At 42.6% G+C, this 57,671-nt stretch carries 52 protein-coding genes (2 of these 52 cut by a window edge); 12 read left to right on the top strand and 40 right to left on the bottom strand.

The window, feature by feature from the left end; all coding sequences use genetic code 11:
• Positions 1-180, bottom strand: partial view of an RNA polymerase sigma factor gene (locus tag BUC20_RS26165; RefSeq protein WP_073235151.1) — the 5' portion only. It extends 336 nt beyond the left edge of the window; 180 of the gene's 516 nt are visible here — the first part of the coding sequence; it begins with the start codon at positions 178-180; its stop codon lies off the left edge, out of view.
• Positions 181-387: 207 nt separating this feature from the next.
• On the opposite strand from BUC20_RS26165, the gene BUC20_RS26160 reads away from it, so the two are divergent.
• Entirely contained in the window at positions 388-990 is a 603-nt protein-coding gene (locus tag BUC20_RS26160; RefSeq protein WP_143166923.1) for a tetratricopeptide repeat protein, read from the top strand.
• 34 nt (positions 991-1,024) lie between these two features.
• Here the strand turns inward: BUC20_RS26160 and BUC20_RS26155 are convergent, their stop codons facing one another.
• Positions 1,025-3,295, bottom strand: coding sequence for a DUF5703 domain-containing protein (locus tag BUC20_RS26155; RefSeq protein ID WP_073235145.1), 2,271 nt, complete (start codon positions 3,293-3,295; stop codon positions 1,025-1,027).
• 139 nt (positions 3,296-3,434) lie between these two features.
• Here BUC20_RS26155 and BUC20_RS26150 point away from each other — a divergent pair, with 139 nt between their 5' ends.
• Positions 3,435-3,662, top strand: a complete 228-nt coding sequence (locus tag BUC20_RS26150) for a hypothetical protein (protein WP_073235142.1) — start codon at positions 3,435-3,437, stop codon at positions 3,660-3,662.
• Positions 3,663-3,685: 23 nt separating this feature from the next.
• On the opposite strand, the gene BUC20_RS26145 is transcribed toward BUC20_RS26150, so the two are convergent.
• From BUC20_RS26145 to BUC20_RS26125, 5 genes are read right to left on the bottom strand one after another with little or no spacing between them, the layout of a single operon-like run.
• The gene (locus BUC20_RS26145; RefSeq protein WP_073235139.1) at positions 3,686-4,510 is read right to left on the bottom strand and encodes an XAC2610-related protein; all 825 of its coding nucleotides are present in this window, start codon (positions 4,508-4,510) and stop codon (positions 3,686-3,688) included.
• Between the two features lie 25 nt (positions 4,511-4,535).
• On the bottom strand, positions 4,536-5,726 hold the full coding sequence (locus BUC20_RS26140; protein ID WP_073235137.1) for an ABC transporter permease: 1,191 nt from the start codon (positions 5,724-5,726) through the stop codon (positions 4,536-4,538).
• Positions 5,727-5,728: 2 nt separating this feature from the next.
• Complete coding sequence (locus tag BUC20_RS26135) at positions 5,729-6,679, bottom strand: HlyD family secretion protein (protein ID WP_073235134.1); 951 nt, start codon at positions 6,677-6,679, stop codon at positions 5,729-5,731.
• A gap of 8 nt (positions 6,680-6,687) precedes the next feature.
• Positions 6,688-8,076, bottom strand: coding sequence for a TolC family protein (locus tag BUC20_RS26130; RefSeq protein ID WP_073235130.1), 1,389 nt, complete (start codon positions 8,074-8,076; stop codon positions 6,688-6,690).
• A 38-nt stretch (positions 8,077-8,114) separates the two neighbouring features.
• Positions 8,115-8,714: a Crp/Fnr family transcriptional regulator gene (locus BUC20_RS26125; protein WP_073235127.1), complete on the bottom strand. Its 600-nt coding sequence runs from the start codon at positions 8,712-8,714 to the stop codon at positions 8,115-8,117.
• Between the two features lie 129 nt (positions 8,715-8,843).
• Here BUC20_RS26125 and BUC20_RS26120 point away from each other — a divergent pair, with 129 nt between their 5' ends.
• Positions 8,844-10,796, top strand: coding sequence for a sensor histidine kinase (locus tag BUC20_RS26120; protein ID WP_073235124.1), 1,953 nt, complete (start codon positions 8,844-8,846; stop codon positions 10,794-10,796).
• 9 nt (positions 10,797-10,805) lie between these two features.
• Here BUC20_RS26120 and BUC20_RS26115 read toward each other — a convergent pair whose 3' ends face one another.
• From BUC20_RS26115 to BUC20_RS26035, 16 genes are all read right to left on the bottom strand, one after another.
• Complete coding sequence (locus tag BUC20_RS26115) at positions 10,806-11,903, bottom strand: acyltransferase family protein (RefSeq protein ID WP_073235121.1); 1,098 nt, start codon at positions 11,901-11,903, stop codon at positions 10,806-10,808.
• 255 nt (positions 11,904-12,158) lie between these two features.
• On the bottom strand, positions 12,159-13,181 hold the full coding sequence (locus BUC20_RS26105; protein WP_073235115.1) for an alpha/beta hydrolase family protein: 1,023 nt from the start codon (positions 13,179-13,181) through the stop codon (positions 12,159-12,161).
• A 36-nt stretch (positions 13,182-13,217) separates the two neighbouring features.
• The gene (locus BUC20_RS26100; protein WP_073235112.1) at positions 13,218-13,676 is read right to left on the bottom strand and encodes an NUDIX hydrolase; all 459 of its coding nucleotides are present in this window, start codon (positions 13,674-13,676) and stop codon (positions 13,218-13,220) included.
• Positions 13,677-14,576 carry a tetratricopeptide repeat protein gene (locus tag BUC20_RS34130; RefSeq protein ID WP_200801038.1) on the bottom strand — a complete coding sequence of 300 codons (900 nt, stop codon included), beginning with the start codon at positions 14,574-14,576 and terminating at the stop codon, positions 13,677-13,679. It abuts the gene before it with no gap.
• 7 nt (positions 14,577-14,583) lie between these two features.
• Complete coding sequence (locus BUC20_RS26090; protein ID WP_073235109.1) at positions 14,584-15,312, bottom strand: hypothetical protein; 729 nt, start codon at positions 15,310-15,312, stop codon at positions 14,584-14,586.
• Positions 15,313-15,316: 4 nt separating this feature from the next.
• Positions 15,317-15,925 (bottom strand): hypothetical protein, encoded by a 609-nt coding sequence (locus BUC20_RS26085; RefSeq protein WP_073235107.1) that lies wholly within the window; start codon positions 15,923-15,925, stop codon positions 15,317-15,319.
• Positions 15,926-16,091: 166 nt separating this feature from the next.
• Entirely contained in the window at positions 16,092-16,562 is a 471-nt protein-coding gene (locus tag BUC20_RS26080) for a DinB family protein (RefSeq protein ID WP_073235105.1), read from the bottom strand.
• Between the two features lie 93 nt (positions 16,563-16,655).
• Positions 16,656-17,075 (bottom strand): hypothetical protein, encoded by a 420-nt coding sequence (locus BUC20_RS26075; protein ID WP_073235103.1) that lies wholly within the window; start codon positions 17,073-17,075, stop codon positions 16,656-16,658.
• 299 nt (positions 17,076-17,374) lie between these two features.
• Positions 17,375-17,533 carry a hypothetical protein gene (locus BUC20_RS33980; protein WP_159441164.1) on the bottom strand — a complete coding sequence of 53 codons (159 nt, stop codon included), beginning with the start codon at positions 17,531-17,533 and terminating at the stop codon, positions 17,375-17,377.
• Between the two features lie 143 nt (positions 17,534-17,676).
• Entirely contained in the window at positions 17,677-18,846 is a 1,170-nt protein-coding gene (locus tag BUC20_RS26065; RefSeq protein ID WP_073235098.1) for an adenylosuccinate synthetase, read from the bottom strand.
• A complete protein-coding gene (locus BUC20_RS26060) occupies positions 18,843-19,784 on the bottom strand; it encodes a hypothetical protein (protein ID WP_073235095.1) in 942 nt (313 codons plus the stop codon). The genes BUC20_RS26065 and BUC20_RS26060 overlap by 4 nt, the downstream gene beginning before the upstream one ends.
• A 2-nt stretch (positions 19,785-19,786) precedes the next feature.
• Positions 19,787-20,665: a hypothetical protein gene (locus BUC20_RS26055; RefSeq protein ID WP_073235092.1), complete on the bottom strand. Its 879-nt coding sequence runs from the start codon at positions 20,663-20,665 to the stop codon at positions 19,787-19,789.
• A gap of 5 nt (positions 20,666-20,670) precedes the next feature.
• Complete coding sequence (locus BUC20_RS26050; RefSeq protein WP_073235089.1) at positions 20,671-22,122, bottom strand: nicotinate phosphoribosyltransferase; 1,452 nt, start codon at positions 22,120-22,122, stop codon at positions 20,671-20,673.
• A 26-nt stretch (positions 22,123-22,148) separates the two neighbouring features.
• A complete protein-coding gene (gene prs / locus BUC20_RS26045) occupies positions 22,149-22,988 on the bottom strand; it encodes a ribose-phosphate diphosphokinase (RefSeq protein ID WP_073235086.1) in 840 nt (279 codons plus the stop codon).
• A 108-nt stretch (positions 22,989-23,096) separates the two neighbouring features.
• Positions 23,097-23,804, bottom strand: coding sequence for an NUDIX hydrolase (locus tag BUC20_RS26040; protein WP_073235083.1), 708 nt, complete (start codon positions 23,802-23,804; stop codon positions 23,097-23,099).
• A gap of 227 nt (positions 23,805-24,031) precedes the next feature.
• The gene (locus BUC20_RS26035) at positions 24,032-24,469 is read right to left on the bottom strand and encodes a hypothetical protein (RefSeq protein WP_073235081.1); all 438 of its coding nucleotides are present in this window, start codon (positions 24,467-24,469) and stop codon (positions 24,032-24,034) included.
• Positions 24,470-25,149: 680 nt separating this feature from the next.
• Here BUC20_RS26035 and BUC20_RS26025 point away from each other — a divergent pair.
• On the top strand, positions 25,150-25,986 hold the full coding sequence (locus BUC20_RS26025; RefSeq protein WP_073235075.1) for a hypothetical protein: 837 nt from the start codon (positions 25,150-25,152) through the stop codon (positions 25,984-25,986).
• A gap of 82 nt (positions 25,987-26,068) precedes the next feature.
• On the opposite strand, the gene BUC20_RS26020 is transcribed toward BUC20_RS26025, so the two are convergent.
• The 5 genes from BUC20_RS26020 to BUC20_RS26000 form a co-directional block, all read right to left on the bottom strand.
• Positions 26,069-27,637: a flotillin family protein gene (locus BUC20_RS26020; protein ID WP_073235072.1), complete on the bottom strand. Its 1,569-nt coding sequence runs from the start codon at positions 27,635-27,637 to the stop codon at positions 26,069-26,071.
• 1 nt (position 27,638) lies between these two features.
• The gene (locus tag BUC20_RS26015) at positions 27,639-28,205 is read right to left on the bottom strand and encodes a serine protease (protein WP_073235069.1); all 567 of its coding nucleotides are present in this window, start codon (positions 28,203-28,205) and stop codon (positions 27,639-27,641) included.
• Between the two features lie 113 nt (positions 28,206-28,318).
• Positions 28,319-28,948 carry a hypothetical protein gene (locus tag BUC20_RS26010; RefSeq protein WP_073235066.1) on the bottom strand — a complete coding sequence of 210 codons (630 nt, stop codon included), beginning with the start codon at positions 28,946-28,948 and terminating at the stop codon, positions 28,319-28,321.
• 11 nt (positions 28,949-28,959) lie between these two features.
• Complete coding sequence (locus BUC20_RS26005) at positions 28,960-29,448, bottom strand: DUF4112 domain-containing protein (RefSeq protein ID WP_073235063.1); 489 nt, start codon at positions 29,446-29,448, stop codon at positions 28,960-28,962.
• Between the two features lie 74 nt (positions 29,449-29,522).
• A complete protein-coding gene (locus BUC20_RS26000; RefSeq protein ID WP_073235060.1) occupies positions 29,523-30,320 on the bottom strand; it encodes an alpha/beta fold hydrolase in 798 nt (265 codons plus the stop codon).
• A 120-nt stretch (positions 30,321-30,440) separates the two neighbouring features.
• Here BUC20_RS26000 and BUC20_RS25995 point away from each other — a divergent pair, with 120 nt between their 5' ends.
• Complete coding sequence (locus BUC20_RS25995; RefSeq protein ID WP_073235057.1) at positions 30,441-31,217, top strand: DUF2750 domain-containing protein; 777 nt, start codon at positions 30,441-30,443, stop codon at positions 31,215-31,217.
• Between the two features lie 466 nt (positions 31,218-31,683).
• Positions 31,684-38,994: a LamG-like jellyroll fold domain-containing protein gene (locus BUC20_RS25990; RefSeq protein WP_073235055.1), complete on the top strand. Its 7,311-nt coding sequence runs from the start codon at positions 31,684-31,686 to the stop codon at positions 38,992-38,994.
• Positions 38,995-39,056: 62 nt separating this feature from the next.
• Here BUC20_RS25990 and BUC20_RS25985 read toward each other — a convergent pair whose 3' ends face one another.
• Positions 39,057-40,448 (bottom strand): aminopeptidase P family protein, encoded by a 1,392-nt coding sequence (locus BUC20_RS25985; RefSeq protein WP_073235052.1) that lies wholly within the window; start codon positions 40,446-40,448, stop codon positions 39,057-39,059.
• Positions 40,449-40,639: 191 nt separating this feature from the next.
• On the opposite strand from BUC20_RS25985, the gene BUC20_RS25980 reads away from it, so the two are divergent.
• The gene (locus BUC20_RS25980) at positions 40,640-41,128 is read left to right on the top strand and encodes a hypothetical protein (RefSeq protein WP_234994604.1); all 489 of its coding nucleotides are present in this window, start codon (positions 40,640-40,642) and stop codon (positions 41,126-41,128) included.
• Positions 41,129-41,205: 77 nt separating this feature from the next.
• On the opposite strand, the gene BUC20_RS25975 is transcribed toward BUC20_RS25980, so the two are convergent.
• Positions 41,206-41,781, bottom strand: coding sequence for a hypothetical protein (locus tag BUC20_RS25975; RefSeq protein ID WP_073235050.1), 576 nt, complete (start codon positions 41,779-41,781; stop codon positions 41,206-41,208).
• Positions 41,782-41,915: 134 nt separating this feature from the next.
• Here BUC20_RS25975 and BUC20_RS25970 point away from each other — a divergent pair, with 134 nt between their 5' ends.
• On the top strand, positions 41,916-42,476 hold the full coding sequence (locus tag BUC20_RS25970) for a hypothetical protein (protein ID WP_073235047.1): 561 nt from the start codon (positions 41,916-41,918) through the stop codon (positions 42,474-42,476).
• 14 nt (positions 42,477-42,490) lie between these two features.
• Positions 42,491-43,012, top strand: a complete 522-nt coding sequence (locus tag BUC20_RS25965; protein WP_073235044.1) for a hypothetical protein — start codon at positions 42,491-42,493, stop codon at positions 43,010-43,012.
• A gap of 17 nt (positions 43,013-43,029) precedes the next feature.
• Here BUC20_RS25965 and BUC20_RS33630 read toward each other — a convergent pair whose 3' ends face one another.
• Positions 43,030-44,124 carry an ankyrin repeat domain-containing protein gene (locus BUC20_RS33630; RefSeq protein WP_084529286.1) on the bottom strand — a complete coding sequence of 365 codons (1,095 nt, stop codon included), beginning with the start codon at positions 44,122-44,124 and terminating at the stop codon, positions 43,030-43,032.
• A 156-nt stretch (positions 44,125-44,280) separates the two neighbouring features.
• On the opposite strand from BUC20_RS33630, the gene BUC20_RS25955 reads away from it, so the two are divergent.
• Positions 44,281-44,808, top strand: coding sequence for a GNAT family N-acetyltransferase (locus BUC20_RS25955; protein ID WP_073235041.1), 528 nt, complete (start codon positions 44,281-44,283; stop codon positions 44,806-44,808).
• Here BUC20_RS25955 and BUC20_RS25950 read toward each other — a convergent pair.
• Together BUC20_RS25950 and BUC20_RS25945 are read right to left on the bottom strand one after the other, a co-directional pair.
• Complete coding sequence (locus BUC20_RS25950; RefSeq protein ID WP_073235038.1) at positions 44,801-45,448, bottom strand: hypothetical protein; 648 nt, start codon at positions 45,446-45,448, stop codon at positions 44,801-44,803. The two genes, BUC20_RS25955 and BUC20_RS25950, sit on opposite strands and share 8 nt — an antisense overlap.
• Positions 45,449-45,537: 89 nt before the next feature.
• A complete protein-coding gene (locus BUC20_RS25945; RefSeq protein ID WP_073235035.1) occupies positions 45,538-45,876 on the bottom strand; it encodes a hypothetical protein in 339 nt (112 codons plus the stop codon).
• Positions 45,877-45,991: 115 nt separating this feature from the next.
• Between BUC20_RS25945 and BUC20_RS25940 the strand changes: the two genes are divergently transcribed.
• A complete protein-coding gene (locus tag BUC20_RS25940; protein ID WP_073235033.1) occupies positions 45,992-47,116 on the top strand; it encodes a serine hydrolase domain-containing protein in 1,125 nt (374 codons plus the stop codon).
• 60 nt (positions 47,117-47,176) lie between these two features.
• On the opposite strand, the gene BUC20_RS25935 is transcribed toward BUC20_RS25940, so the two are convergent.
• Genes BUC20_RS25935 through BUC20_RS25915 form a run of 5 tightly spaced genes read right to left on the bottom strand, consistent with a single transcriptional unit; the run spans position 47,177 to position 54,349 of the window.
• Positions 47,177-47,521 carry a DUF6370 family protein gene (locus BUC20_RS25935; RefSeq protein WP_073235701.1) on the bottom strand — a complete coding sequence of 115 codons (345 nt, stop codon included), beginning with the start codon at positions 47,519-47,521 and terminating at the stop codon, positions 47,177-47,179.
• A gap of 40 nt (positions 47,522-47,561) precedes the next feature.
• A complete protein-coding gene (locus BUC20_RS25930) occupies positions 47,562-48,497 on the bottom strand; it encodes a helix-turn-helix domain-containing protein (protein ID WP_073235030.1) in 936 nt (311 codons plus the stop codon).
• A gap of 21 nt (positions 48,498-48,518) precedes the next feature.
• The gene (locus BUC20_RS25925) at positions 48,519-49,625 is read right to left on the bottom strand and encodes an efflux RND transporter periplasmic adaptor subunit (protein ID WP_073235027.1); all 1,107 of its coding nucleotides are present in this window, start codon (positions 49,623-49,625) and stop codon (positions 48,519-48,521) included.
• Positions 49,626-49,660: 35 nt separating this feature from the next.
• The gene (locus tag BUC20_RS25920; protein WP_073235024.1) at positions 49,661-52,939 is read right to left on the bottom strand and encodes an efflux RND transporter permease subunit; all 3,279 of its coding nucleotides are present in this window, start codon (positions 52,937-52,939) and stop codon (positions 49,661-49,663) included.
• A gap of 12 nt (positions 52,940-52,951) precedes the next feature.
• On the bottom strand, positions 52,952-54,349 hold the full coding sequence (locus BUC20_RS25915) for a TolC family protein (RefSeq protein WP_073235021.1): 1,398 nt from the start codon (positions 54,347-54,349) through the stop codon (positions 52,952-52,954).
• A 231-nt stretch (positions 54,350-54,580) separates the two neighbouring features.
• Here BUC20_RS25915 and BUC20_RS25910 point away from each other — a divergent pair, with 231 nt between their 5' ends.
• Entirely contained in the window at positions 54,581-55,477 is an 897-nt protein-coding gene (locus BUC20_RS25910; RefSeq protein ID WP_073235018.1) for a hypothetical protein, read from the top strand.
• Between the two features lie 6 nt (positions 55,478-55,483).
• On the opposite strand, the gene BUC20_RS25905 is transcribed toward BUC20_RS25910, so the two are convergent.
• Both BUC20_RS25905 and BUC20_RS25900 read right to left on the bottom strand, forming a co-directional pair.
• Positions 55,484-56,959: an arylsulfatase gene (locus BUC20_RS25905; protein ID WP_073235015.1), complete on the bottom strand. Its 1,476-nt coding sequence runs from the start codon at positions 56,957-56,959 to the stop codon at positions 55,484-55,486.
• 14 nt (positions 56,960-56,973) lie between these two features.
• On the bottom strand, positions 56,974-57,671 hold the final stretch of the coding sequence (locus BUC20_RS25900; protein ID WP_073235012.1) for an alpha-L-fucosidase. It continues 817 nt past the right edge of the window; only the last 698 of its 1,515 coding nucleotides appear in the window; its start codon lies off the right edge, out of view; its stop codon occupies positions 56,974-56,976.

Here is a 57,671-nt window from a genome sequence, read left to right as displayed (position 1 = left end):
CCATGTTCCAATACTGGATTGACCTTTAAAGGTTTCCCATTTTTCCCATATAATAATGCATATTTCTTGTACCACATCTTTTGCATCATCCTCATTTCCGAGATAGGATAAGCAGGTAGCATAGATTTTATACTGAAAACGCTTGATAACATCTGTAATAAATATCTTGTTATTTTCCATTTTGTATATTTTGATGCATCCTAAGCGTTTTTATTACACAAAACAACTCATGATTTATTTATTATTTTCTTTGCATAATCCAACAATGATAATGGATCTCTTTTGTTAAAAATAATTTCTCAAGATACCGCATCAAAATCAGCTCATTTGCTTAAATTCGACCAATCATTAACAATGATAAGCCCTACCCCATTACCCAGGAATCAAATGAAACTTAAAACATTACTCTTCAGCGCTGCCCTACTTCTTTCAGGATTCCCTGTGCTGGCTCAGCAACAAGACATCAAAGAGCTCTATTTTGATTATACACAAATCAGGGTTGATGATGCAAAAGGTACTGAAACCATTGATAAAGCCTTAGAACTTTTAAAGCGTTCTACAGAATTGAACGACTTGCAAATTGCCAATGTCAATTACCACCTCGGCCGGATTTACGAAACGTTAGGATCTGCTCAAAAGGCCATACCTCATTACGAAATCGTGATCAAACTGGTTCCGGGCTATTATGTACCCTATCGCGCATTAGGATATATCAATTTAAAGAAATGTGATAGTTTAGGTTTAAAAGTTTCTGAATCCGCGAAATCGCAAAACGCATTATCGAATGAAAAGGCATTTAAGGCCTATAAAACCCAGGTGCTAAAAACGATTGTCTATTTTGAGAAATCAGAGGCTTGTGAAGCAGATGAAAGGACATTGAGTATTCTTAAACACCTGTACAAGAACATAAAAGATACTTCTTCCTTAGCTACACTCCCTGCCCGTCTTGAAACCCTTGGAAAGGATTGTGTGACTTTGCTTGAAGACTAAAAAGAAGAATCTTTTCTCTTTTAGCCTTTTATCCTCAGTGTAAACCAGCACCCTGTTTATTTAGCATCACTTTCACATCCTTTCTGCGGCTTTCAGGAAAAACCTTTAAATTTTGGAGTTGCCCATCCTTGTAAACTCCTTCAACAGTTGTGTTTTTATAAGCATGCAGCTTAAAAGACACTTCCCATTGAGCTGGCCAGGCGGGAAAAAGGTAAATGGAATCGCCTTCGCAGTGCATTAACATTTCCTGCATGGTATTCATCATATTCCCTACCCCATCATAATCCGGCTTCCAGTCGTGGGGACTATCCATATACCCTTTAAAACGGAATCCTTTCAGATGTGCCGTACTTCTGGCGGCGATATCTTTTGCAGCCTCATCCGCAAGGCCAAGCCTGGCAGCAAATATTCCGGTCTGGTACCAGCATACCCTTCCCGGGTTTGGCATTTTATAAAAGGCCCTTTCCACCTCTTCTTTGTTTGGTTTATTAAAACCGTAAATCCTGAAAGGATACAGGCAATACAGATCAGGAGCCTCATAATTTGTCCTTTTGTCTTTATAAAATTGTGCATTGTCTACCACCTGGTTGCCATCAGCATCTTTTTTCCGTGGCAACTCCGGAAGGCTTGCTAACATCTCCTTCCAGTTTGCACGATCCTCCCTGGTGGTCAGTTCTGCTGGCAAAGCCAGCAATTCACCAATCACATAATGAAGCCCTGCAACGGAAGGCATATCGTTCACCACATCAGTCCAATAGGTTTCCAGTCCATGAGAAGGTTCGATCCGAATTTTTCCATCCAGTCCCTTCTTAAACCTCGTTTGAAAGAAGGACAGTGCTTTCCGTGACCAGACCAGCGCCTTTTCTTTTAAGAACTTCTGATCCTGGGTATAATGGTAATAATCCAGCATCATGACACTCATTTCCAACGCCTGTTGCCAGATGTCTTTGGTATACTCCTCAGAGTATTCCTTTGCTCCAAAACCAAAATCCCCCATTCCTGGCAAGCCAAAAGTGGTAGTACATTCCTGAAGGTAAATCCCCGAGGCATTATAGTAGCGCTTAGCCCTGGCTTCAAATACCGGAATCCTGTCCATAAAGAAGTTAAAAAAAGCGTTCATCAGATCCGGGTTCCCCTGGGCAAACTGAGGCTGATAAAGGAAGCGAAGGTTCTGCCACCAGTAATTTACCCCATAGAAGCGATAATCTGCCGAATAGTTTTTTTCTCTGACATCCGTAGCGTAGTAGGCATATTTGGGGTCCACATTAAAAATCCCTCCCTGAAACCTTGCCGGGAACTCATTCCGCATCTGACACGCCAACTGATATTTTGATAAAACATAGGTCTCTGAATAAACAGGATTGGCATTTTTAACATAGATCCAGCTCCGGTTCCAAAATTCCGTCCACCACTTACCGGTCTGCCGGAAGGCTTTTTCTGTAGGAAGAGCCTGCCTGATTACACTGCTGATTCCTTTATTCCATTCCTGAACCGTTTCTGTTCTGGCGGTATATCCTGCGAGGCGAATGTCTATTTTTTTCGAGGCAACAGCAGATTGCAACACCGTATCGGCTACCGAAACCAGTCCTTCACCTGCAATGTAGCCACCAAAAGTATTATTCTTTAAAGGATCTTTGATCACATCAGCAGCATCCTGCAACCCCTGCTGATCGATGTGTACCGGCACACAACTATAGGCGTTCCTATGATACCAGACTACCGCATTTTTTCTGTTCATCACCTGATCTGCAGATTCCCAGGTATCCACTCCGGCAGGAGCTCCTTCGCGATATACCCAGGTGGAGGCCAGCTCTTCCAGGTTCAGCTGATGCTTTTTCCGTCTCCAGTTTTCCAGTGTGACCTTTATTTTTATTGGTTGTTCTGAGCTTCCGCTGATGTACATTACCGGAGCATCGGCCGATATAAAAATTTTCAGGGCAATTTGTGCTCCTTTTTTACCACCACGAATCAGTATGCTGCCTGTACTCAGGTCCAGCTCCTGTCGGAAACCAACATCATTACTGAAAGCACCGGAACTAAAAGAGATCCTGATCCGCCCCAGTTTCAATAAACGTTGCAACTCTGAATGGGCATCATTTCTGGAAAGATACAGGACCAGATCTCCGTTTTTTTCTGTCCAGATGTTACTCCCCAAACTTCCATTTCCTAAAGGCATATTCCCTGCTTCATTCACAGAGGGAGAAGTCCAGACCACGTTGTAATCTCTGATCTGTTGCGCTTTACTTAACTGGCAAAAGTTTAAAAGCAAGAGAAGGAGCAGGAAAAGTTCTTTATTGTTTTTCATTGATGTGGTGGTTAGAATGAATAAATATATCATTAAACCTCAATTGATGAAAACAAAAGTGTATTGAATCAAAAAATTCAAACTAACTGCCACTTTTCCTGTTTTATTATTAAGTTGAGTATTAATTAATCTATGAGTTATGAAATTTATAATTAAAGACCCACTAGATCAATCGCCTCTCGAATTAACTGGAAAACCGGAAAATTACCATGGAGATCCGGCCATCCGCGTATATTTCCCCGGAATGGATTCTTTTCTGATGGTAGAAAATGATGGAGAATGGGTAGTTGTTGATGAAGACGACCTCAATCCTAAATTGCTGAGCGCAATTACAGATCAGCTGAAATCCCGAGGAAGGTATTCATGATCGTGTAGCAAATGCAGTGTTTTTTATTTATTATCCGTACCTGATTTCAACCAGACCAGTTTACCAACTTTATCATAACGGTAATAGTCCATATGCCAGCTCGCTCCACCTCTGCAGGAAGTCGTTAATTGCTTATGCTTTTTGTCTATCCTCACATCACACAGACCGTCACAAACCATTTTACCCACTTTAGGCAGTTGCAATTGAGTAAACTTTTTGCTTACCGGATTATAAATAAAAATATCATAAATGCGGTACACGCCCATACCTCCATCAGGAACAGAAAAAGCAACATCATCAATCCCATCGAAATTGTAATCTGCAACTACTGCCCGCCTAGCTCCCCCGTCGGGTAATGCGGTTAAAGAAAGGTCCTTTATGGAACGGTCAGGATAACCGAAACGGAGCTCATCTGTATCATACACTGCATAATCCAACCGCACTCCGTGTAGCAGGACGGTGGCTTTGCCATCATAAGATTTTGTATCTTCTACATAGTTGAAGCTGAACCGTTTTCCATCGCTATGCCTGATGTAATACATGTCGCTGATGCTCTTTAACATCACCGTAACCCCATATTCACCCGTAACTTTTCCCTGATACATTTCTTCCCATTTATAAGAATCGACGTCCGGTTGAGGGTCAGATCGTTTAGAGGTATCCCGTTTATAGGATTTCAGCTTTAGCGGTATCAGTTCCGTTTTTCCTTTGTATAAAACATAGGCTCCTTTTCCATTCGCTACCCAGCCTAAAGTAAGTTCGATAGGTTTTTTAGTACCTGTGGATTTGAAGTTGAAAGGCTGGCCGAACACTGCTAAAGGAAACAGCAAACACAAAAGTAATTTCATAGACAGTAATTTCACGGACGCTAAGTTATTCATCAGCAGCTTCGCTTTTCTCTTTGCCCAGGCTTTTTTTCATCTGGTAAATCTTAAGCCTGACGGTGATTAAAGCCAGTACTCCATACACCAATATCAGTACCAACATATGATGGATAGATGGCATTACATCTCCCAGTGATCCTTGCTGAAACAACATCACTTTATGTGCATTCAGGAATGGCGTAAGTGGCAAGATGGAAGATAACCATTGCACCCCTATTGGCATCGCCTCCAGAGGCCAGGAATAGCCTCCAATGATAAATGCCGGAGTAGCAAGCAGCATCAACACCTGAGTCGCTTTTAACGCACTCGGCAACAACGCGCTGATGAATACGCCAAGGAAACTGGTAGCCATGATAAACAACCCTGTAGTAACCGCATAATTCATTAAAGGACTTGGAATGGGCGCCCTGAAAATATGATGAAAAATATAATAGATCCCCAATATAAAGACACTCATGATCCAGAAAGGAATCACCTTGATCAGGATCGCAGAAAAAGCATTTCCTGCACGCCCTAAAAATTCTTTTTCCAGGGTTTTATTCTCATACTCCCGGGCAAAGCTCACGGCAAGGCCCAACAACAATACCTGTTGCAAAACCACCGCCAGAACTCCCGGCCACATGTAAGTAAAGTAATTACCGGTTTCATTGTACAAACGGATATAATTTACTTTAAAGGGTTCGTATTGCGTTGCAGCCTGCTCCGCTCCCATCCCTTTTTTCTTTAATCCCTGCATGTTAATTCCTGCGCTGAAAGTACCAAGCGTAGTTTGCACTCCTTGCGAAGCCATATTGGCCGTCAGCAGGTTAGTGGTGTTAATATAAGTATTCAGTTCGGGATAGCGCTTTTGCAGAACTGAAGCTTCAAACCTTTCCGGAATCACTACCGTAACCACGGCCTTCATTTTCCGCATTGTTTCTGTAGTTCCGTTATTGCTATTTTTAACACGCACCACCTGCAGTTTTTCATTGTCAGAAAGCATATCGATCAGCTGATTGCTCAGCGGGGTATTGTCCAGATCTACGACAATAATCGGCAGGTGTTCTACTTTTCCTTTTTGATAAACAAATCCAAAAAGCAAGGCATAGATGATGGGTGCCAGCAAAAATACAGAGCGCAGGGTGCTGTCTGCAAAGAACAACCCAAATTCCCTTTTTATCAATGCAAAAAAGTTCTTCATAATTATAGAATTATGGTGGCGTTGACCAGTAATTTCTCCGCAGCCTGTTGATCGTCTGGGATGATTTTCACTTCATAAACCCCTTCTTCCACATCATAATCAGGATAAGCAGCGGTGATATCAGCGTAACGTGTCAGCTGTTTAACCGTTTGTATTTTTCCTTTTAGTTTTTCTTTGTTGTAGATCACCGTCACCTCGATCGCTTCGCCTTTTTTGTAGGCAGCGATTTTACTTTCAGGAATGGTAAACCTGAAATAGGTAGTTGCCGGCAGATAGCCATTGAACAAAGGATAACCTGCGGTAGCCAGCTCGCCTACGCGGAGACTGATCGTTTCGACCTGCATGTCATTCGTCGCAATGATATACCTTTCAGATAAGGCCACTTCTACTTCCTGTAACACGCCTAAAGCCTGTTCTGCCTGTCCCTGAGTTGCGGTCCGCGTTTCGATGCGCACACCTTTTTCGGCCTCGTTATATTCCGCATTTACGGCAGTAAGTTGTGCCTTGGCGCCATTATATTTTGCTGTAGCTTCGTCAAATGCCTGTGGGGTCATCATGCTATCCGCAAACATGGCTTTCGCCCTGCTGAAAGATTTCTCTGCAAATTTAAACTGTTCGGTGATGCCTGATCTCTTGGCACGGAGTTGTTTCAGCTGGTTTTCTGTTGCCCCGTTTTTGGCCATATCGCGTTGTGCTCCGGCGGCCTTAACCGCTCCTTTTGCCTGGGAAAGTTTTGCATTTACTTCGGGCACATCCAGCATCGCCAAAGTATCCCCTTCCTTTACAAAATCGCCTTCTTTCACATAGATCTTTAAAACACGCCCGGTCACCTTTGGCGCAAAGGCCAGGGTTTCGCGCTTAATCTTACCTTCTGTACTTTTTTCGGGCTTCGAGCAGGCAGATGCTGCAAGGACAAGTACAAATAATACGCTTTTGAATGAAGTGTTCATCATAGGTTTCTTTATTGAATGGTAGAACGGTTCAGGCTACCTGTAGCTTTTAATAACTCTATTGCATTGCGGCGCTGGTTAAAGACCGCCTGAAGATAATCCAGTGCAGCACTCTGGAAATCGCTTTCTGCACCAATCAGGTCTGCTGCTTTGATCAATCCGGTTTTGAACTCTTTGCCGGCTTGTGTTAAGGCATTTTCGGCCATCTTCATTTGTTTTTGTCTGACCACCAGTTCCGAATTGGAATTGTTGTAATCTGTTTGTGTTTTGATCAGGTTCAGTTTCAGCTTTTCTTCAGCTTCGGCTTTTTCATTTTCCGCTTTCTTCACCTCTATCCTCGCCTGCTGAACTTCACGCTTCCCTTTGTTTCCGTCAAAAATATCCCATTTAAAGCCAACACCTACCGTGAAGTTTGGTGCCACCTCTATCTTGTTTGTATGACTGCTGAACCTTCCGATCACAGGCAGATCATGCTTTCCTTTCATATTTACATCGAACAGGTTTAAATAGCCCAACGATGCCGCAGCTTGTACTTTCGGTTTCCACCAGGTTTGTGCCGCTTTCAGCTTAAAGCCCTGTGCTTCTATCGCAGCAGAAAGGGCGCTGAATTCCGGTCTGTTTTCTATGCTTTCCTGGGCATTAACGGTTTTAACAGGAGAAAGTTCATTTTCGATCAGGCCTAATCTTTCCAGACTGATTCCCGTAAGCATTTCCAGCTGATGCAATAAAAGGTTTCTTTTTCCTTCGTACTCCTGTATTTTAGAAGCAAGTGTAGCTTGTGCCACTTCTACTTTCTGATGTTCGTATTTGGTGATCAACCCATAATTCAGGGCTTTATCAGCAGTTTTCTTATTGATTTCGTAACGATCCCGGCTTTTGTCCAGCAGGAGTTTCACTTGTCTGAGCAAGGCCAGCTGATCGTAAGCTTTAGAGATTTCGGTAATGATCTGCTGACGGTCTTTCTCCATCAAAGCGGTCTGTGCTTTTGTTTTCGCATCTACTGCACTCTTCAATGCCGATACTTTTCCTCCGGCATACAAGACACTACTCAGGTGGAGGTCTGCTTTAAAAAGGTTTGCATTGGAAGTAAATCCTGAATTGATTTCAGGAATACTGATCAGGTCGAACAAAGACGTTCCTGGTAATCCCAGATTAACACCATTGGCGAGATAGGCATATTTACCAGACAGATCTGCATTGGGCAGGTATACTTCTGATAGTTTCTTCCGGTCTATTTTCGAGAATTCTATATCCAGCCGCTTATTGGCAAGCATATGATCCTTATTCAGCGCACTGTCGATCAGCTCTGTTAATCCCGGAGGACCAGATTGCTGTGCATGCAGAATTAAAGGAGAAGATCCGATAATGAGTACAAAAATGTGTTTTAAAAAAGCTTTCATTACACAAGAATTTTATGAAGGGGCAAAGGTCTGGTTAATTAGGCAATTTCCTTTTGATCTGGATCAAAAAGCATTTTTTTCTTATTTCTGATCCTGCTCAGGGTTTCCTGAGTGATGCCAAGGTAAGAAGCAATGGTTCCCAGGGGTGCTCTCCCGATGATGCTCGGTTGTGCTTCCATCAGGGTATCGTACCTTTCTTCGGCACTTAGAAACTGAAGGGCAACGATGCGCTCACTGGCCTTTAATAAAAAGCTTTGCAGGGTTTTATTTTCGAACTTTTGCATCTCCGGGAAATCACTGAACAGCTGATTCAGATCGGTGCAAGAAACCTCGTAAATCTCTCCGTCTTCCAGCATTTCCATATGGTATTTGGAAGGAGATTGTGTGTAAAAACTCTCCGGGATGGTGATAAAGTCCCCTTCGGTATAAAAGCCATAGGTAATGTCTTTGCCGGAACTATTGTGGTAAAAAATGCGGATCAGCCCTTCTTCTATAAAGAACAACGCTCTGGCGATCTTTCCGGTTTGATGTAAACTTTCTGTTCTGAAAACGTTCCGTTTGACAAACTTCTTTCGGAGGGCTGATTCCATTTCCATGGAAATAGGAATCACTTTTTCGATTTCTGTGAGTAAGCGCATGTTTTATATAAATAGGTGTACCTGCAAAATAATCAATTTTATGCGGTAAATGGAGAGAAATTTCTTTTTCGCTATCTTGCAGTCCTGTAGGGAGTAACAACCCCTGACCACAAACATTTAACCAATAGAATGAAAAGGATTATTTTTCTGATCGCTTTTTTTGCAAGTTTCCAGCCCCTTGTTTATGCCCAGGGGCCCGGCAAAATCGATAGCCTGACCAAAGTTCTGAAAGCGGCAAAAACGGATACTGCCCGGATTTCCACTCAGAATAAGATGGTCAAAGCCTATCTGATGCAAAGAGACTCTGTCAATGCCTATGCTTTTGCCTATAAATCCCTTGCCATGGCAAAACGCACTCCATCCATATACCATAAAGCCTACACGGATCAGATTTTAGGTTATATAAATACCGTCTTAATGCATACGGATAGTTGTATATTTTACAACAAGAGGGTACTGTCCCGGTTAAAAAATCAAACCGACCTGGAGTCATTAAAATTAGTGATCTACGCAACGAATAACCTGTCATCAGCCTATGCAAATAGTGGGTTTATAAAAAAGTCGGCCGAATTGTTAATCTCCAATCTGCCAAGGCTCGAAAAAACGAAGGAGGTTTGGGCATACGAGGTGACGATCCAGAACATCGCCTCCTGTTTTAGTAACCTTGGAGAATACAGCAAGTCCTATCCATACATGCTCAAAGCTGTTGAAATCGCGGAGCAGAAAGAGAAAAAACCGGAAGCAAAATTATCGCCCTATCTCACCGGAGCAATATTGATGTACAGAATGGACAGCATCAGCAGAATGGGCGAATATCTGATCAAAACGAAGAAGTGTATCGATGAAATTGCACTCCCTACCCCATTTACAGCCAGATACTACGCGTATCAGGCCTGTTATTTTGCCCGATCAGGCAAACCTAAAGAGGCTGACCAGATGCTTTCTAACGCAGAGAAAGAACTAAAAGAATTTGGAAGCAGAACCAATCAATACGATATTTATTTTGCAAAAAACATTGTTGCGCTAACCCGGAAAGACTATCGTCAGGCAAGGGATGCAGCAATGGGCACCTATAAATTGGGTATTGAAGATCAGCATGGGGATATGATTCTCAGCGGATCAAAAGATGTAGCGTATTTTTCCGAACTTTTGGGAGACCATAAAACCGCTTATCAGTACCTGAAAAAATATTCAACTTACGGCGATAGCGTAAAGCTGGAACAAACGGTAAGAGAAGTCCATGATCTGGAGACCAAATACCAGACCTCGGAAAAAGAGAAACAGATCACCCTCCTGCAGGCAGAAAAACAGCAGGCCTTATTGAAAAACAAAAACCAGCGTTTACTCAACCTGCTTTGGGCCATAGGCACTGGCGTGCTCTTACTCGTCATCGCATTTTTGGTGTATTTTTATCGAAACAGTAAAAAGCGCGCAGCACAGCAATTCAGAGAAATAGAACAAGAACAGGAACTCAAGCTGGCCAGGGCGATGCTTGAAGGTGAAGAAAGAGAACGGACACGTTTGGCCCGCGACCTCCACGACGGACTTGGAGGAACCCTATCGGGCATTAAGTTCAAACTTTCCAGTGAGCGTAAACCTGAAACACCTATCATCAATGAAGTGATCATTCACCTGGACGATTCCATAGAAGAATTGAGACGTATTGCCCGAAACATGATGCCAGAGAGCTTGTTAAGGTCCGGTTTGGAAACAGCATTACAAGATTTGTGCAGCTCATTGTCTGACGATAAAAGAAAGATCGCATTTCTGGCCAACGGCATCAGCAAATCGCTAACCCTTGCTTCGCAGGTAAACATTTACAGAATTATACAGGAATTGCTTTCGAATGCAATCCGTCATAGTGAAGCAACAGAAATCCTTGTACAGTGCATTCAGGATGATCAGAAATTCCTGATCACCGTAGAGGACAATGGAAAAGGATTTGACACAGATGCAACCCAAAAGACGAAAGGAATTGGCCTGAATAACATTTATAACCGGGTAAATTATGTTAAAGGCAAACTGGACATCAGATCTGTAATGGGTGAAGGAACTTCAGTCAATATTGAACTGGATGTTTAAGGATAAAACTTAGCTACTGGTGGATTCCCTGCTGAGACTCTCCTTTCTTTTTTTGTTAAGGAATGTCCTGATTGGAATATCGATCACGACCATTACCAGGTAAGCGAAACCTATCAACAAAAGTGTGGATACAGAGATAATTATAGCCAGCTCCGGAACAGTTGGCTTATTGATTTTCATATAATCACCAAACCACCAGATGAAAGGAATATGTGACATATATAACGGATAAGAAATCTTTCCAAAAAACACGCATAGTTTCTTCAGACCTTTTGTTAAAGTTGCTCCTGCCCCTAAAGTGATGATCAGTGGATAAAAGAAAATAACGACCAGACATTCCAGCAACCAGTTGAACTTCAGATATGGCATCATAAAAGAAAAGATGATGAGTATCGAAAGACCAACAAATCCCAATTTGGTTTTAAAAATCCAGCCCAAACGGTAAACCAATAATCCCGCCAGAAAAGAATAGGCAATTCTTGCCCAACCATCTATGATGCTTTTTCCATCCCATCCCCCAATTAAAGTCCCTGATTGATGCCCAATGTAAAGGAGAAATACAGCAGCCAGGATCGTTAAAACAAGCAAGGCTTTTTTACCCGTCCTGAATAAGAAAAAGGCATAAATGATATTGGCAATGTATTCAAAAAACAAGGACCATGAGGGCGAGTTTAATGCAAATAGAGCAAAGCCACGCTCTTCAATTACCGGATAAGGAATCAGAACCATAGAGGAAATGAAAACCATCACCATTTTTACCGGGCTATAATCTACAGATCCTCCGGTAAAGGGATTAAACAGGAAGGTAATCAGTCCGATTATTGAACCAAAAATCACCAATGGATGCAATCTGATTAGTCTTGATTTGAAAAACTCCCATACGCCAATCTCTTTTATTCTCCCATCGTAAGCATACCCGATTACAAAACCTGAAAGACAAAAGAAGAAGTCTACCGCCAGAAAACCGTGGCCAATAAAATTGAGGCTATAATCTGTATAGATCATTTCCATAAAATGAAAAACGACTATGGCAATAGCTGCTGTTCCACGCAATCCATCAAGGACCACAAAATGAGGTCTGCTTTGTAATATCTCAGTTTTAAGCATCTTAGGGTTTCAGGTTAATCAAAGAAAATATTTGGTTGATTAAAAATCCCGATTTACAGGTACTGCATGTTCAGTTATTTTGGCAAAACATTCAGCGTTAAGGCCAATGCTGACACAATACTTCAGCGACTTATGTTTCCTAGGACAAGGTATACCATCGACCAGACAGAATTAATCTGTAATCCACACGGATATATTAATGAAAAATATAACGGCTATAATAAGGAGCTGATCATTGAAATATAAAACAGCGAATTACAGGCTCTTTTGAAAGAAAGAGATGGCCAGCGCACTTACTTTGAGGTGAACCTCTTTCCTGTTTACTCCCGGAGCATCCGTAAAGAATAAAGGTGCATCTTTTTGAACATATTCATTTGCTTCATTGAGCATCACATAATGCCCCGCTTTTCCAGGGAATTCGAAATAACCAGAACCTTTGATCAATTTATGATAATGAAAAGCATTGGTTTTAACCGGAGCCAGCTGATCGTCATGAGCGCCTATGAAGTAAACAGGGCTCTTCACCGTTTTGAATTGCTCCGGACTCGTAAATCCTGCACCCAGTGCCGGAGAAATGGAAAAAAATGCTTTGATCCGCTGATCTTTTAAAATTGGCACCTGCGCCATTTGTTTCAACAATGCTGTATCCGTCAAAAACCTGCCACTTCCAGGCATTTCAGGTGTTTCAATTTCGGCCTTACCAGTGGTTTGATAATAATTGATCAGGACCTTATAATCTATTACTCCGCCCGCAAGAGCGATCACAGTATAACCACCATAAGAAAACCCTGCTGCTCCGATTCTTTTACGATCAATGATTTTTCCTACAGCTGAATCATTCAACAGGGAACTCAACGCAAAACTGATGTCCAGCGGACGTTCCCATGGTTTAACAAATTCAATAGGTATTTTATTGTCGAAAGTATTGCCCCAATGGTCTACCGCAGCAACCATAAAGCCACTTTTAGCCAGTCCCTGGGCCAGCCATTCTAAGGTGAGCCTGCCACCGCCGGTACCATGTGAAATGAGGATTAAAGGAAATTTATCAGCAGGGAGTTTACCGCCCCGAACCGTAAATTCTCTTAAAAAAGGTGTTTTGGTTTGATCAGATGAATTTAGGGAATCAGTGGTTGGATACCACAGTTCAGTAACCACAGGTCGCTTGCGCTGTTCATCTTTAAAATTAAAGGTCCGCTGACCGATACGCGTCTGCGCATGAGCAAACGAGATAATAAAACATCCGATAACTATAGTTAACCATATCCGCTTGCTGATCATATTCAATTTTAAGCATTTTTTTCTTCAATACAGACATCAACTCAACAATGCATTCAGCTCTTTAATAAAAGCAAACTGCATCTCATTGATGTGTTTTTCGGATTCCTCCATACAAAACCAGCCTGCTTTATCGACCTCATCAAAGGCAACGGTTTTACCTGATTTCGGTGGCCATTCCAGATCAAAAGTATTACAGGTAATTCTTTTTGCGTCCAGATCACCGGCAACGGCCCAACAAAAAACCTCTTTACCGCCCTTCTGCACGATCGGTTGAAGTTCAATAAACTTCCCCTCCGGGCGGTAGCCGGTTTCCTCCTCAAACTCTCTGATCGCCGCATCTAAAGGCAACTCATCAGGTAAAAGTTCCCCTTTGGGCACGGTCCACCATCCAAGGTCTTTGTTGCGGAAGTAAGGGCCACCAGGATGCACAAGAAAAAACTCCAGTCCCTTAGTGGTTTTCCGATACAACAGAATGCCTGCACTTTGCTTTGCCATTTATCCGATCCCTTCTACATTGTTCTTAAGAAAATCATAATACTTTTCTTCTTCGTCATTAAAGAGCTCCTTACCTTCCAGCATATATGCTCTTAAAAGATGTTGCAGCGCGTCTTCTTTTTTATTAATCTCATATAATGCTTCACCGAGACGCAAATGAACAAAGCCACTTTCCTGACCGTCTGGGCAGTTTAATGCATAATAAAAAGCATCTGCTGAGGCCTCATAATCTTCCAGAAACAAGTACATATCACCCATACTTGCATACAGCCAGAATGCGGCTTCCCATTTGGTCTTTGGTTCGGGAACCAATACCAGCGCCTCTTTAAACTTTTCTAATGCGGCAGCATAATCATCCTCATCTACAAATTCATTCCCCTCTTCTGATAAGCTTTCGATCTGCTCATACAATTCATCATCCAGTTCTTCTGGCTCTCCTTGTTTTTGTTCTATGTTGTTGTTTATTTGAAGCTGCTGATGGTCATTCTTTTTTAAAAGTTCAGTGTATTTTTCAGGGCCACTGATGAAAGCCCTACCTGCGGATTTGGTCATCGCCACTGCAAATTTCTCTTTTGCATTTTGCAGATCTCCACTTTCAAACAGGACCTTACCCATGACATACTCCCGTTCACCGTCGTCCAGTCTTTCCAGGTCACAGTGGCTCATAATTTCAGCCCATTTCATCGCTTCGCTATGATTTCCCAGCAGAAGATAACCTTCTGCCAGTCCTTCTGCAAGGTGATAACTGTCATCATATTCTTCTTTAGGAACCGGCAGCATATCCCAGGCTTTCAGATAAGCCTGAACAAATCCCGCATAATCTTCTTCCGCCCAATACCCTTCAGATTCGTCCATTAAACGTTCTAAATTTTTGGCGGTCTTTTTATCTGCGATATCCATATGAACATTATTTCTCACTGACCCTATATACCGCAATTTTGAAAGCACCGGGGTAAAAATGGACTTCATATGGAGGCCTGGCATGGGGCCTGACCAGGTTATTAGCCACAGTCATTTCCGTATAAGGGTGAACTTCAATGGAAAGTCCTTTTTTGATATACCCGTTACCGATAAGCGTATCAATATCAAAAGGTTTGACATGAATACAGCCATGCGACTCCGTAAGGACTATGGGTTGTTTCAACGCCACACGGGCCTCATCTCCGGGAGTGGTATGGATAAAATCGCCCAGAAAACCTTCCTTGCCATCCATTTTCCAGTTTTTATTCCGGTCTACGTAGTATTTAACGGAGACATGCCCGAAATCGTTAAACACCCAGCGATCAGGTACCATAAATTTTTGATAATAGGTCTGGTAGGTGGTTTTTATAAGGGTAGTCAATTCTTTTTCACGACCTTTAAATGTGCCCCAATCGGAGTTGACTTCGCTGAGTTTGATCCAGGAAGCTCCTTTTTTGACCATCACGACATCTCCGAGAAGACGCATTTCGGTACCCCATGCTATGCCAGACCAGCTTTTGTATTTGCCATAACTGACGTGTTTTTCTATTGCCCCAACCACGTAACGTCCGGGAGTGGTAGAGGTCTTGGGATGATTGTCACCGCCCATTACCTGGGAAGTGGGTCCGCCATGCCCATCATATTCCTGTATTTTAGTAAGCTGATAAGATGCCATGGTATTACTTTATTTTAGATTTAACAATTTTTACAGATACGATCTGGTTTTGAGCTTCTTCATAAAAATGTGCAGCACTGATGCTAAGCGAAACTCCTTTTGCTGCCGGGTTAAAATGCTTTTTCAGACTGAGGCTTACCGGAGGAGGATTCTCATGTTGCCGGAAAAGCGGTGGATCCGGATCCAATGGGCCGAAGTGCTCTGTAAGCGCCTTAAAACTGAGCTCCATGCCCAGTGGTCTTGGCAGAGTAACCGTGATCACATCATCCTGTAAGGGATCATTACTCTTATCCATTGTAACGAATACAGTACTGTCTGTAACTTTCTGACCTGGTTTGTAAACACTGATCGGAAAATAGCGTGTAAAGCTGTCCGTTAACGCATGGAAGTGCTGATCATTAAAATTTGCACGGGTGATCCTGCTGGCAGCGCTGTCGATATAAGCGATCAGGTGATCATTAACAGTTTTCGGTACTTCAGAGGATTTCAGCTCTTCAGCGGACTTTGGTGGTGTAGAGGGGGTACAAGCAATTGCTAAAGAAAACATCAGCCCGTATAGGCTGTTGTTCAAAATGGAATTGCATCCCAGGTTTATTTTGGTCGTTTTTTTCATAATTCAAGCGTATCGTTTAGATCACAGCAGAATATTCCAGTAAGATATTAAGTGTAAAGGTAAAAAATTTCACATCACAGCAGGAACTCTAAGCACCTAGCTGACAGAAAGATAAACCGACAATAATCAGTCCAACATTGTCCGTTTAGAAAAAAAAGAAATATGATTAGTTACTTTTTATCAGCAACATCATTTGCTTAACAGATCCAAGATGATAAGCAGCATGAGGAACCAGGGCCAATGTCCCTGTAAACAAAAAATCGTTTGACCAGTCTTCAATTTTGCTGATGGTTTCCCGGACGAGCAGATAAGCATCCAGAAGTCCCTGTTGAAGCTCTTCCCACTCCTCTTCGTTCACCTCGCGGACGGTCCAGCTCTCCGCCCAATCGGCTGAAGGGGTCTTGCCTTTATAAAATTCCATGGCGTAAGATAAGCTCCACCTTAAATGTTCGGTATGGGCAGCAATGGTGCTTCCTCCTTCAACAATTGGTGTAGATGCCTGTTCGGCGCTGATGGTAGCGATCGCAGCAGTAAATCCATGTCCCGGCTTGCGGTCAATGACCCAGGTTTGATCATCGTGGACTCCAATATAAAGTTCTTTTAATAGATCGAGCGTGCTTTTGATTGAATTTTCCATAACATATCGTATTGATAAATAGAACCTTAACTAATCAACATCTCATCCCTAAAAATTGTTTTTACATCGTTTCCCGCTTGGTATGATCAGATACTATTGAGCAACCCTTAAAACCACAGTGGATTCATTTAACGAAAAGTAAGTCTTTCCTTCCTTTTTACTGACCACAAAACTCATCAGCACAGAATACCTTTTTTTCCATTCTTTGACCACAACGGTTCTGGTTTTTGGATTAAAAGTCCAGTAAATGTCTGGGGATGGTTTACTTTCTAATTCTACGGGAACCCCATCGAAAAAGAGGTTACATTCTCCTCTGTTGTTTTCCTTAAATATAAAAGTGGTCTTTAATAAATTTGGTTTAAAGACTTCTAAAGCTTTCTTTTCCATTGCAGAAGCATTTTTAGGAATACTTACTTCCAGCACCTTCCATTTTCCAAGTAAAAATGATTCGGGTTTTTGTGCTTTAGCAAAAATAAAGGTTAGGATAAGTGCGCAGGAGAACAGGTATTTCATAGCGTAAAGCTAATATAAAAGGACTAAATAGAGAATGGGCTGATTTTCAAATTGAAATCAGCCCATTCCTCTCAATTACAAATTAGGCTCAACTCTGATGGGATCGTCTGGACAGCGCCAGCGTAAGCACAATACAGGAGGACCATCGATCGACTCCGAACAAAAAGGGCATTCTTTTAAATCGTCATTTGGTTGGATAGTGCCACCCATAATGTTTTTCATTTGTCCTCTACTAAGAGAAACGTCCGATTTCTTATTCATACAAAAGTTTTTAGTTGGTTGACTTCTACAGTAGTTTACTAAGGTAAAGCGTTGGGGTTAGTCGGTTGGATAGGTCCCAGAGGGTCACAAGCAGTCCAGATGCAATCTTTAGATTGAGGTCCATTCGGAGTCCAGCAAGTCGGGCAAAGTGGTAATTCATCCTTCATTTTGATCGTACCACCCATAATGTTTTTCATTTGTTCTCTACTAAGAGAAGCATTCAATTTCTTATTCATACAAAAATTTTAATTGGTTGACTGCAAATTACATTAATAATTTACAATTAGAAATTAATTTTTTATATACAATAATAAAAATACAAATATCAATTCCACTATATCTAAAAATGACTCCTACTGATTCTGACACCATTAAATTCTTCCCCTAAAAGGCCTGGAATTTGATTTACAGTCCCCTTCCGTAGCACACCATTTACAATCAGAGGCAAATTACTTTCCTCCACCTGGTCAGCACAGGTCAGCACCAGATTCTTCTCTATTCCTTTACTGATCGAACCATCTGAGACCAGGGCATAGTTTACCAGATCCAGATCGAGTGGCCCCGTTCTGAAGTCCCCCTGATGGTCATTAAAGACATTTGTTTCCTGCTCATTATTTTTCAGAATCAGAGCTTCTCCATGTTTCACGAAAGGTCCTTCGCCATGACGCGTATGGTACACCCTGCTCACATAATAGATTGATGTGGAGGAGATGGCATCAGGATGGCTATTGATCAGCTCCAGCGCATTCTTTGAGGTCGTATTGCTCCTGGTTACATGCGGAAAACTTCCGAAGTCCATGTCCAGTAAAACACCCTGTGCACCTTCAAACACATATTGATCCCATTGGGGATCTGCAAATATTTCAGCGGCTGTTCTGAGGTAGAAAGCCTGATCTGAAAGATCCCGGAATTCTTCTAAAAACCCCGTAAAGCGTTCATCTTCTTTATCGTGTTCAAATGCAGAGAAATCCATTCCCAATTCGGCCTCAGCCCTGAGTCTGTAATACTCCCGGATAGATTCCAGCTTTGCTAAAACTTTATGAGGCGCTAACATATGAGCAGCGCTAAGTCTGGGGCCTTCCTCCTGCCTTTGTAAAGTCGTTCCAAATCCTGCTCCGCAGCTGCCATGTCTGGCATTTCCTCTGTACTGCTCCTGCAGGCGGTTATAAAGCACATCGTAATGAGTGGTCAATGCACAGGTCGGATCAATATAAAGCTGAGGCTTTATATTGATCTTTAGCAATGCCTGGTATTCATTAAGTAAAGCAGGTACAGAAAGCGTGCAATATGCAGACCAATACGTTCCTGCTCCCCTGAGTGTTCCTGCACCGAAGCTGGAAAAAACATGGCGTTTACCATCGGCAGTACAAACCGTATGACCTGCCTGTTGCCCACCGTTAAAACGGATCACCAATGGATTTTCAGACTGGGCACAAAGGTAATCAGTGCTCAGTCCTTTCCCCTCATCGCCATATCCTAAACCAATCACAATGTTGGCCGGGCGTTTCACAACTTAAATATTTTGGAGAAAAATCCTTTTTTATCGTCGGTGGTTGCCAGTCCGGTTTTATTGATGTTCAGTAAGGCGCTACCTACGGTTTTTGCGGTGTGCTGGTCAAATGATTTTAACACCTCGTCCAGTCCGGTTCCCTGGATCATGGCAACGGTTGCTGCAATGGTTTCGGCAATTGCATTGTAATCATTCAGGATGATCAGACGTTCACCCAGCATTCCTTTCCAGTAGCCCAAGACCTTTGGATCATCTTTGTAAGAAGCTTCATTGATGTGGATATGAAACACATGGTAACTGCGTTGCACTTCTTCCAGCAACTGCTTATCCGTGAGGGTTACGGCTTCAGGGTATCCCATGATCTGTTCCAGGCGTTGTCTTTCCAGTTGATCCCAGTTCGACTCATCGCCTATGGTAAACAGGAAGCCCTTCTGCCCTCTTTTTTCAAAGCAGTCGCAGCTGGTATGTCTGGCTGCAAAGAGCCAGGCCAGGAGGTAAGATTCTTTATTTTGTCCGCCGCCGCCACCTTCAAGATAGATTTCGGTCAGCCATTTATCCAGCTCATCTGTTCCGCTTTCAAACTGACCGATTTGTAAAGGATAACGGTCTGTCAGGTGATCCCCTATGCCTCCGAAAAGGATCTGAGGGTGTTCGATGCCATGATTGATCAGCGTGTTCATTAAGGAACCCAGCTTCTCGCGGACCAGCACCTCCGGGATCCTGCCCATACTTCCGGTTACGTCCAGAAATACGGCAATGGATAGGGAGTCCGGGTGAATATCTGAATCCCTGCTTTCTCTATATTTAACTCCTGCAGGCAGCATTTTATCTGATGCCATTCCGGTTCTGTTATTTGCAAAAATATCATCCACACTTGAATTGGTGCGGCTGTCTTTCAGATAGCTATAAGCATCATCAGACCATCTTGTGTATCCCATAATTAAATATTTAAATGATGAAACATTGGTTTTCCAAAAAGTTGGAGTAATAGTTTTTTAAAGTCCTGATAAGCCTGAAAGCTGGAATAATGAGGGGCAATCAGGAAGTCTATCAATTGTTCATTGACGGTTTTCTTCAGGACAATTCCATTGCCTGAGCGGTCTCCCATGGCATAAATCGCTGTTCGTTGTGCCAGACTGGTATCCAGGTACTGGATGGCTTTCTTTTGCTTGAACACCACTGCAGGATACCAGTTCAGGTATTTTCCCGACAAGCTTTCCGGTTTGGTGTCCAGTTTGCACATGTGGTAGAAAGACATGCAGACAATACCATGAGTTTCAGGAACGATAAACACGGATTCGGGGTTGATCCCAAGGTGTCCGTAGCCCATCTGGTGCATCCAGGAGATCAGTTCATACATCCGGTTTAAAATCCAGTTGGTATGCTCAGGTTTCAGTTGCAACTCAGTGAGCGGCAATGTCCTCGACTCCGTAGTGACGAGTAAAGATCCATCTTTAAAGCTCATGCTTTGCGGCAGGTACTTTTTAAAGTGGTTCAGGCTCTCATCTTTCAGATTCATCAGCAACTGATAATTCTGATAAGAACGCTGCAGCAGCTCCGGATCACCAGTAAACAAAACCTCGTTTTCTGTCAGGAATTTAAAGGACCCTCCATCATCTTCGCCTTGCTGGTATTTTTCCATCTCCTTGCGGTAGCTGTTAATTCTGGCTATGGCATCCCCTGCCAATGGTAAAGTACATACATCAGGATGCAGTAACTTTACCATTGCTGAATACTCCTTTTTATAATTTCGGATGCTCAGGATTTCTTCTGCTTTAGCAGAGCTGAGGATTTTCCGGAGGAGGAGTTGCGCTTCCATGATTTCTAGAGTTGGGCCACAGCTACCTGTTCCTGTACGTTGATCAGTGTTCTGATCTCTTCCAGACTGGTTTCTTTGATCAGTTTTCCATCGCGGTATACCACCTGAAGTAAAGATGCTGCTTCTTCTGCAGGAGTACACTGATCTTTAGTTTCGTAAGTATCCCCATCTTTGATCAGGCACAGCATTCCTTTCAGTGATTTCTTTTTATGATCAGTGATCGGATCTTTTTCAATCTCTCTTGGTTCTCCGTTAACTTCCACATAAGTGGCTTTGATGGCAAAACCCAGGGTATCACGACTGTGGTTTCTTAAGATCCCACCTACACCGATCACTAAGTTGCTGGCTGCATAGCCCATATTTTTAAGGCGTTCCAGGGTTCTCAGGTACCTTTCGATGTACATGCCATCACCATAGATCAGGCCTACTTTAGGGTTTAATATTTTATATCCTTTGCTGTTTAGCGTAGAACCAAATTTCTCATCTAACAAGCGGATGGCACCTTTCCATTCGTTGCTTCCTTCTTCTGCCTCAGGGTTACCGCAGATGATGTATTCCGGATTTCCGCTGTCTGGTCTGAAGACTACTTTTCCGTCTCTTTTCAGGATGTCTTCTTTCAGGGTTTCTGCAAATTCAGTCAGCACTTTGTACACATCAAAAGTATCGGATACGATGGAGACAATTCCTGTAGGATACAGTTCCAGCATGTGACGGAAAGCACCGATCTCATCTTCTCTTCCGAAAGAGCACATCACACTGTGTTCACTTGCAGGAACAGAAAGCAGGATTGGAGGGCCCTGAATGTCTGCATTGTAATATTCTACCGCACAAGGTAAGGCAGGCACATTGTCACTTCCCAGGAAAGACAGCAAATGGGCTACCCCACTGATCGCTGCTCCTTCTTCTGAAGCATCTCCGCGGTAGCCGAAATCATGAACCTGAAAAGCTTTGGCTGCTTCCATTTCGATCTCGTCTGTTTCGTTGAAATAGCGGGTCACGATTTTACGGTACTCATGACTGCAGGTGGCTACGGTAATCGTGTACCAGAGTTTCAGTAATAAGCTTTCCATAAATCCAACTACCCAGTAGAAATCAGGATGGGTATTGGTGATCGTCATCAGCACGTTTCTAACCGGCATGATCGTTCCTTCTTCTACCGCTTTAATTTCTACTGGCAAATACCCCAGCTGACAAAGCGCCCTGATTTTGCTTTCGATCTCCGGAGAATTGCTGCCCAGGATCAGTTTGCGGTAAGTCAGGAATTCCTCGCCCATTTCCGGAGTGATCGGCTCAGATAAATATTGTTTGATATAATATTGAAGTCCGAAGAAAACGGTTTGATCAAAGTTTTTATCGCTGCGTGCGGTAAGGTAAGAATATACTTTATTGCAACCTGGAGCATATTGTTCCATGTGGCCCATTTTGTAAACGTCGGTTTGAAGAAGGATATTTTTCATCGTGTTAGATTTTAAGTTAAATTGGATTACAATTCGATCAGGTCGGCCAGCGGAATTCTGCTGATCAGGTCTGAGCTGTCGTTTTTAATAGAGTCTGTGGTATAGATATGGTCAACCCAGTCTACCAGTTCTGCTTCTCCATGAGACATGATGCCATGGGAAACGATCAGGCTGACTTTACCTGCGTTGCGTTTTTTAAGTTCTTTGGCCACTCCTACAAAGGTGGCACCACCATCACAGATATCATCGATGATGAAACAGTCTTTGCCGCCCAGGTCGTCCTGATCAACGGTGATCTGTTTGATCTTTCCATTGCTCACATCTCTGACCTTGTTGCAAAGGATGATGTCATTGTGGTAAGCCAGGGCTTCGGCCAGTTTATAGATCTTTTTAAGAGCACCTGCATCAGGAGATACCAGAAGGTAATCGGCATGACTGCTCAGCACTTGTTTCGCCAGGCTATAATTGGTGATCAGTTCGCAGTTGTCCAGTAAGGCAAGAGAAACTTCTGAGTGTACATCAAATACATATACTTTTTCAAAGTTGCAGCTGTTGATCAGGTTGCACATCACCTTGATGGATAGTGGCTCTCCTCCTACCATCACCCTGTCCTGACGGGCATAAGGAAGGTAAGGAATGAATACACTGATGCTTTTACTGCCGTTCCTGCGTAATGCATCTGCAGCGAGTAACAACTTCATCACTTCGTTGGAATCGTTCAGTCTGGCAGAAATCAAAACTTCTTCTGCACGGTCCTGTAATTTGATGTGTACTTCGCCTCCGCTAAATAAAAAGCTGTTGCTTTCTATCTCTTCCAGTGAAGAATCGAAGGGCTTGAATCCGGTTGATAAATTTAATACTTTCATATCTATTTGCGTTATGATGACACAAATTAAAGTCTTTATTTTTTCTTATGCAAATTAATTTGTGTTTATTTTACACAAATTAATTTTAAAATCCATAACATACTGATACTAAAGGAGTTTATTAAGATCAAAACCATTGACTTTAAGTTGTTTATATTTTTCACTATCGAAGGAATACAGATTCCCCGGTCGGCCGGCCCCTACTGATGGTGCCTTTTCATCGAGTTCAATAACCAGACCTAAAGACATCACTTTACGTTTAAAGTTTCTCCTGTCGATGTTATGTCCTAATAATTTCATGTAAAGCTGCTCCAGATCGGAGAAGACAAATTTGGCATCAAGGAGCTCAAAACCGATGGGTTCGTAGGTGATCTTTGCCCTTAACCGGGCGATGGCCTTACCTACGATGTCCTGATGGTCGAATGCCAGTGTGGGCAGGTCATAAATATTGAACCATGCGGCTTCGGAAGCATCTGTGGAAGCAAACAGGCTGAAATCAGCCGATTTAACAAGTCCGAAGTAAGCCACAGAGATGATGCGGGTTCTGGGATCGCGGTCTGGTTTGCCAAAAGTAAAAAGTTGTTCGAGGTACTTGATGGACACCCCTGCTTCTTCCTGCAGCTCTCTCGCTACGGCTGCTTCCAGGCTTTCCTCATTATGCACAAATCCACCAGGTAATGCCCATTGGCCAATGAAAGGTTCGATCTTTCTTTTGATCAGCAGCACGGAGATCCCGTTTTCCTGATTGTAACCAAAAACAATGGCATCAACACTAACTTTTATATCTTGTTTAATGGCAGGCGTAGTTTTATTCATTTGTAGAGATAGCTTGCTACAAAGTAATAACATTAATCGGGGAATTGGAAAAGAAGAAAAAAACAGTAGTCAATAACCATAAATCCCTGTAAGCAGGTAAAGGTCTATGTTTCTTATATAATTGAGAAAGATCGAGTACGCAGTTTTACCGCACCCTTGCAGCGGCGGTAAGTGGCCCAGTCGAAGTTAAAATTAAATCAGACTGTCACTTCAGATGGTCTGATTTTTTATAGTATTTTTTCTTTTTCTACAGGAGTATTGAGTTTTATTAAATTACCTGTTTCATCATAAAAATTATAACGTTCAAACTGACAATCTTCCAATTTATAGTTTTCTCCATTAATTATAGAAAAATGCTCCCCATTTTTAATTTCACCCATATCCAGATTAAGTATTGATACACCTTTTTCAATCTGTTGCCTCCATCCAATTAAATCTTTGGAGTATGACAATCCATAGAAATATCTATCATCTGGAGTAATTATAATGAAATTTTCACTTAAAACACCTCCATTTTTGGGGATTAAAGGCGAATTAGCAGAAGCAACTATGTTGACAAAATTATCTTTTGTAATTTTTCCATTACTACTTTGAATATAAATGTATTTATACTCTCTAAAATCAAATTCTTCTTTTCCGGGAAGAAGCACGTTTTCTATTTTCATAATAATTAAGGTATTATTTCAAATCTTACATTAGTAATGCCATTGCGTCCCAGATTAAGATTTTCGTAAGCTAAATTTATCAATGCCTCATATCCTTCAGCCTCTTGTCCAACTTTGGCATTCCTTGAAACAAACGGACTTTCAATACAATCAACCCGTAAATATAAATATTTAAGTTCCTTGGACAACCTTCTTGCCAATGTAGTCCCCCCGTTCCCGGTAATCCAGCAGTTCGCAGTGGCTGGACTTAAGGCTGATCGAGTACTTGAAGAACAGCATATTAGTCTTAGAAATTACGTTGGGGCAAAGCACTACCCGGGTAAATTGCGACTAATTCGTTATTTGGACAGCACAACCGGCAAAGAATACCTGTTTCTGACCAATAATTTCAATTGGAAGGCCAAAACTATGACGGACATCTTCCTTTTTATATTACAAATCAGCAGCATGAAAATACTCAGATCAGCATATTTGACGGATAATAGGAGCCTTGATTTTTTAGTAAGAAGACAAAACTCGGTTTAATCATCGTAAAAAATCACCTTCTTTGAGTATCAAAAATGTTTTGGACAGCTCTGATCGTATTTAGACCTGGCGGCTAGAATTATTAATAATATATAATTATATTCGTTTGACTAATTTTATTCTATTATTTAAAACATTACCATAATTACCGTCCTATGAATGAGCAAAAAAATTACATCGTTGTGCCTTTTCCTGAAATTGAAAGCCGGTTTGGTTTAAACATTCAAGACTACAGTTCCGGACTATATTTAGCTAATAACCCAACAGATTCCGCAGTATATGAGGATCCGGCAACAAATACATTTGCAGTGTATGAAGGTGATGTTATGATGGACGAATTAGACCTGACTGTTTTGGGGCATGGATTGGATCAGCCTCAAAACAGGGCAATTCTGGTGATAGGAAACCTCCATGTCAATCGTCATATCAATATGTACGGAACAGATGCCGGATATCCGATATGCCTGTATGTGACCGGAAATTTAACGGCAGAAAATGTGGTAATCAGCTCCTTATCAGATATCGTTGTACTAGGCAATATTGAGGTAAAAAAAGCTTTTTATGCCGTAAATACGGAATGTGGACGCATTGCCTGTGCTGGAAACTTTGCGGCAGCACATGCATATATAGCATCTTTTGGCTTAACCGTTAAGGGCAATTTAAATCTCCCTGATTTTAATTATTACGTTAATCTGAGCAGAGAAGATATCGATACCTCACTGGAAGACCTGGGCATAGATATTGGCAATTTAGGCGATACTGAACCTATTGCCTGCGGAGAGAGTGGCATTAAATATTTTGAATTAATGGAGGATATTGAAAACGGCGATCTCGATTTTGATGATCTGGATGAAGACGAAATGGGCAAGGTGGATGCGCTTTATAAGGAGAATTTCGTTTTTAAACCTCATCACTATTCCAAACACAATGAGTTTGATGTATCGAATAAGGTGTATAAAGAAATACTAAAGGGAGAGGATATTTTCGGATAATCCATGATACTCCAAAACACAAAGGCCGTCTTCATTATGCATGAAGACGGCCTCTTATTTTATATAATATTACTATTATCGCTTAAACAGGAGTAGCCTGATCAGTATCTGAATTAGCAGGCGGAACAATCACTACCGGAGGAACCACAACCGGTGCCTCTGGCTCATTCGTTCCCTTTAAATAGTTAGGCAGGTTTAAACCAGCCATATTAAACAGGTCGTTTAATGGCGGAACGGTTTTCATCATGCCTGAAACAAAGTTTGCAGTCGAAGAATTTCCATTCTCATTATTGCCACTACCAGAATCCCATACCGTAATCTTGTCGATTTTAATGTTTTTAACCGCTTCTACCTGCGTTCTTACCAATTCCGGTAGTTTCTCTAATAACAACAGCTGGAAGGCCTGCGTAGGATCTCCTCCGGCAGCTTCCACCACGAGTTTATATCCTTCGGCCTGTTTGGTCAGGATTTCATATAAACCTTTTGCTTCGGCTTCCATTTTTGCATAGATCGCATCGGCCTCCCCTTTCGCATTCTCTCTGATTGTTTCCGCATCTGCCTGTGCCTGAATAATTGTTCTTTGTTTAGCAATTTCAGCAGGGATCACGATATTGGCAATCTGGGTAGAGCGTTCGCGTTCAGAACGGGCGAGCTCCGCTTTTTGCTCTGCCAGGTAGGCGGCTTCCAACGCCTGTGCCTGCTGAACCTTTTCTGCTGAAACGGCAATTTTTAAGGATTCCGCTTCTTTCTCACGACGCAAGGCATCAGAGCTGGCAATGTTTATTTTTGCCTGATTCTCTCCCTGAACTGCCAGGGAATTGGCTTCCGACATTTTGATACGGCTGTCTCTGTCTGCTTCAGCTTTACCGATTTTTTCATCTTTAGCTGCAGCAGCAATGCTGATCTCTCTGTCTTTTTGGGTAATTGCAATCTTCACATCGCGTTCACGTTGTGTTTCTGCAATCTGAACATCTTTCTCACGGTCGGCAATTGCTTTACCTGTTTCCCCGATTTTTGTTTGTTCTGCAACGCTGATCAAAGCTTCGTTGATTGCTTTTGCTGCAGCTTCTTTACCTAGTGCTTCTATATATCCGGATTCATCTTTGATATCCGTAACATTCACGTTGATCAGTTTAAGACCGATCTTTTTAAGCTCTGCATCCACATTTTTAGAGATATTATCTAAAAACTTATCACGGTCGGAGTTGATCTCCTCGATCGTCATCGTGGCCACCACCAAACGCAGCTGACCAAAAAGAATGTCCTTAGCAAGCTCCTGAATATCACCTGGTGTCATTCCCAATAAACGTTCAGCAGCATTGTTCATGCTGTCGCTTTCTGTAGAAATGGCAATGGTAAAACGACAAGGTACATCGACCCTGATGTTCTGACGGCTCAGGGCATTCATCAGATTGGCTTCAATGGAAATGGGTTTAAGATCCAGGTAAGCAAAATCCTGAATTACCGGCCATACAAAAGCACCACCACCATGAATACATTTTGCGGAGGTCCCTCCGGTTTTACCATAGATCACCAGAATTTTATCGGATGGACATCTTTTGTAGCGGGCAATTAAGGCGGAAATGCTGACGAAAAGTACAACAACAAGGACGAGAATAATGGTTAAAGGAGACTGTAATACGTTTTCCATGTTAAATTTTAGCTACTAGTACGAGGTTTTGAGTTTGTATGTTAGTGATGATCACGGTAGATCCGCTTTCGATTAATTCTCCATCGGTAAGGGCATCAATCTCCCGGAATGAACCATTGATACTGATCTGGATCTTGCCTGTCCCCTTCCTTTCGGCAGGGATGCGAAGGTACACGGTAGCCTTCTTTTTCAGGGTGCTTTCAATTTTAAAGGTGTTGTCTTCTCCAAGCTTTTGAAGTTGTTTGATGATGACAAAAAACAACATCACGAACCCTACCCCCACAATAACACATAGGGTAAGCAGCAAAGTTTTATTTTCTATCAACCGATAAAAAGAAATACCCGTCCAGCTTAAACCTAGAAGAAAATTGATCAGGTTCCGGAAAGAGAACAATTGAAAAGGGGCATCAGGATGATCGATATTGCCATCAAAATCAGTATCTACCCCATCAGCGCCATCAAAGCCCATAAAGGTCATGACACTTTGAACAGCGAAAACCAAGCTTACAGGGATGGCGATGAACCAAAGGGTTCTGAGAAAAGGTTCTAGAGCGTTGAAATAATCCATTTGTGTAAAAATAGTATTTTTTTACACAAATGGAAATTTTAGATCATACAAAGATTACTGGAAGAACGAAGGGGGTTAATGATCAATAAAGCTTCCAGCCTCAGGATGAAAAATTAATCTCTTAAATGAATCGCATTGTTCAACATCACCATCAAAGGGCGTTTAGCAGCATGGTTATCGTCGATATACAGGGAGATCACTTCTGTATTCACTTTGCTATTTAAAGCTTTCGCTATTTTAATGATTCCGTACTTGAAGTTGGGGAGCCCGTTTTTCCGGTCAAAACCACTAAATCTGATCGTATCCGCGACAATGGAATAAGTCCCCATTACTCTGCTCCCTCCGGAACAGGTACTCCTGTAAATAAAATGTTTATTCTCTTTAAGCTTAAGCACACTCATCCCATGCGATGAATCCTCTGTTCTGGCAATCAGCACATTTCTACTTCTGACTTTTTTAAGGTTCAAAAAGCCGAAGGAACTCCATACCGTAAAAAACAAAGTGAAGGTCATGGTCCCTATTAAGAACAACCGTGACTTACTCCAGGAGGACTCCCGGAACAACCTTTTGACCTGAAACAGGAGGCTAATCAAAAGAACAATGAATACAATAATCAATAAGCTTGCGTAAGCAACGAAAAGCAAGGGAAGTTCGTGTTTCTTAAAGAAATCATCCAGCCAATAATTTCCACAAACCAGTAGAAAGAAAACAATGGTGGAAATGAACAGACTTTTATTTTTCATATGGCATTGATTTAAAACAAACTGATGATCCAGGCAAGCACGTACCAAAGGATCACGACAAGTATAATAAAGATGGTAAACAGCACTCCCAAAGCCAGAAAGATGGTATTCTTACCACTCCCCTGGTGTTTTCCCTCATGGTAATACTCTTCCATGAGTTTCATATTCTTCGTATTGGATTTGAAGAAGAAATCCCAAATCTGACCGATCCCCGGAATAGCACCAATAGTGGCATCAAGAAAAATATTAAGACACATCAACACCACGATTTTACTCGTTAAGCCCTTGCTGGACATGGCCAGAACCAAACCACCGGAAATGATAAAGCCGGCAAAATCCCCCGCGAAAGGAATCAGGTTGAGTATCGGGTCCAGTCCGAAGCGGAATTTCGTTCCCGGAACACGAAACTGTTCGTCCATAAGGTAAGAGAGTTTCCTTACCGTCCTGATGGTAGGTGTATCGGGAATTTCCTGCTGATGCTGGGTGGTGATTCTTGACATTTTAGTAAAAACGCAATCTTTAGTAAAATGTTTTACGAACTAAAAAATATCCTGTTTTGTCACAAAATTGATAATCATTTCTGCCTGATGGCATCGATCACATCAGTTAGCATTTCATTGAATTCATCCGGGTGCTCCAGCATCGGATAATGACAGGTACCAGTGATTTCCCTTAACTCAAAGCCATTGACTGCATTTTTTTGCAAGGCTTCAATATTGGTGGGCGAATTGTTTACATTGATCAGGTAAAGCTTCAGTTTTAATTGAGGAAGTAAGTCATTTTCTACAAGATCGATTTTAAAAAATTCAGGCATAGTGGCCTGCCCCATCGGCTCATAAGCATTCCTAAAATCTCCAACAACCCGGTTTGTGAGCTCTGCCGGAGTTTCAGGACCAAGCAAGCCTGTTCTCGCATATTGTTCGTTTGTTGCGGCAAAATCTTTCTTCAGATTTTCAAGAATGCTCCCAACCTGTTTCTGAAATTCTTCGGGCAATGGGCTTCCTGCATTTTTAAAATTATCAACACCAACAAAGCCAATGATGGGATCCGGGAATTTTGTTGCAGCAATCAGATTAAGGTCTCCCCCTAAGGAATGGCCAATCAGAATCACCTTTTCCAGATGGTTGTGCTTAATTAAGGCAATGATATCATCTGCAAGCCCTGCAATAGACCATTCGTGGCGTGTCCTGCCAGATTTGCCATGACCGGCAAGGTCCATCGTGACTACAGTATAATCACGCTTAAAGAAATCAATCTGCTCCGACCAGTATGACTGGTCGATATAATGACCATGTACAAATAATAAAGTGATTTCTCCTTTGCCATAGATATGATAGTTTATGACAGTTCCATTATTCTCAAATTCTCTCATTTTCAATAGGTTATAAATAGACTATCTATCTAACACCCTGGGTATGACTTCTGTTTTGTTTAAATAACCTAATCTTGTTTTACGGATTGAATTTTTTCGCATCTTGCAAAAAAAACAACGATGCAAAATTCCACTACCACCGATTACAAACACAGGAAATTTATAGAACGGGTAGTTGAATTCGAAGTCGTCTGGGGACTAAAATCAGATTTTGGTTGGGTATCTTCACCATCTAACGATGAAGCGGCACTTGATGTTCTTCCTTTTTGGTCCGACCGGGCATATGCCAGGCTTCTTGCCAAAGAAGAATGGCAGAATTATCAACCCACAGAAATTCCGTTGGCTTATTTTCTGGAACATTGGTTACCAGGAATGTTTAAAGACGAAGTTCTTGCCGGAACCAATTGGGATGCCAGCCTGAACGGAAAGGAATGTCACCCATTGAAACTGGCATTGGAGCTGATAAACCATTTAAAATCAACAAACAAACACCTGATTTTAAACGGAGCCGGGAGTTTAACAGCGCTTGAAAGTCAACTGAAGAAGGACCTTAAAGGAAAGTTTGCATTGCAATCCTACATGACTATCGAAGAACTCATTACTTCGGTGCGTAGAAAAGAAGACGAAAACGTAAACTATGCGGTATACGGAATATACGGCCAACCATTAGTTCCGGGCACGAAGCTCTTTATCGACTTCCCCATAGAAGTGAACGAAAGCGATCAGGAAATTTATCCTGAGGCTGCCAGAAAAGAAAACCTTGATATGATTTACTCCGCAGAGTTGCTGCAGGATGTCATAAACAGTGTATTGGATCAGAAACGTGATGCGACATTTGAGGAATTTATCAAAGCATTGATTCATTACGATGTGCACGATGATTTTCTGGATTTATAGCGCCATATTGACCTGCACAAGCGACTCTATGCAAACGTTTGCGCTTTAATACACACTGTTGCATTGTAATGCAAATATTACAACCAGTTTTTCTAATATATCTACCTATTTAATAGAGTTTTAAGCAGGAAATCGGATGTGTTTATACCTAAAATATCCGGAATACCATCCCCTATTCCTTACAAAGGCCTAAAAAGATGGATAAATACCCATTAAATCAATATCAAACGTTTGCGCAATAGTCATTCTCATGATTATCAACTAAATATCTTAGATTGGATCTAATCAACCAAACGCAATAAACCACCAATCTAAATCCTCTCCTATGAACTCCATTCAAATTTTCCGATTTCTCTTTCAGTGCTTTCTGCCTGAGATCTTCATTTTCAAGAAAAAAGTTCCGGTATTAATTTATATCCATACCAGACCTAAGCGCTAAACCAACCAAATCTTACATACCACCACCATGAAGAAAATTCTATTATTTCTTTGGGGCATCCTTGTGCCCTCAATTTTGGCTGCGCAAATTAAAAAGCCGGCAGAAAAGGATTTCCGGATCCTCAATACCAACAAAGAGTTCAAACCTGAAAAAGGCTTTGAATCAGATCAGAAAACCATCCTCCTGGATCAGAAAAAAGGAAGGATGAAGTATAACAAAGGCCAGTATTTTCTGGTTCAGTTTGAAGAACTTCCTGATGCAGCAAAAAAGCAAAAACTAAAAGACCTTGGCATCAGGCTTCTGGATTATGTTCCCAATTACTCCTACTATGCTCATTTTAAGAAGGAACTCAACTCAGAGCAGTTTCCTGCTTTAGGGATAAGAACGGTCTTGCCCATTGATGAAGGCTTCAAACTATCAGAAAGTCTGTTCCGCGACAAGATCCCTCAGCACGCCAGAAAAGGAAACGAGATAGAAGTGGAAGTGGTATTTTATGATGAAGCAGATCTTGCACTAGCCGAAACCGATATTCTTAAAGCAGGGAGCATTCAATCTAAAGGCAAAAGCTGGATCATCAGGATCGCTCAGAACAAGCTGAAGAGATTGGCAGCCATTAAAGAGATCAAGTTCATTTCCCCGGTAGAAGACAAACCTAAACCGGAAGTAGATGGGCCTGGTGATATCTTCAGCAATAACATTGGCCGTTCGAACTATATCAACAGCGGTTATAACGGAATGAATTACAACGGAGCAGGTGTCAATGTACACATCCGTGAAAATGATTTCCTTCAGGACATTGATATGCAGGGCAGGATGATTCCGGGTTCGGTAAATGTGAATCCAGGAGGTCACTCCTGGAGTGTTTCCAAACGGATGGGAAGTGCTGGAAACTACGACCCTAAGGACCAGTCCAATGCCTGGGGATCGAACTTTTATGTGGTAAGCGGTCAGAATACCTATACCAATTATGATGACCCCAATAAGAAAATCAGGGTAACCAATATGTCTTATGGCTGGGGTGCTGATGCCAATTATGGTTCTTTATCCAATGAACACGACAATTACATCCGCACCAGACCGGAAGCCATGCTGGTTTACTCCTCCGGAAATAGTGGAGACATTGTTCCGATAGGTGGTAAATACAACGGCATCCCGGGTTGGGGTAACCTCACCGGAAGTGCCAAACATGCAAAAAACCTGCTGACCATCAGTGGAACGGATTATGATGATAATTTCCTGGACTGGACCAATAAAGGGCCTGCTTATGATGGCAGAATCAAACCAGATATGACCATTGAAGGCTCAGGAGGAACCTCATATGCAGCACCTAAGGTTTCCGGTATTTTTGCAATGTTACATCAGGCTTATAAAGCAGAAACACAGGCGGCAACCGCCCCTTCTGCGTTAATCAAAGCCATCCTCCTGAATACTGCCGACGACATCTATAATCCCGGGATTGATTTTAAAACAGGCTTTGGACGGCCAAATGTACGCCGGGCCTTTAAAACCATCCAGGGGAGAAATTTCAGCACCGGGCAGCTGGCTAACGGGGAATCAAAGAACACCACTATTGATGTACCAGCAGGGACCAGTCAGGTAAGAATCATGTTGTATTGGCATGATTACGAAGCGACACCAGGAGCAGCAAAATCCCTGGTGAATGACCTTGACCTGAGTGTTACAGATCCTTCAGCCAATACCTTCCTTCCATGGGGATTGGATACAGCGGCAAATGCAGTGAGTCTGAACTCGCTGCCTACCAGAAAGGTGGATCATATCAATAACGTAGAACAGGTAACGATAGACAATCCTGTTGCAGGGACTTACACGCTGAATCTCAATGGAAGCCTGATCCCGCAGGGACCTCAGGAATACTACATCGTTTATGAATTTGTAAAAGATGAAGTCCTGATGGCTTATCCCCTGGGAGGCGAATCCATGGGTCCTGGTAAATCCGAATACATCCGCTGGGATGCCTATGGCGTTCCGGGAACATTTAACCTGGATTATTCTGCGGATAACGGAACAACCTGGACTTCAATTGCCAGTAATATTGCAGCCAGTAAACGGCAGTTCAAATGGACTGTTCCTAACCTGTCTTCCAAAATAAAGATCAGGGTAAAAAGAGCGGCACAGGAAAGTGTGGTGAATGATGTAAATGTACTTGCCGCACCGGAAGGATTAGAAGTGGTCTGGGCAGGCAGCAGTTCTTTGCAGTTATCCTGGAGAAAGTCAGGCACGGCTGTTCAATATGAAGTCTTCAAACTGGGAGAAAAGTATATGGAATCCGCAGGGCTGACTAGCGATACGACCCTTGTTCTGAATGCTTCAGATCCTGGCAAACAGGAATGGTATGCAGTAAGGTCCATTGGCGCAAATGGTTTACAAGGCTTAAGGAGCAATAGTATCCCTAAAGAAACCGGTTTACAGAACTTCAAAAACCTGATTACCGGAACAGCATTTAATATCCGTAAAAATGGGGCCTTACTTACAGGAAAGGTCAACGCATTGGGAGGAACGCTGACGAATGTCGTGTTTGAATATGGTCCAACAATAGCCTATGGTTCACAAACCAATGTGCCCGGATCTTTTTCCGGTGCTAACCTCAATGTGGTTCAGCAGGAAGTTCCCTTTGCCATGAAATCCGGAGAAGTATGGCATTACCGGCTTAAAGCCAGTGCCAATGGTACGGATGTTTTTGGGGAAGACCATACTTTCCAGCCAGCACCGGGCAGCTCAGTCGCTTTCAGTGGAACAGGTACGGAGTTCATCACCCTGGGAAACAATTCAGCCATCAATGGCACGAAAGCCAGAACAATCGAACTTTGGGCAAAGGCCGATGCTTTTAATGATGGCGGTGTATTTGCTACCGGAATCACCGGCACAAACCTCGGAGAATTCAGTCTGAGAACCACTACCACAGATAACCTCTGGAGAGCCAATTTCTGGAATTCCAGTAAAGACTTTACTTTGCCAAACAGTAAAGGCGAATGGCATCATTATGCCCTTGTGTTTGATGGAACAAACATCAGTTTTTATTACGATGGTGAGCAAAAACTGGCCCCTACTCCACTTGCTTTAAACACAACAAACGGGTTGGTAAGACTGGGATTATGGAATAGTGGTCCGAGCAATAAGTATTTTAAAGGAGAAATAGACGAGGTGAAGGTCTGGAGCAGAGCGCTAAGCTCATTCGAGATCAAACAAGGTTTCCATCACCCTGTGCAGGGAAATGAAGCCGGCCTGGTCTATTATACAAATTTCGACAATTCAGAACCTGAGGTGTACGACATTGTCAGCAAAAAAGAAGTGACGCTAACCGGAACTCCTTTACGCATCAAAACGGCTTATCCATTTGGTGGCGGAGTTTCGCAGGCAAAATCAGAAGTTGCAGGCAGTTCAGTTTATGGCAATGGGGTCAATGTTACTGCCTTTTACAATGCCGTAACTCCGGTAATTGCAGGCTTTTCCAAAATAGACTTTAGCTCTCCTGCATTTAATGACTTCTCCCCTTCTGCAGTAAAAATTGGCAATGAGTATTGGGTAGGAAACCGTTTCAACACGAATGCCAACCTGAATATGAACCTGACCTTTAGCAGTACCGAAGATCTGACCGCAGCGGATCAGCTCAATCCGGAGAAAATCCTGGTCATGAGCAGACCTGCCTATGGAAGTGCAAAATGGCAGTTCAGCGGTCCGGCATCTGCAGTGGATGAGGTCAACAATACCATTACCGTGAATAACTTAAATGCCTATTCACAATATTTCTTTATCAAAGACAGCACCCCTTTTCTCCTGAGTAATGTGGATTCACTTGTGTTCAGTGATGCCAGGGCTGGTTCAAAGACAAGAGCAGAAAGTTTCCTTCTGTCCGGAACGAATCTTTCCGCAACGGCCATTCAGGTAAAAGCCCCGGAAGGTTATGAGCTTTCACTGGACAACCTCAGTTTTGTGGATGCCGGTTCCTTCCTTACCCTTAATCCTGTAAACGGAACCGTTAAAGACGTTAAGATCTATGCACGTTTTAGTCCGTCAGCAGCTCAGCAGTATACCGGAACAATCAAGATCAGTGCAGGGACTCAGTTGTTGTCGGAAGTAAAATTAAATCAGAAAGGAATTAAAGCTGATGTGATCGCCGGAAAAGCGATGAGTTTTGACGGAAACGGGGATTACCTGGAGATTCAGGAACTCAACTGGCAGCCAAAAGTATTTACCATTGAATGGTGGCACAAGGCCAAATCATTTAAAAACTATAACCAGTCGATCGGTAATGGATGGGGATCATTCCTGCTCCATTCTGATAATACCGGAGGTGTGAATATCGGCGTAGCCAACAATGCGGCTTCCAGATTATTGATCACTGATGCTTTTAAAGACGTAAATACCTGGCATCATTATGCGTATACCTTTAATAATGGAGTAGCAAAAATCTACAGAGATGGGAAACTGGCAGACAGCAAAACAGCTTCTTCCCTCCCTCCTATGTGGAATAGCTTTAGAATAGGCTCATCAGATGGGAATTCCATTGATGGAGAGATTGAAGAATTCCGGATGTGGTCTGTGGAGAAAACACAACAACAGGTTCGTGAAGGCATGCACCTGACTTCGGTAGGAAATGAGCCTGGCTTAAAAGTATACCTGCAGTTTCAGGATGCAGCAACAGGGGTTTCTGAACTTTCAGACAATGGCTATAAAGTAACGCTGAATGGCAATGCCACAAGGGTGATCTCCAATGCTCCTGTAGCCGCCGGAATTAGCGAAAGCAAGCAAATTACCGCTGCCGGGACAAGTGACTTTCCAATCGCAGGATTAAGCCTTCAGTTCTCAGAAAGTGGCACAAATCCAAATGGAGAAGTAGTGGTAAGTCGTTTAAGATCCATTCCAAACGAAAACACTGTTCCTTCCGTATTGGATAGTACCTATTGGGTGATTAACAATTACGGAAGCAACCTTGCCCCTACGGGATTGACCGGACTCAGCCTGAAAAATGTACAGTCGGGCTCGTCTGCACAAAGTTTATACCGGTTGAACAGTCGCGCTTTCAATGCCTTCGGACCTGCATGGAATTCTTTCGCAAGTATGGTAGGCCCGATGAGCGATCCGTTGAGCTTCAGCATAAGTCCAACTGGTACCGGCATCTCATTCGGACAATTGGCACTTCATAAAATCGGTGATTTTGAACCTGTGGAAACACTTGCCGGAAAAGCATACCAGTTTGATGGCACTGCCGGAATGATGAAAATAACCGGGTTAAACTGGAAACCGACCGCTTTTACTGTTGAATACTGGTTAAATCCGGCTTCGGCGAAATCATGGAACCAGTCTGTCGGGAATGGTTGGGGAAGCTTCCTCATTCATGCGGATAGTGACAACATCCTGAATCTGGGGGTGGCCAACAATACCGCCTCAAGGATTAGCGTTCCGGGAGTCTTTAATACCTTGAATGTTTGGCATCATATCGCCTTTACCTACGACAATGGTCTGGCAAAATGTTATGTTGATGGTCAGTTATCAGGTTCAAAACCTGCTTCAACAGCTCCTCCGCTTTGGGATAGCTTTAATATCGGAAGTATGGACGGCAATACCCTCGACGGAAAAATGGATGAGTTCAGGATCTGGTCTACAGCCCGTACCGCACAGGAAATTCAGGAAAATATGCACCTGACCCTTAGCGGCAATGAATCCGGCCTGAAGGTTTATTTACAGGGACAGGGGAATGCAGGTGCAGGTCAGCTCATCGACGTATCCCCTAACCACTATATCGTTGAGGCAACAGGAAATGTGCAACGCGACATTTCTTCTGCTCCGGTAGCCAATGGAATAAGTCAGACTTTGGTCGTAAATGCTGCCGGGAAGTATGATTTTGACCTCACCGGACTCGCCCTGAACTATGGTTCAACAGGAACTTATCCTAAAGGAAATGTGGTGATCAGCAAACTGAACAGCCTACCTTTCAGTCCTGTTGAAAACACGACGTCTCTGGATTCAAAATACTGGATCATCAGAAATTATGGCGATGCTGAAGCCAGTGCCATTGAGAGCGCCGAATTATCTGGTGTTGCCAATAGCAGCATCAACCTAAGCCTGTACAAGCGTGCTTTCAATCAAAACGGAGGCTGGAATACACGCTCGATAGGTGCCAGTCAAACAGGCTTTACTTCTTTTACTGCCGGAACTACTGATTTCAGGAATAGTCAGGTCATGATCGACAGCAAAGCCAATTCTGCACCGGCTATTGCCTTCAGTGCACCGGCAAACAATGCAAACTATAAAACCACAGATTCGATAAAAATTACAGGAATGGCTTCTGATCCGGATGGTAATGCACCTTTGGTGGAGCTATATAACGGGGCCGCAAAGCTCATCTCCTTAGCAGGATCATCAGCTTTCAGTTATACACTTGAGCCTCTTCCTGCAGGGACTTATCAACTGGTTGCGAAAGCCGTTGACAATGCTGGCTTAGTGGCTACAGATACGGTATCCATTTCCGTTAAAACCAATGTGCTGCCGGTAGTCGCTTTAATCTCGCCAGAACAAAACACCAGTTATGACACTGCTCAACCCATTCTTATCCAATCGGAAGCGACAGACAGTGACGGAACTATTGCGCTTGTTGAATTCTACGATGGCGCGGTAAAAATCGGAGAAAGCACCACTGCTCCTTTTCAGATGAGCTGGACCGGGGCAACGGTTGGTGTTCATCAGCTTACCGCAAAAGCGAAAGACAATAATGGCGGAGAAAGTAGTTCAGCAGTGCTTACGCTGGAAATTGTACCGGTAAATATGGCACCGGCAATTGCCATCGTCAGTCCTGAAAACGGAAGCCTTTTTAATCCAAACAAAAAAGTAAGCATCACTGCACAGGCCACAGATGCGGATGGCTCAGTTGCAAAGGTGGAGTTCTTTGAAAGGTCTGCCAAAATTGCCAGCATTTTGACTGCACCATATACCTTTAAATGGCAGCCAAAAGATGCGGGCACTTATTATATCTCTGCTATCGCTACAGATAATAAGGGCTTGACAACCACCTCGGGTACGATCATTATAAATCTGGAGAAAAAGAAAGATGCCATACAGGCATCCAACATCATTACGCCAAACGGAGATGGCAGAAATGACAAATGGATCATTGAAGACATTTCGAATTTCCCGAATAATAAAGTGAGCATTTTCACGAAGACGGGGCAGATTGTATTTAGCACCAGGAGCTATTCCAATGATTCTAATTATTGGGAAGGCTTATTTAATGGAAGCCCATTGAGAGAAGATACTTATTTCTATTCGATTGATCTGGGAACGAACAAACCTTATACAGGTTTCATCACCTTGATCAGGTAAGCTAATTCATCAGGTAATTTAATCAAAACGGGGATGCTGTTATGGCATCCCCGTTTTGATTTCTAATAAGCCTTAGCCCTGACTTCTTCTACCTCTTCCACCGTGATCGCCAGGTCTTTACCCAGCTTGCGGAAGCCATCACTGGTCACGACATAATCGTCTTCCACCCTGATTCCGCCAAAGTTTCTATAGGCTTCCACTTTATCGTAATTGATGTATTCTGAAAATTGATTACTTTCTTTCCACTGATCGATCAGTTCGGGAATAAAGTAAAGTCCTGGTTCTACTGTTAACACATAACCTTCTTCCAGGGCTTTGCCTAACCTCAGGGATTTCAGGCCGAACTGAGTGGTATTCTTTTTCAGCTCGTGAGTATAGCCAACATATTGTTCACCAAGGTCTTCCATATCGTGCACATCCAGTCCCATCATGTGACCTGTACCACATTGAAAGAACAAGGCATGAGCTCCCTGAGCTACTGCATCCTCCAGGTTTCCTTTCATCAGGCCCAGAGATTTTAATCCTTCTGCAAGGCTGAGGCAGGATTTATAATGAAGATCCAGGTAACGCACTCCCGGTTTCAATGTTTTTACCGCTTCCTGATAGGCATGAAGTACGATGTTATAAGCATCCTTTTGTTCCGGAAGGAACTTTTTCCCTGCAGGGAAAGTACGGGTAAGGTCGCCGGCATAGCCCATAGCTGTTTCCGCACCTGAATCGTTTAAGACCAAATCCCCTTCTTTTAAAATGTTGCCATGGTAATGGTTGTGCAGGATATGTCCCTGAACAGTTAAAATGATCGGGTATGACAGTTGTCCGCCGGATTTCAGTGCAACCTGATGAACCGCAGCAGCGATTTCGTTTTCTGACATTCCTGGTCTTGCAATTTGCATAGCGATCAGGTGCATATCCGCAGAGACCTCTGAAGCTTTATCCAGCTCTGCCAGCTCTACTGCTGATTTTACCGAACGTTGTGCCACAACAGCTTTAATGAAGGGCACAGATACTGCTGCACTCAGGTCATTCAGTTTAAGGTCCAGCAAATCTGCCAGTTTTATTTTAGATTCCGCACGGTATGGAGGCAGGAAATGAACTTTCCTTCCTTTTGCCGTTTTAAGATAAGTTTCTAGTTGGGACGATGGGGATACGGAGGTAATTCCGGCATCATCGGCTTTCGCAGCAAGGGTCTTTTGTCTGCCCATCCATACGATGGCATCCATACTCATTTCATTTCCAAACAGGATCACTTTATCTTCATCAATATCGATGATTGCCGCCAGTCCCGGGTCCTGAATTCCAAAGTAATAAAGGAAAGTACTGTCTTGTCTGAAATGATAAGTATTGTCAAGGAAGTTCATCGGACTCTCTTCATTTCCTAAAAAGAGCAGGATTCCTGAACTGAATTGTCCGGCAAGTTGTTTTCGTCTTGCTATATATTCGTTTTTATGAAACATATTTTTGGTTTTAGGGTATTGATTCAAAGTTAAAGAAACTTCATGTGGTTAGGTACAGGATACTGTAAAAAATACCCGTAAACCAGTAGAAAAAACTACTGGTTTACCACGATTGTAAGTCAGCGGTTGGCTTTTTAGTTTTGTGGGACAACAAAAAACCTTTCACCAAGCTATTAAACACAAACAAATACATGATGAACATTAAAAAATTACTTTTTTCTTTTACCGCTGCTGCGGTGTTGTTTACCATGAGCACCAGCAATGCAAATGCTCAGGATTACAAAAATGCAATCGGCGGCCGTTTTGGTAATGCCAACGGAGTAAGTTTCAAAACAACACTGAACAAAGGTGCGATGTTGGAATTGATTGGAAACTTCAGAAGCAATAGCGGTGTTACTTTTCTTAACCTGACTGGTTTATACGAGGTTTACAATCCGATTAAAGGTGTTGAAGGCTTCAACTGGTTTTATGGTGGAGGTGCGACCGTTGGTGCTTACAAGATCAAACATGGTGGTGGCAGTGATGTATACCTGTCTGCAAATGGGGTTTTAGGGCTAGACTATAAATTTAAAAATGCACCGATCAATCTGTCTTTGGATTGGGTTCCTGCTTTACAATTTACACCTGACACAGAATTCTGGGGCGGTGATATAGGTTTAGGCGTACGTTTTACGTTCTAAATAAAGAAAATTCAACCTGTGAAACTGAAAGGCGAAGTATTTGATTATTTCGCCTTTTTTGTTTTTCTGATGATGGATCATTTTTCTAAAGACAGCTTGCGCAGCTGGTTGTATTCTTCAAAGATCCTTTCCTCTTCTCCTTTCATATAATCAGATGAAAAAGGTGCGCCACAATCTTCACTATTGATCAGGTGAAACAGTTTCCCCTTAGCAAAATAAAAACGGTCCGACACCACCTCCGCATCTTTGGTTTCGAGTGTGCTCTTATAGCGCATTTCTGTTTCATAAACAAAAGAGAGTTTCCCCTGCATCAGGTAATACTCAGAAAGCTTCTGGCTCATTTCGGCAAACTGCCTGACCACCATTTTTTGTAATCCGTTTTTCAGGTAGTAGAACTTTGCTTCCCCACCTTCCGAGGAGAAATCAAGATCGATCCGCTTTACCTTCTGCCATTTAGCAATGCTATTTAGTTTATTATAGTTTGCTTTGATTGGTTTTATAGCGGAGACTAAATATTCATTGACGGGCAGGTCCTGTTCAGCGGTATGCTCTTTTAAAACCGCAACGTTTGAGGGGCGCTGTGCTTTTGTTTGTTGCAGGCAGAAAATAAGGCTGCAACATAAAATCATTTGATATAAAGGGATTAATTTCATTATGGAGTGATCATCGTTTGTTTTTAGTCAATATTCCATATATTGTGATTCAAGTTACGAAAAACAGACGCAAACTTAATCATCAGACACCATAAAGAAAATTGCGGGATATAATTTTAGAATAACAACATCTTATGATCAAGCGCTTTTATATTGCCATCTTTCTTTCGTTGCTCATGATTTCCTGCAACAGCAATTCCAACAAGAAAAAAAATAAAACGCCTGATACCGCTATTGTTTCAGACTCCCCTGTCGTATCCGATGCCATCCTCAGGGATACAGTTGCAGGTCCGGCTACAGGCCCCGATGAAGCAGAAGAACCTTACCCTTCCAGGTCCTTTATCAGTCAACTTCAGGTTAAATCTTCAGATGTGGTTAAAGTTAAATTGACAAAGGTCGATTCGATCTATCTTGCAATCAAAATTTTCAGAGGCATTGTGATGAAAGTCTACAAAGGTAAATTAAAAGCAGGTCAACAGCTCAGTTACATCAGCATGTCTGACAGTAATTATGACAATCCTCCTGTGGATACCTTGGTTGCCTTTCTTTTTAAGAGTAAAAAACCAATGCCAAACCTGCCATTTAAGGATATTTATTATGGAACTGTAGAGGAAAATGGGATGATGGGATACGCTGAACGTGTGGATAGCCTGGCGATGAAAACCGCCAGACAAAACAGCAGGAAGCTTAAGTAAGGTAAGAAACGGATATGAAGAGGAGCTCCCCCATTAAAAAAGAACAGTTATTGTTTAAGTCTGGTTATCCTGTTAACACTTATATTTTAATAGGTTTACCAGTTGTGATTCTGTTGTTATGCCTGCTAAACAAGGCCAATCTTTTGGGATTGGTTTTCTACCTCCCTGCTTTCCTGTTGCTGTTCTATTACTTCTTTTGCAGGTACAGCTGTAAGATTGAACTATTGGAAAACAGGCTAAAAATCAGGTATTTCGTTCCATGGAATAAAAACAGGACGATAGACTTAAAGGGACTCGAATATGTTGATTATGGAAGAGGTCATTATGCCCCTTTCAGCGATCGGCCAGTAGCTTATCGTCCGGGGCTTAGAATTTGTTACGATCTGTTGAGACTTTCAGAATCCATGGAAGTACCAATGACAGAAGTCCGGATCAATACCAGAATGTTTGGTTTTAAAAGCCTTGTAAATACGCTCAGAAAAACCTGCAAAATGTGTCTCGTTAAAGTTGAAGAGCATACAGTTATTGGTCTTTAACAGATGACAGTTCCTCATTAACAGAGGATATCCAGGTTGCGTTGATGCGGAATAGGATGTTCATTTTTGAGGTAGAAAATACAAATCTGATCTGTGAGGTAATCATAAGCATCATCTTCTAAATAAGGTGCTGATGCTTTCATTAATTTCTTCGCTTCTCTTTTGATTTGTGCGATCTCTTTCTGATTAAATAATTCCGAATTGATCAGCGTGTTCATTACAAATTGTGCCAGTAGCTTATGACTGGCTGAATAGTTAATGTTTCCATTTCTATGCGCCTCATCTCTGAGCTTCTCAATTGCCCTTAGCAATTCACCCTGAACAGTATCCGCCTGTCCACTGGGAGGAACCATTGTCTTCCATATTTTCTTTGCCACATCCGAATGCTGTAAATCACTGGGAAATTCAGATTGAAGTTTCGGGTCTGGCCTATAAACTGGTTTTAGCAAGGCACATCTGGCCACCAACAGTTTAACATCTTCAGGAGTATGTTCCAGCCATTTCCTTGGCGTTACCCCATGTCTGTTTGGATAGTCCAGATCTGCACCAAGCATCATGATCTGTTCAACCACATTCAGATGAAGCTGGCGGACCTCAGCTTCGGTTCTCCATGGGAAACCCTGAAGCGCCCAATAGGCTACCGTACAACCATTGTGATCAGGGAGATTCACATCCCCGTTAAATTCCAGGAGTAGTGCCGAGACTTTCACGAGTTTCTCCTGTTGTAAAGTCACATGCAGGCTATTGTAGCCGCTCTTACACTTCACATTAGGGTTGGCTCCTTTTTCCAGTAAGTAACGAATCATTATTAAGCGATCTTCCTCCTCAGCAATACCAAATGAAGTAACGGCCTTCATGATCAAAGGGGTATAATAGACATCATCAACGAAAGCATCAACGTCAATATCATTCTGTTCAATGATCGTCTTCAGCTCTTTTATTTTTCCTTTGGCAATAGCCATCGATAGTTCCGCTCTGTGTTGAGCTGGTATTAATTTCAATCCTGTTCTTTTTTCAGGTATTGCGCTTTCAGGAATAACTCCTTCTTTAAGAATAGCCGCGGGTTCTTCTATTTTCGCCTTCTCTTTACGCTTAAACAATCCAAAAAACATATCTTCAATTTAAGTTTCCCGCTAAATTACCATATTTTAAACTTCCAGCAGGGTTTCTTAGGTTTGCAGACCTAAAATTTCCACGAAATAGTTCTTCGGCATAGGAAATAATTAATAATTTTGACCTTATAAACTTCAGGAATCTATTCATATATCATGTCCGTTTCAAAAGCTTCAATTTCAGATTTATCAGAATTACTATCATTGGTAAATACAACCTATCGCGGTGAGTCTTCTAAAAAAGGATGGACCGACGAAAGCGCTTTTGTAGGAGGAGACATCAGGGTTGATAAACAAGCTTTATTGGGTGACCTTACAGATCCTAACTTTTACATCTTAAAGTATACAGATGCAAATGAGCAGATTATTGGGTGTGTCAATTTGCATAAAAAATATGATAAACTTCATTTAGGGATGTTTGCCGTTCGTCCGGAGCTTCAGTCTGCCGGAGTTGGAAAGATGTTATTACAGGCAGCAGATGAGTATGCAAAGACGTTAAACTGCAAAGCAATTAACCTGACGGTGATACAAGGAAGAGATGAATTGATTGCCTATTATCAAAGGAGAAACTATGTGTTAACGGGTAACAGCTTTTCCTTTCCTGTTGAGTACCATAAATTTGGCGTACCACTGCAAGAGATCACCTTGGTAGAAATGGAAAAGGAAATTGATAGGATTATTTAACATCATTTAAGAGCTCTTTCAATGTTACTTTCAAAGGGATAATTTGATACGGATCGTGAGTACATTCATAAATATTTCGGTCTAAATCCATACCAATAAAGTCACCATCTTCAAGGTCCTTGATATGGTAATAATCTTTTCCATCCAGTACTACAACGTATATTGATGAAGGATCCATCAAATCGATTTCTTCGGAGGTAAGAACCTGTTTTAACTGATCGAAATCATGATTTTCATAGTATGCCTTTTGACAATGACTAACATCAATCTGCCTGGGATCAATCTGATATCCTTCAGTTGCCTTAATAAAGTATCCATGTACCATCCCAAAAAAAACATAAATCGTATAATCTAAAAAAAACTGGCTTTTAAGATCAAAAACTCTGATTTCCTCTAATTTATATGCCTTTTTCTTTTCATCCTTATATTTAGCCAGCGCATTTTGATGAAAAGTAAAAGAAACATATCCTGGTTCAGCAGGATAGCGGAGATCAATTCCACTAAGCGCACCATTGCGGATCTGTTCGATCAAAAGATCATCATCTTTTTCAGGTAAAGTAGTCAACACATTCAGCAACAACTCTAGTTCCCATTCCTCAATTTCTGTTCGTTTTTTACGTTTAAATAATCCAAAAAACATATACCTTATTCTTTATCCTGCTTAAAATTGTCTGATTCATCCAAAGTTGGGTTCGGTCTAATTCTGTGTTATATTTTTAACCGGAGTACTTACTTTTCCCAACAACTGATACAAAGACTAACACCCAGTTTTCCTAACCTCCGGGTGAAGTCGGGTCCGAATTCCATATTACATTGTCCCTCATAGGCATATAGATACCAAATGCTGATCAGATCCGCTGAAATTCCTATTAATGTCAGCTCATCTATCTGATGTTCAAGCAAGTTTAGAAAATGAGGTAACGCTTCATTAAAGAGCGGAGCATCTTCCTCAATCACCATGCGCCACCAGGAAAAGTCAGGATCTCCATCTGATTTCCCTAATATAGATTCAATAGCAATCTTTTGATCTGAATCTGATGAAATCCTCAGTTCGTAGCAACTACCCATATTATTGTTAACTTTTGTTAAAAATTATTCCCTCAATTCAAACTACCATCAAATTTCATTATCATTGACATAGAACCATTAACCAAGGTTAAATAAATTTATTCAAACCGACGCTATGTTTATCAAAAGACCTCCTCACAAATCCAGGATTCTGATCATTCTATTTTTCCTGATCGGAACCTTTGCTTCCTGTAAAGTTGCGCGTTTTGTGTATTACAATTTTGCGGACATTGATGATTATAAAATATTCCCTTCCCGTGAATTGCATAACGCCGGGCCAAAATTCTATTTTCATCAGACGGATAAAGGAAAATCTCCGAAAAACATTCATTCGGAACAACAGGGAGAAATTCCTTTTGATCAATACCTGGAAGAGAACAATACCGTTGCCTTTATGGTCATTCATAAGGATACCATTCAATATGAGAAATATTTTAAAGGTTATGATAAAGCAGCAATTGTCCCCTCCTTCTCGATGGCAAAATCTGTTACCTCGATCCTGATTGGCTGCGCCATTAAAGATGGCCTGATAAAATCTGTAGATGAACCGGTAACGAATTATATTCCTGAATTAAAAGAGAACGGGTTTGACAAAGTCACTTTGGAACACCTTTTACAGATGACCTCAGGCTTGGAGTTTAATGAAGGTTACAGCAACCCCTTCGGAGAGGTAGCCACCTTCTATTATGGTACAAACCTGAGGAAAGCAACTACAAAGCTGAAACTAAAAAGAGCACCAGGCGAGGCTTTTGAATATGTAAGCGGAAATCCTCAAATACTTGGGCTGGTATTAGAGAGGGCACTAAAAACAAAAAACATTACCGAATACCTTCAGGAGAAATTATGGCAACCTCTGGGAATGGAATATGATGCCAGCTGGAGTCTGGACAGAAAAAAAGACGGATTGGAAAAAACCTTTTGTTGCATCAATGCAAGGGCAAGGGATTTCGCGAAAATTGGCAGGTTATACTTAAACAAAGGAAACTGGAACGGACAACAGATTGTTCCCGAAAGCTGGGTAAAGCAATCTACAAAAGTGGATACCAGTAAAGGCAGTGCCTGGTATTATCAATACCAGTGGTGGCTGCCCACCAAGAGCGGAGATTTTATGGCCGCAGGGATTTTAGGGCAATATATTTATGTAAACCCCGCTAAAGACCTGGTTATTGTAAGATTGGGCAAGAACAAAGGAAAGGCAGATTGGGACCAGATCTTCGTAAAGATTGCTGCGGAGTATTAAGCCATTAGTTCCGGATCATTAAAAAGCCCCGATGTTTCGGGGCTTCAAATTCATATCTACTTATTTCTTCTCCTTTAACAACTTAAAAGAAGTTGCTTTAAACCGGCCATCAACCACTTTACCTGTCACCTCTGCTTTTCTGATTTTATTGCAAAAACCATCCTTAGCATGGGCATCGCCATGGTCGTCAAGACCTGTTCCGTCCACAAAATAAGCGTGTCCACCAATGCGTACAGCAAGGTCACATTCTTTTCCTTCCATGCCGAACTTACATTCTCCACAAGCTGTTTCCACTACCTGAGGCTTTTCTTTAGTCGCCACAACCGTTTCTTTTTTCACTTTTTCCTGAGCCTGGACAGCAATTGCAAAGCAGGCAAAAAACACAAGAGCAATCAGTTTTTTCATGATCATTAAATTTTCTATAATAGTACTGATAAATCAGGAGCTATCGAAATGATTTCGGTGTACCCTGCATTTGTCTTTTGAAAAAGATATTGAAGTTAGCCGGATATTCAAAGCCGAGGCAATATGCAATCTGGGCTACGTTCCATTCTGTATGCTTCAATAAAGCCACTGCTTCTGTAGCGATCCTTCTGGAAATATGTTCAGAAGTTGTTCTGCCTGTAACTTCTTTCACTGCATGGTTCAAATGGTTCACATGTACCGAAAGCTTGTGTGCAAAGTCATGTGCCGTTCTGAGACATAAAACATGATCCGTGGAACCGATCGGAAACTGACGTTCCAAAAGCTCCAGGAACAGGGAAGTCAGCCTTACCGAAGCATTATTCTCTTTGAAATAAGTATCTGCAGGTCTTACCTTTAAAGCCTCATGTACAATGAGGTGGATATAATTGCGGAGCATCTCATATTTATGTACATAATCGCCATCCAGCTCATCCATCATCTTTATAAAGATGTCCATAAAGGTCTTTTCCTGTTGCTCGCTGATATTAATCATCGGGCAATCGTGAATCCTCCATAACAGGGACTCCCTCAGACTTTCATTTCTTTTATGAATGAAGTTTTCCGTAAACAGGCAAAAATACCCTGATTGTGTATCAGAGGTACATTCCCATGCGTACGGAATATTGGGATTCGTGAACAATAGCGCCCTTCCGTTTACTTCTATCTGTTGATTTGGATAGTGAAGAGTTCCGGAACCTATAATGAGTGAGATTTTATAAAAGTCTCTACGGTTATAGGGTGTCGGGTGTAAGGTACAATGGGTAGACCTTTTAAAAACACCAAAATGCCCGATATCATTCACCATCTCTAAATTGGGGACATGGATATCCGGACGGATCTCCTTTAGCCAGTCATAGTAATCCTGAAGACTTTGCGTCTTATGGGCTAAATGCAGGTCTGGGTTTTTAGTTAACATTACTTTAATCACTATATAAAATTACGGTTTGATCACGTTACCTTCACGAAGTTCTTCGGATGGTTCCGTAACAATTTCATCACCAGCATTAAGTTCGCCAAAAATCTCGGTTTTATCATCCGTTAACCGTCCTTTTTTAACGTTAACCTTCACTGCTTTATTTTCTACCACTTTCCAGACAAAAATTCCTTCGGCAGTTTCCAGGACTGCTTTACGTGGAACAGTAAAAGTACTTGCATTTGCCGGCAGCGGAATATGAACCTCAGCCACCATTCCTGGCAGGAGTTCTTTACTGTTATTAGGCACGTCTATTTCCACCCTTTCAGAACGCAGGCGCAGATCCAAAGCGCCCGACAAGCGTTTTACTTTTGCGGTAAAGGTTTTTTCCGGCATGGACTTCACACTGAAAGTCACTTCATGTCCGTCTTTCAGGTAACCGGTATAAACCTCCGGAATGGAGATGGCCAGACGAAGGTTTTTCTGTTCCTGCAAGGTGAACAAAGGAAACTCAGATCCTTTTCCTGAAGGGCCAACATACGCGCCTAAATTTACATTCCTTGCGGTGATGATGCCATTAAAAGGAGCCCGGATTTCCAGGTAATCCCTGATATTACTCACTTCTTTATAGGAAGCTTTGGCTGCTTCAAACTGCGCCAGATCAGAATTCCTGCGGGCAACGGCCTGGTCTAGGTCGTTCTTTGAGATCGTTCCGGGTGTTTTACTCGTTTCATACAGGCGGTCGTAATTTGCTTTACTGGCAGTATACAAAGCTTCCTGAGCTTTCAACCGGGATTGTGCAGCAGCGAGCTGCGAATTGGTTTCCGGAGCCTCCAGTGTCATCAGCAACTGACCTTTGGTTACTTCCGAGCCGATGTCAACTTTTAAGGTCTTCACAAAGCTGCTCACCTTCGCATACAGGTCTACCTGCTGGAAAGCACTCAGTTCGCCGGGAAGCTGTAAAGCGGTAGAAAGTTTTTCCTTTTCCAGTTTAAAAGTAGCGATCACAGGTTTCTTTTCTGTCGAGCTGGCTGTTTCTTTCCTAGCACTGGCTGTACAGCCGTTAATGATGCTCAACAGGGCTAAACTCCCTGCTAAGATCATCGTATTTTTTGTGGTGTTGGTTTTCATCTTCTATATTTTTATAGGGCTAAGCTCCTTATTTACTATTCTTCTAATCCTTTGATGTAATGTTTGCTCTCTTCATCCTCAGGATCCAGAGAGATGGATGCCGTAGACACCTTCCCTTGTACCCATGCAAAAACAAGAGGTAAGATAATCAAAACGGCAAAGGTTGAGGCAATTAAACCTCCGATCACGGCTCTTCCCAAAGGGGAAACCTGATCGCCACCCTCACCGTGTCCGATGGCCATCGGCAACATCCCGGCAACCATCGCCACACTCGTCATGATGATTGGCCTGATCCTTAAAGCCGCAGCCTCTCGGGCCGATTCCAGTGCATTTCCATTGTGGAGACGTAAGTGTTCGGCATTGGTAATGAGCAGCACCGCATTGGCAATAGACACCCCTACCGACATGATGATTCCCATGTACGACTGCAGGTTGAGCGTAGATCCGGTAACCTTCAGCAACAACAAGGCCCCTAAAACTACTGCCGGAACGGTGGTCAGGATCACCAATGGCACTTTAAAGGATTGGAAATTGGCAGACAGCATCAGAAAGATCACTACGATCGCCACAAGAAGTCCTGATTGTAAACTTCCCAGTGTTTCGTCCAGTACTTTAATCATCCCTACCGGCTGTACGATCAGTCCGCGGGGCAGTTCACCGACAGATTTAATCGCTTTATCCACATCTTTGGCTGCAGAACCAAGGTCCATTTTATTGAGGTTTGCGGTAACAGAAAGGTAAGGCATCGCACCTAAATTGTCGTTCTCTCCATAAGTGGTATCAGAAGTGATGGTCGCTACATCGCTTAATACCGGCCGGTTCACATTTCTCAACAGGGGAATCTCGCCTAAATCTTCTTTACTGTTCATCTGGTTAAAAGGCACCTGAACCTGAACACTATACGCCAGATTGATCTTTTCATCTATCCATATATTCTTATCGGTATACCTCGAAGATGAGGTTGAAGCCACCAGAGATCTCGAAATATCGGTCAGGTCTACACCCAGTTGTGCCGCTTTAACCCGGTCGATATTGACGTTCAATGAAGGGTACTTAATTGCTTGTGCCAGCTGAATATCCCGCAGATATGGAATGGTTTGCAGCGCTTTCATCACCTTTCTGGCATACACTTCATTCTGGGCTTTATTCTTGCCTGCAATGCGGACCTCTACCGGAGTTGGCGAACCCTGGCTCAGCACCTTATCCGTGAGTTCAATAGGTTCAAAAGAAAGTTTCACATCAGGTTCCAGCTTTTTCACCCTTTCCCTCAGCTGATCTTTAAATTCTTCCATATCCTCATGGTAATCCTTAAATCCTACCTGGAACACCGCTTCATGCGGACCTGCCATAAACAAATAGATGGGGTTTACAGAGAACAAAGCAGGGTGTTGGCCCACATATACAGAAGAAATAGACAAGTGTTCCGGACCAACGATGTCCTTTAATTCTTTCAGGATCACCTGCACCTTTTCTTCAGTACGTTCCAGCCTCGTCCCATCCGGTGCACGCATTCTCAATTGAAACTGACTTGAATTTACTTTAGGCAAAACATCTCTTCCGATATTGCTCAATAATAAAGCAGCAGCACCGATAATCAGTACCAGATAACCCAATACCACGATTTTCCGGTGTGGCATGATGCGGTCAAGGAAACGCATGAAACGATTTCTAAAACGCTCAAAAAGAGAAACTTTACCATCATCATTAAAATCTTCGCGTTCTACAAGGACCTTCTTTTGATTTAAAGTGTCTTTTTCCGATTCCAGACTCAATCCGGTTGCTTTAAACACCGCTTCATCTTCAGTGATCTCTGCACCATGTGCTTTCGCTTTCTTAGGATGCGCCACCATCAGCCAGTTGGCCATGATGGGTACAAATGTTTGCGATAAAAAGAAAGAGACGATCATCGAGAATCCAATGGCCAGGGCCAGTGGAAGGAACAATGCTCCCGGAATACCCGACATGGTAAATGCTGGTGCAAATACCGCCAGGATACAAAACAGGATCAATAATTTCGGGAAAGCGATCTCCTTACAGGCATCCCAGATGGCCAGGGCCTTGGGTTTCCCCATATCAAAATGCTGGTGGATATTCTCAATCGTTACCGTGGATTCGTCTACCAGAATCCCGATTGCCAGGGCCAGTCCGCTTAAAGACATGATGTTGATGGTTTGCCCGAACAGCTTCAAAAACAACACCCCTGCTATAATTGATGTTGGAATGGTCAGGATTACGATCAATGCTGCCCGTTTATCACCAAGAAACAAGAGCACCATCAGACCGGTAAGCAAAGCACCGATGACGCCCTCACTGATCAGACTTTTTACCGCATTGATCACATACACCGATTGGTCAAACTCATAGGAGAGTTTCACATCTTCCGGCAGGGTGTTCTGTATCGCAGGCAGGTTTTCTTTTAGTTTACTCACCACATCCCAGGTTGAGGCATCTCCGGATTTGGCAATGCTCAGGTATACGGAGCGCTTGCCGTTGATCAGCGCATAGCCGGCTGTAGCATCTGCCCCATCCCTCACCACTGCCACATCACGCAGGTAGAGGTTTTGCACTCCTCCTTTAAACAAAGGGATATTTTCAAATTCTTTTACTTTCTGGATCGTGTAATTTGTTGGCGTCAGGTAGTTTTGATTGCCCATACGGACGTTTCCTGATGGTGCAGTCTGGTTGTTCACCTTAATGGCTTCCACCACCTGATCTACTGTCATGTTATGTGACCGCAATAATTCAGGATCAACATTGATCTCAATCGTCCTGATGTTCCCACCAAATGGAGCAGGCGATAATAATCCGGGGATTGCGGTAAAGGAAGCACGCACATAAGTATTGGCAAGATCCTGCAGCTCGTTATTAGAGCGGATGGGACTGCTCAATACCAGTTGTCCGACGGGCAGAGAGGAAGCATCAAATCTGATGATAAAGGGGGGCTGGGAACCAGGAGGGAAAATCGCCTGTGCCCTGTTCGACAAAGCACTGAGCTCTGAGGCCGCCTGTGCCATATTTGTCCCTTCGTAATAGGTCAGCTTCATCAGCATCAACCCTTGCACGTTTTTGGTTTCAATCGTTTTTACCCCACTGGCAAAAAGTAATATATTGATGTATTGCTTCCCGAAATAAGCTTCCATTTGTGTAGGCGTATATCCCCCAAAAGGGTGAGCGATATAGATCACCGGAAGGTTCATTTTAGGTAAAATATCTACCTTGATATCTCTGATGGCACCAATTCCGAAGAAGAACAAACCGGCAACAAGTACCAGGATGGAGATCGGTTTTCTAAGTGCAAAACGTATTAAATTCATGTAGGAGGTTAATTAAAATTCATTGATAAACAGGTCAAAATTTCCAAGAGCAGCAGATTTCAGCAACAGGGCCTGCCACACGTTGGTATAGGCAATGTCGCGGTCTGTCTCTGCGCGGTTGAGGGTATATAAAGCCTGAGTGAGGTCTACAATCGTGCTGAGCCCATTTTTATACAGGGTATTCTTTTGCAGGTAAGCTTCTGAAGCCGCCTTTACCTGAACAGGTGCTTCGTTGTAATTGTCGACCGCATTTTTCAGTTTGGTATCGGCAATCGCTACCTGTGCCTGCAACTGCTGTCCGGCCAGTTCATATTCGTTCTGTAATCCTTTGGAGAGGTATTCCTGTGCCCTCACCTGAGGATGAGTCCTCAGAATGCTCGTCAGGTTCCAGACCATTCCTACACCGACCAGGTAATTGCCCCTTACCGGATTGATGCCATCCCCATAATTTTGAGTAAAGGCGTTCTGATTTTGTGCATAGGCAGAACTGAACCCCGATCCCCTGCCCTGCATTACCCCAAATAATGAAAAGGTCGGGTAATAAGATTTGCGGAATAGTTTTGCCTGTTCATTGCTCAGCTCAACCCTGTTGCGGTAATATTTTAACAAAGGGTGGGCATTTTCATTGAGCATGCTATCGGCATAAAGTACCGCCGGCACACGAGTAATCGATGCCGTGTCCAGCACAAGGTCTGTAACAGTAATCCCCATCAGCACCCCTAAACGGTTTGCCTGTTCCTGTTCCAGGTCTTTGGCCTTGGTTAAGGCAATTTTTGCACTGGATACTTCAGCCTTTGCCAAAGAAGAATCCACTCCGGCAATCAATCCGTTGGTGGCCCTGATGACTGCGGTATTTTTAAAAGTGATGGCGCGGTCCAGGTTGCGCTCCTGCGATCTGCGGAGCCGTTGTGCAGCAAGCAGGTTCAGGTAAGTAGCCGAAACACGGATCTCGTGCTGAAATTTTTCCTGAGCCAGGTCATTTTCATCACGCTTAAGGATCGTTTGGGCAACCTTGATCTTCTCTCTGATTCTGCCAAAGGTGAAAAAGTCCCAGTTTACATTGGCCAGGTACAGGGCTCCAAAAGCGGCATTCCAGTTTTGGCGGTCAAGGGATGGGCCACTGGAGGCGACACCTAAGCCGCCTAATCCGTAGGAAGGTCCATTTTGTCCGTTAATCGTTCCGTAATCCTGCTGTGCAGATAAACTCAGGTTCGGCAGGTAATCCCGGCGGGCCTGCTGAACGCCTGCTGCTGAAGCGCTCAGGTAATTCCCTTTTGCTTTGATACTGCCATAGTTATTCAAAGCGGTACCGATGGCATCTTTTAGTTTGAGCATTTGTGCATTTGCTCCCGGGGCACTAAGGGTCAAAATGCCGCATAGTGTGATCACAAATAATAAAGGTTTGGGCATGGTGTGTGTTTTACACCGCAAATGTATCGGCTGCCTGTATAATCAAAGTATTCAGTTCAAACCAATAATTATGAAATTCAAACAATTGTGCCGCTTTGATATTAATGACATTTCCATTACATCTGCTTTCAAAAAGATTTAACAGTTAATTAATAGTGATCATGGAGATAATATTTTATATTTATTCTAATTGTGAAACCATATTTTATTATTCAAGTAAAAAAAGTTAATATGACAACATTTGGTAATAAACAAAATGAAAGTGCTGAACTTTTGAATGAAATAACACCCTGGGAGGATGCTTTGCAGGCACTGACCTCCCGTGTCGCTGCTCTGGAATTATCGGCCACACAGAACGGCAGAATCATACCTGTAGGCAATGGAACGGGAATACTTAACATTGATGGCGATCAGCTTAGCCTGAATGGCAAAGCGATCAGGTTACAGGCAAATGATGTGATCGAGATACAGGCAGGGACTTATCAATGGATTGATATGTGCAATGTGACACTTTCTGTGGGTGGTGTGCTTTACGTAAAAAACAATGGCCTGGTGATCATCAATGAAGGTGGCTTTAACCTTTATGGAAATAAACCGGTTAAAAATGTGGTCTTCGACTTTGCCGGTTTTCCCGGTTTGGAATATGGTTTAAAAAACATTTATACAGGGCCGCATGCAAGATTTCATATCGATACTCATAGTATTGGTGGTTATCAGAACATCACGATCCGCGGGCTCGAATTTGTGAACGTATGGGACAGGGGCTTAAGATCCGGGGGGCAAAATATAGATTTCACAGATACAGGAATTAAAGCGATTTCGGGATTACTGATCGAGAAATGCCGTTTCATATCAGACAATAGTCCTGAATGTGGTGGTGGAATAAAACTTGGAGGAGAAAGAAATGAAGAGACAGGAACAAATAAAGGATATATCGAAGACGTAGTCATACGTGATATAGAACTCATTGGTGGAGCAGGTAACATTTATCTGGGTAATGCCAATAATTACGAGATCTATAACATTAAAATTGAAGGGGTTAACACTCCCGAATCCGGGCAGGAAGAAATCATCACTGCCAATGGATGGGGGAAAATTGAAGGTATCCACCATCCACTGCTGCAGTAATCTCACTTACAAAAAGTTCCAGGCCTTCACATGGGAGTCCTGGTGCTCTTTTTTTACGATTTCATCAAATTGTTTAACGAGTTCAGGTTGGCTTGCTGCCAGATCCTGAGTTTCATTGCGGTCAGTTTTGAGGTTAAAGATCTGCCATGGGCTTTGGGGATCTTTTTTTACGTTGGTACGAACCCCTTTCCAGTTGCCCATTCTGATGGCCAGCTGCCCGCCTTTTTCAGGGTATTCAAAATAGAGGTATGCATGTTTTTTCTGCTGGTTGTTCTTTCCCCTTAGCGTGGGAAGAAAAGAGATGCCATCCGTATTTTCCAGCTTTTGCCCGGTCAGCTCCGCCATAGTGGCCAGCAGGTCATACTGTGCAGAAACAAGGTTTGTGGTCGCCCCTGCTTTTATTTTTCCCGGCCACCTGGCCAGAAAAGGTTCCCGGATCCCTCCTTCGTAAACATCCATTTTCAGGCCTCTCAACCCATCTACGCTGTTGAAGAATTTCGCATTTACCCCACCGTTAAAAGTCGTACCATTGTCGCTCGAAAACATAATGATCGTATTTTCGTCCAGTCCGAGTACTTTCAGTCTTTGCATAATCAAACCAACCTGTTTATCCAGAAAAGTGATCATCGCAGCATAGGTAGCGTATGGGTATTTGTTTGCCGCATAGCCTTTCTGACCATAATAGGGTCTTTCTTCTTTGAATTTGCCAATGTATTCCTGCACATCAGCATCGGGAGCCTGCAGGGAAACATGTGGCAGCGGATATGGCAGGTATAAAAAGAATGGATTTCCTTTGTTTTTATCGATAAAAGCAAGTGCTTTTTCCGTCATCTTTTCAGGGGCATACACTTTGCCCTTATAATAATCAAAGTCCTGATCTGTGGCTTTTAAAGAATCCAGTGGTTTATGGACATTGATAAAAGTATTGCCCAGGGTATCCCACTTTTCATTTTCCCATAAATGGGTCGGGTAAAAACTATGGGCTTGTTTTTGATCGAGAAGGCCATAGTAGTAGTCAAATCCCTGGTTCAGCGGAGAACCTTCTGTAGCGTTCATGCCCAATCCCCATTTGCCCACCAGGGCTGTTTTATATCCTGCCTGTTGCATTAAACGGCCAACTGTCATTGTACCTGCTTTTAAAGGCATTTGTCCGCGTTCCGTGCTGTCGGGAAATCCACCCAGTTCAAAATTCCCGCGAATATAAGAATGGCCTCCATGTTTGCCCGTCATGAGCATGGCCCTGGCTGGCGCACAAACCGGCGTCCCGGTATAATGATCTGTAAACTTCATTCCTTCCTTCGCCATCCTGTCCAGGTTTGGCGTTTTGATTTTTTTCTGGCCATAAGGACCGATCTCGGCATAACCGAGATCGTCGGCATAGATATAAATGACGTTTGGTTTTTGTGTTGGCTGTTTATGCTGCTGACCAAACACAGTACTGTATTGGAGGAAAATTCCCGCGATTAAAAGAATCCGTTTCATGAGCTCTGTACAGTTTATTTATCAGGATTGATCTTTCTGAGGCCTTTAGATTTGGAATCGGATAAGGCAAAATGACTGATGGAAGGAATGCCATTACTGGAAGTAATGTTCAGTCTGATCTTTGAGCCCTCCACATATTTTGGAAGCTTAATGATCTTCGCGGCACCGATTTCATCGCCTTTAAAAACAGTTTTCCAGGTTCCGTCAAACACCTCAACTGAAAACTTTTGGACATGAAAATTACGGATGGTACTGAATCCATCCCCCATCTCCTTCATTTCCGGTTGTTCCATAATGGTGATGCGGTTGACTTTTTGCTTTGATTCCATCTCTAATGAAGCAACCGTATCTCCGGCTGTCCACCAGGTTTCCAGGCTATAATCATTGGCTTTATCAGCGGTTCTATTGGGATCTTTAGCCGTACTTGAGGCTTTGATGGGCAGGTTAAAAGACAGGTTTTCATAACCCGATGGCAAAGGTTTTTTCCCTCCTTTGATGCCCACCCGCTCTGCGAGTTCAATGATCCTTTGTTTTTCATGATCCCTGATCAGGCCATGTTCGTCCGGCGGCACATTCAGGATCATGATGTTGTTATTGGCTGTGGTCCAATAGAACAATTCTTCCAGCTCATCTACCCCTCTTGCAGGCAGGATTGCTTTTTTCTGGAACCAGTTCCAGCGGTCTGAAAGACACAGGGTATGTTCCAGGATAA

The sequence above is a fragment of the Pedobacter caeni genome, from assembly GCF_900129215.1.
In the GTDB taxonomy this organism is placed as follows: Bacteria; Bacteroidota; Bacteroidia; order Sphingobacteriales; family Sphingobacteriaceae; genus Pedobacter; species Pedobacter caeni.
This window is presented reverse-complemented; position numbering and strand designations above follow the sequence as displayed.

Coding starts and splice junctions, on each gene's coding strand:
- BUC20_RS25915 (WP_073235021.1), bottom strand. CDS start 54,349: ATGCCCAAACCTTTATTATTTGTGATCACACTATGCGGCATTTTGACC.
- BUC20_RS25965 (WP_073235044.1), top strand. CDS start 42,491: ATGAAGAGGAGCTCCCCCATTAAAAAAGAACAGTTATTGTTTAAGTCT.
- BUC20_RS26055 (WP_073235092.1), bottom strand. CDS start 20,665: ATGGAAGCGCAACTCCTCCTCCGGAAAATCCTCAGCTCTGCTAAAGCA.
- BUC20_RS25940 (WP_073235033.1), top strand. CDS start 45,992: ATGTTTATCAAAAGACCTCCTCACAAATCCAGGATTCTGATCATTCTA.
- BUC20_RS25985 (WP_073235052.1), bottom strand. CDS start 40,448: ATGTTTCATAAAAACGAATATATAGCAAGACGAAAACAACTTGCCGGA.
- BUC20_RS26050 (WP_073235089.1), bottom strand. CDS start 22,122: ATGAAAAATATCCTTCTTCAAACCGACGTTTACAAAATGGGCCACATG.
- BUC20_RS25995 (WP_073235057.1), top strand. CDS start 30,441: ATGCAAAATTCCACTACCACCGATTACAAACACAGGAAATTTATAGAA.
- BUC20_RS25970 (WP_073235047.1), top strand. CDS start 41,916: ATGATCAAGCGCTTTTATATTGCCATCTTTCTTTCGTTGCTCATGATT.
- BUC20_RS26085 (WP_073235107.1), bottom strand. CDS start 15,925: ATGAAAAAAACGACCAAAATAAACCTGGGATGCAATTCCATTTTGAAC.
- BUC20_RS26120 (WP_073235124.1), top strand. CDS start 8,844: ATGAAAAGGATTATTTTTCTGATCGCTTTTTTTGCAAGTTTCCAGCCC.
- BUC20_RS26105 (WP_073235115.1), bottom strand. CDS start 13,181: ATGATCAGCAAGCGGATATGGTTAACTATAGTTATCGGATGTTTTATT.
- BUC20_RS34130 (WP_200801038.1), bottom strand. CDS start 14,576: ATGGATATCGCAGATAAAAAGACCGCCAAAAATTTAGAACGTTTAATG.
- BUC20_RS26135 (WP_073235134.1), bottom strand. CDS start 6,679: ATGATGAACACTTCATTCAAAAGCGTATTATTTGTACTTGTCCTTGCA.
- BUC20_RS26100 (WP_073235112.1), bottom strand. CDS start 13,676: ATGGCAAAGCAAAGTGCAGGCATTCTGTTGTATCGGAAAACCACTAAG.
- BUC20_RS26075 (WP_073235103.1), bottom strand. CDS start 17,075: ATGAAATACCTGTTCTCCTGCGCACTTATCCTAACCTTTATTTTTGCT.
- BUC20_RS26005 (WP_073235063.1), bottom strand. CDS start 29,448: ATGTCAAGAATCACCACCCAGCATCAGCAGGAAATTCCCGATACACCT.
- BUC20_RS25905 (WP_073235015.1), bottom strand. CDS start 56,959: ATGAAACGGATTCTTTTAATCGCGGGAATTTTCCTCCAATACAGTACT.
- BUC20_RS26115 (WP_073235121.1), bottom strand. CDS start 11,903: ATGCTTAAAACTGAGATATTACAAAGCAGACCTCATTTTGTGGTCCTT.
- BUC20_RS25975 (WP_073235050.1), bottom strand. CDS start 41,781: ATGAAATTAATCCCTTTATATCAAATGATTTTATGTTGCAGCCTTATT.
- BUC20_RS25950 (WP_073235038.1), bottom strand. CDS start 45,448: ATGTTTTTTGGATTATTTAAACGTAAAAAACGAACAGAAATTGAGGAA.
- BUC20_RS25955 (WP_073235041.1), top strand. CDS start 44,281: ATGTCCGTTTCAAAAGCTTCAATTTCAGATTTATCAGAATTACTATCA.
- BUC20_RS26040 (WP_073235083.1), bottom strand. CDS start 23,804: ATGAATAAAACTACGCCTGCCATTAAACAAGATATAAAAGTTAGTGTT.
- BUC20_RS26020 (WP_073235072.1), bottom strand. CDS start 27,637: ATGGAAAACGTATTACAGTCTCCTTTAACCATTATTCTCGTCCTTGTT.
- BUC20_RS26025 (WP_073235075.1), top strand. CDS start 25,150: ATGAATGAGCAAAAAAATTACATCGTTGTGCCTTTTCCTGAAATTGAA.
- BUC20_RS25910 (WP_073235018.1), top strand. CDS start 54,581: ATGACAACATTTGGTAATAAACAAAATGAAAGTGCTGAACTTTTGAAT.
- BUC20_RS26080 (WP_073235105.1), bottom strand. CDS start 16,562: ATGGAAAATTCAATCAAAAGCACGCTCGATCTATTAAAAGAACTTTAT.
- BUC20_RS26035 (WP_073235081.1), bottom strand. CDS start 24,469: ATGAAAATAGAAAACGTGCTTCTTCCCGGAAAAGAAGAATTTGATTTT.
- BUC20_RS26140 (WP_073235137.1), bottom strand. CDS start 5,726: ATGAAGAACTTTTTTGCATTGATAAAAAGGGAATTTGGGTTGTTCTTT.
- BUC20_RS26155 (WP_073235145.1), bottom strand. CDS start 3,295: ATGAAAAACAATAAAGAACTTTTCCTGCTCCTTCTCTTGCTTTTAAAC.
- BUC20_RS25980 (WP_234994604.1), top strand. CDS start 40,640: ATGATGAACATTAAAAAATTACTTTTTTCTTTTACCGCTGCTGCGGTG.
- BUC20_RS25990 (WP_073235055.1), top strand. CDS start 31,684: ATGAAGAAAATTCTATTATTTCTTTGGGGCATCCTTGTGCCCTCAATT.
- BUC20_RS26060 (WP_073235095.1), bottom strand. CDS start 19,784: ATGGGATACACAAGATGGTCTGATGATGCTTATAGCTATCTGAAAGAC.
- BUC20_RS26150 (WP_073235142.1), top strand. CDS start 3,435: ATGAAATTTATAATTAAAGACCCACTAGATCAATCGCCTCTCGAATTA.
- BUC20_RS25925 (WP_073235027.1), bottom strand. CDS start 49,625: ATGAAAACCAACACCACAAAAAATACGATGATCTTAGCAGGGAGTTTA.
- prs (WP_073235086.1), bottom strand. CDS start 22,988: ATGAAAGTATTAAATTTATCAACCGGATTCAAGCCCTTCGATTCTTCA.
- BUC20_RS33630 (WP_084529286.1), bottom strand. CDS start 44,124: ATGTTTTTTGGATTGTTTAAGCGTAAAGAGAAGGCGAAAATAGAAGAA.
- BUC20_RS25920 (WP_073235024.1), bottom strand. CDS start 52,939: ATGAATTTAATACGTTTTGCACTTAGAAAACCGATCTCCATCCTGGTA.
- BUC20_RS26130 (WP_073235130.1), bottom strand. CDS start 8,076: ATGAAAGCTTTTTTAAAACACATTTTTGTACTCATTATCGGATCTTCT.
- BUC20_RS26090 (WP_073235109.1), bottom strand. CDS start 15,312: ATGGCATCTTATCAGCTTACTAAAATACAGGAATATGATGGGCATGGC.
- BUC20_RS26000 (WP_073235060.1), bottom strand. CDS start 30,320: ATGAGAGAATTTGAGAATAATGGAACTGTCATAAACTATCATATCTAT.
- BUC20_RS25935 (WP_073235701.1), bottom strand. CDS start 47,521: ATGAAAAAACTGATTGCTCTTGTGTTTTTTGCCTGCTTTGCAATTGCT.
- BUC20_RS26015 (WP_073235069.1), bottom strand. CDS start 28,205: ATGGATTATTTCAACGCTCTAGAACCTTTTCTCAGAACCCTTTGGTTC.
- BUC20_RS25945 (WP_073235035.1), bottom strand. CDS start 45,876: ATGGGTAGTTGCTACGAACTGAGGATTTCATCAGATTCAGATCAAAAG.
- BUC20_RS26125 (WP_073235127.1), bottom strand. CDS start 8,714: ATGCGCTTACTCACAGAAATCGAAAAAGTGATTCCTATTTCCATGGAA.
- BUC20_RS26160 (WP_143166923.1), top strand. CDS start 388: ATGAAACTTAAAACATTACTCTTCAGCGCTGCCCTACTTCTTTCAGGA.
- BUC20_RS33980 (WP_159441164.1), bottom strand. CDS start 17,533: ATGAAAAACATTATGGGTGGTACGATCAAAATGAAGGATGAATTACCA.
- BUC20_RS25930 (WP_073235030.1), bottom strand. CDS start 48,497: ATGTTAACTAAAAACCCAGACCTGCATTTAGCCCATAAGACGCAAAGT.
- BUC20_RS26145 (WP_073235139.1), bottom strand. CDS start 4,510: ATGAAATTACTTTTGTGTTTGCTGTTTCCTTTAGCAGTGTTCGGCCAG.
- BUC20_RS26010 (WP_073235066.1), bottom strand. CDS start 28,948: ATGAAAAATAAAAGTCTGTTCATTTCCACCATTGTTTTCTTTCTACTG.